The following is a 57,671-nucleotide window of genomic DNA, read 5'->3' as shown; positions in this document are numbered from 1 at the left end:
CATTTTCAACCAAACGCGTATACCCGATGCCGTGTACCTTTGGCTCATAGCAAGCGACTTCCCCGAGGGGCTCGCCTCGCTACCCGAAGACGTACTCGCATTGCGCAAGAAAGGTCTCGAAGTGCGCTTCGCCGACATCGACCTCAAAGTGCACAACAAGTACTTCTGGACGCTTCGCGAGCACAACGACGACATCATCATCACGGTCGACGACGATGTGCTATACCGCCCCACCGTGCTCGAAACGCTGCTCGACTCCTACCGATCGAATCCCCAAGCGGTATCCGCCATGCGAGCCCACCGTATAACGTTCGACGAAACGGGCGCCATCAGGCCCTACACTGATTGGGTGTTCGAGTATACCGAGCAACTGGGGCAGCCCCGGATGGACCTTCTAGCGACCGGCGTCTGCGGTGTCCTCTATCCCCCTCACAGCCTCGACAGCGATCTCATGACCGTTGACGAGATCCAAAAAACCTGCATCGAAGCGGACGATATCTGGCTCAAGGTGATCGAATTGACGAAAGGCATCCCCGTAGTCGTCTGCGACGATGAGAAGCCGAGCCATATCTTGGTGGACGGATCCCAGGCAGTCGCCCGATGGCCCCACATGAACGAAGGCGGGGGCAACGACGTTCAGATCAAAAACGCACTCGCCGCCCATAACGAATACTGCGGCGAAAACGACACGCTCATCGACCGCATCAGACAGGGTGCCCGATAGCTTTAAGGGAATACAGCAGGACGGCCGCAAACAGGAAAGAGGGAGACGGCATGACGGTTTTGGTAACGGGTGCGGGCGGAATGATCGGCTCGCACATGATGGAAATGCTTCAAGAGCGAGGCATTAGCGCGCTCGGCACCTACTACAAACCGACGATCGATTTGAACGAGCTCGATGAGAGCATCAGGCTCGCCGAATGCGATGTGCGCTATCCGCAAAGCGTCGAGAGGATCATCGCCGAAGAACGGCCCGATGCGATCTTCCATCTTGCAGCCCAAAGCTACCCCACGGTTTCCTGGGATCGCCCGTACGAAACTATGGATACCAATGCGGGCGGCACCATCGCCGTCTGCGAAGCGGTAAAGAAGATCCGCGAGGCCGATGAAGCCTACGATCCCGTCGTCATCATCGCGTGCTCGAGCGCAGAATACGGTAAAACGCTCGAAGACCTCGACGGTGCCGCAGTGACCGAGGATGCGCCCCTTTTGCCGCTCCATCCCTACGGAGTCAGCAAAGTCGCACAGGACTTGCTCGGTTACCAGTACTTTCGCAACGACGGCATCAGAACCATCAGAGCACGTATCTTCAATACGACGGGAACGCGCAAGGTCAACGACGTCACGTCCGACTTCACGCTGCGGGCTATCGAACAGGAACGGCTCGGTGCGGAAAATCCCGTGCTGCGCGTCGGCAACGTTAAAACGCATCGGGCGATCCTCGACTGCCGCGACCTCATCGAAGCGCTCTTCCTTCTCGCCGAGAAGGGAACGCCCGGCGAAGCGTACAACATCTCGGCCACGAAGGCCCACAGCATCGAGTACCTCATCGAATCCATCGAAGATCTTACGGGGATCGACTTCGAGCTCGAAGTCGATCCCGCCCTGCTGCGCCCCACCGACGAGCGCGTGATCCTCGGCGACGTAACCAAGCTCGTGCGCGATACCGGATGGAGCCCCGCAATAGCCTACAGAGACACCATCGCCGAAATGCTCGCATACTGGAGAGAAAAGCTCACGTAGACCGGCGCGCCATGTTGCCCAGAGAACCATCGTGGGCAGATCCCATAAAGAAGAAGGACCCCTGCGGGTCCTTCTTCTTTATATCGGATAGGTATCGGAGGTTTACTGGTATCGAGGAACCTCGTAGCGCAAGCCGCTGTCCTTGAGCGAGACGTTGCTGTAGCTGTAGAACTCGCTCATGATGCGGGCGATGCTCGACGGCCAGTAGATATCGGTTGCGTACTGGTGCCACACCTGCGAAGACGAAACGGCGCGCTTCACATCCCACTTCATCTTGTACAGCGTGTTCTGCGCTCCCGATACGCCCGCCGACGAGACCGTCGGGTTGACGTAGTTGTTCTTGATCCATTCGGCTGCCCCGAGTATGGCCTTTTCGGGAGTCGTCCACCCCTTGCTCTTCGCCAACGCGGCACCGCCGTTGTTCGGATCGATGTCGTAGGCGCCGATGCCGTAGAAGTTCAGATATCCGCTGTAGCCGCTCACCGTTCCTTGGGCGAGCTTCGAGCAGCCCCAGCCGCTCTCGAGTGCGGCATGGCACACCAAGTACACCTCGTTGATGTTGTACTTTTTCGCTGCAGCGATGAAGTACGCGCCCGTGTTTCGCAGCTTGCTCGTAACGCCATACGCTCTTTCAGAATAGCCGACCCGAGACGCGATGAACGCATCGAGCTGCGCTGCCGACATGCCGGAGTACCCGTCGGACAAAACAGCGAACTGCAAAAACGACGACGTGCCGTACATGCTCGTCGCAGGATCGAGGGCGCTGCGCACTTCCGACGTCGTCAGCGAACCGTTATAGGGTTTGGTCGCACTATACTCGAGGCTCGTAAGCCGATCGAGCCCGATCGCGTAATCAGTGTAGGAGATGCTTACGTCATCAAGGCTCGATATGATCTGATTGCGCACCTCCGTCGATACCGAGGGGGTGCCGCCGAAGAACTTAAGGCTGGTCACCGACCCTTTGCTCGGCAAGAGCGCGTTGAGGCAGGGGTTGTACGAGGCCGAATCGACCAGCAGAAGCACCGAGCCATCCTTGCCCTGCAACGCGCCGCCGCCGAGGGCATCGTTGGGCGACGTGCCCGTAGCGAAAGCCGCGCCGTTCCACGTGCACCCGGCGTTGGAAACCGCCCACGTTGCGATCTTCGAACTCGTATCGTAGCGATCGGCACCCTCAAGACGGGTTGTCGAGGCGGCGCCCCCAACCGCCGAAGCGGAAACGCCCTTGAGATACGCTGCGGTGGCGGTAGAGACGCGGTTCGTGCCGCCGAGCAGGATGGGTGCGTTCGCAAACAGGTTCGACTTCGTTTTGGCAGCGTTGCCGAGCGCCCTTTCCTGCGCCTCGGTGAATCCGCCGGCTTCGGTTGTCAAGAAAATCGGAATCTTCTGCTTGTAGGCAGCGGGCGCGAACGAGAGCGCATCGGTGAAGTAGTACCCGGATGTGGCGGCCACGTACCGGCTGCCGTCCCAGAGGTTGTTGTCGATGCCGTACTGGTAGATCGCGAGCTGGGTGCCGAATCGATCGGCTCCCTCGAGGCGCTCCACGGCGAGGCCCTTGCCTTCGAGCTGCTTCTTGACGTTGGCGCTCACGGTCGGCTCGCCGCCCACGATGATCGCCTTGGTAGCCCCGATCTGCGCGATCGCGTCGGAGGTCGACGAGGCGAGGGAGTCCGCCGGGGTGAGGAGCACCGGGCATTCGAGGGCGCCCGCGAGGCTCGAAGCGGCGAGCGCGTCGGGCCATCCGTTGCTCCCCGCAACGATGACGTACTCCGATTTGCTGGCCGACCAGCCGTAGACGGCCTGCTTGGCCGCCGTGTCGTAGCGGTCGGAACCCGAGAACAGCGCAACCGAAGTATCGCCGGCCGCCAGCACCTCTACGCCATCGGAGGAATCCAGCGAGAGCGCAGAAACCGATCCGCCGTCGAGCGCGGCAAGCGCCTCCTCGATCTCCTCGCTTGTAATGGCGCTCGCATAATCGCCCGTCTGCTCGAAATTCGAGTCTGCGATTTCACTCGATTCGGTTTCCTCGGACAGCCCTTCTGGAGCATCGTCGGATGATGCCGCCTTATCATCCTGCACCGAATCCTGAGCCGAATCGTCGGTCGGGGCGCCGGCGTTCTCGCCTGTCGCCTCGTTGGCTGGAAGTCCTTGCGAGTCAACCGGCTCGCCATCATCTGCATAGGCGTACGGAACCATGCCGAACGCCAGCGTAAGGGAAAGCAGGCACGCGAGGACCTTTTTCGGTCGGCTCGTTTCTGTCAAAACCATATCGTTCACCTTTCTTCGTTCGGTCGGACTAGCTCGCAATGCCATCGGCTATGCCCTTGGCAACCTGATCGATCCTGTTCTTGTACGTATTCACATCGCTCTGCTTGTCGATGAAGCATATTTCGAGCAGGACAGCGGGCATGCCGCTGCATACCGCAAGCTCCATCTTCTTCTGCCCGCGATCCGCAAGCCCCATGGCGCTCACGAGCGGCTTGTGCACCTTCGACTGCAAACTTGCCGACATCCAGCTCGCATTGTACGTGTGAATATACGATTCGGTTCCCGATCCGCCGCCTGCATTGAAGTGTATCGATACAACGAGGTCGCAACCGAGCGCCTTGGCTTCGGCCTGCCTGAGCTTGTACCAGCCGCCTTTATCGTTGACGTACACGTCTATGCCTTTGCCCCTCAACTCTGCACCGACTTTCTGCGAGAGCTCCTTCGTGAGAGCCCATTCGGTGGTGCCCGATCCCGTGGCACCGGTGTCAAGCGCGCCATCGTTGCTGGAGTTCGGCCCGTGGCCCGCATCGATGTACACCTTCAATCCGACGATATCGGAGTACGAGAATCCGAATTTATCGGCAATGTCCATGCGCACCGTCATCGGCACAGAGGGTTTGCCGCCGAAGAACTTAACCGTCGAAACCTGACCCTTATCCACTGCCGCGATCACGGGATTGTTCGGAATGTCGGCAACGAGCAGGAGCACCGATTTATCTTTGCCCTGCAACGCGCCGCCGCCGAGTGCGTCGTTGGGCGACGTGCCCGTAGCGAAAGCCGCATCGTCCCATTTGAGGCATTTGGCATCGTTCACCGCCCACGATGCAATAGCAGCGCTTGTCGAATAGCGATCGGAGCCGGCCAAACGCTTGGTGGAGCCAGCGCCGCCCGCACCCGATGAAAGGCCCTTGAGATACCCGTCGGTCTCGACCGAAACACGGTTTGTGCCACCGAGCAGGATCGTCTGGTTGGCATACAGGCTCGACGAGTTCTTTGCGGCATCGGAAAGCGCGCGTTCCTGTTCTGCGGAAAGGTTGCCCGCCTCATCGGTGAGGAACACCGGGATTTTAAGCTGGTAGGCTACCGGCGCGAACGAGAGCGCATCGGTGAAGTAGTACCCGGATGTGGCGGCCACGTACCGGCTGCCGTCCCAGAGGTTGTTGTCGATGCCGTACTGGTAGATCGCGAGCTGGGTGCCGATACGCGTGGTTCCCTCGAGGCGCTCCACGGCGAGGCCCTTGCCTTCGAGCTGCTTCTTGACGTTGGCGCTCACGGTCGGCTCGCCGCCCACGATGATCGCCTTGGTAGCCCCGATCTGCGCGATCGCGTCGGAGGTCGACGAGGCGAGGGAGTCCGCCGGGGTGAGGAGCACCGGGCATTCGAGGGCGCCCGCGAGGCTCGAAGCGGCGAGCGCGTCGGGCCATCCGTTGCTCCCCGCAACGATGACGTACTCCGATTTGCTGGCCGACCAGCCGTAGACGGCCTGCTTGGCCGCCGTGTCGTAGCGGTCGGAACCCGAAAATGCCTTCATCGCATCGCTTGACAAGGGGGTGTATTCCGCTTCGGAAAACAACTCGACCGCCTGCTCGTCGACGGTGTTGACTTCACCGCTTGCAATTGCAGCTGCAATCTCCTCCTCGGAAAGATCCGACTGGTCCTCCTCGACAGTCGCCCACGCCGGCATCGCCCCCACGACGAGGGACAAGGCGACAACAAGGGAAAACGCTGCCGCCGAGAAGCTCGTTCTACGTTTCTGGTTCATGTTAGCCTCGTTTAATTCTCTCGGTGCACTATATAACTGCGGCATTATAACACGCCTCTGATCAAGCCTTTTCTTTGATAAGCACGCGTACATGTTTACCTCTGATTTTTTCCATATCGCAGCATGTGCGAAACGAAAACGGGACAGACCGATTTGGTTCGCAAAGCAAACCCCGGCAAACACCGCATTAAGAACCGCTACGATGCCTCGGGAAGCACGATCCGGTACAACCGCATGTCCCCCCGGCTCAAGACCACCTCGAAGCCAGCCGTATCGTCGTCGACGCGATCTATACCGAACCAATCCTCCTCTTCATACGAAAAAAGAAAATGGTTACCGTCCGTCCGGCCATCGAGATCGAGCTTCACGAGATACTCGGCTCCGATCGCTTCAACCGCTTCCGCAACCGAAGGATCGAACGCTATCACATCAAGGCTTCGCCTTACGGTTTTGCTCACGTCGCTCTCGTCCGACCCCCCGTAGCTCGATACGTATCGATAGTAGACGTTCAAATCGTCGATGCCGTAGGCGAACGTCGTTCCATCGTTCGGCTCGTTGAGGACGACCGCATCTGCGGGCACGATGCTTTTCACTTCCTCGATGAACTCCATCTCCTCCGGCCCGTACATCTTGACGCCTCCCAGGCCATAGGCCATATGCAAGAAGTTCTTCTCCGCGCCGAAGGCCGATGTTGCCGAACCGTCTTCGTCGGGGGGATAAAACGGGTAGAAGTTCACCGCCGCGAAGCCTATCGCCACAACGCACGCAACGACATACGCTGCCGGACGATGGCGCTCCATCCGGCCGAACGCCGCTTTGAGCAGCCGCCTCAAAGCCGCATACACCTCGTAGAGACCCAAAGCCGCAAGGGGGACGGCAACGATCGCCATGTTGGCAGCCAAGCGAAGGGCGTCGGTGTACCAAAACCCCGTCAAAAGCTGCTTGAGAGGTCCGTCGAACGACGCTGTCGTAACGTACAGAACGCACAAAACCACATACGAGCAGGCTATCCAGCGGCACTCCTTGCGCGCCAGAGCGCCGATGAACCCGATCAGCACAACCACCCCGAGAGCCGTTTGCGGCAAGGTCTCTTTCGATCCCACGAACAAGACGTTGGCAATTGCCTGGGAGAAATCGGCGAATGCCGGCCACGAATACGACGTAACGCCGCCCATGAACGGAGCCCGGTATAGCACGACCCATGCTGCAGCAACCGCCGCAACGAACAACCCGCACGCAACCGCCACCCGCACGGCACGGGAGACGCCCTTCGGAAACGACGTTGCACCGGCAAACCGCGCAACGAGTTGGATGCACAGCGGCAAAAGAACCGCACCCGCCGTAAAGGCGGCGTTCGGCTGCGTAAAGGCAAACGCTACAAGCGCCGCAAAGAAAAGAGCACCGGCAAAAAACCGTTTCCGCCGATCGAGTTCAGCATCGCTCGCAGAGATAAAGAGAGAGAGGGCTGCAGGCAGCAGAGAAAAAGCGGCCAGATTCGGGTAGAGGGGCCCCCAAGCAAGGAGCTTCCATGGAAACGTCGCAAACGCCAGCGCAACGAATGCTCCGAAAAACACAGCGGCGCGGTTTTCGGGGAAGAGCTTGCTGAGCAAAAGGAACATCCCCGTTGGAAACACTACGGCAACGAACAGAAAGTTCGCCGCATTCGCCCCAACGGCGATGGGGACCCCAAGCGCATTCACCATGAGAGCTGCAACGCAGTGCCAAGCTGACGGGTAGAACGCACCGCTCGAAAACGGTGCCGGAAAATCCGTGATGTTGACCGGATACAGCGTGCTCGACAGAGACGACCAGATGCCGGAATCGACAAACGCCCGTATCGAATTGAGATGGTGGACGTTGTCGAACTCCTGGACATACGAACCGGCGTTCTCGAACGTCCCCATGAAGACGCAACTCGTAACGACGACTCCGACGAGCGCATAAAGACCGAAGCATAGCCAATCGCGAAGAGGCTCCTGCACTCCGGCGTTCTTGCGACCGCATCCAGACCCGCTATCGGCGGCGCATCTTCTCGCCGCCAATCGAAAAGCCAAATGCAGCAGCAAGCCAACGGCAAGCGTCGGACCGACCAGCGCAGCCCACGAACAGGAGACGTTGATCTTCTCGTAAAGAATCGGAAGCAGGCTGTAGGCGACGATCGTCACGATCGGGGCGCACGCCAAACATGCGATGCGCGATATGCCAAAGGCGCGAAGCACAGCGAACCCAGGAATATAAATGAATAAAAACCCCACGAAAACCGCGAGAAAAAACAAATCCCACATACAACCCCTCACATCGCAGCAAAGCCCGCTGCGCTACCCGCAATGATCCCAGAAGGGAGTTTCGACCGAAAAAAGCCGAGCCCAACTCGCACCGCTTCACCACCGTCGCTACAATCCGAAAACGAACCGCAGCTACGAAGTATACCTATCGGGTTCGCGTTTTCCTAGCGAAACGCGCCGAAGCGGGCCGATATCATGCGCGAAGGATGGAAAGCACCGCCGCGCGCACCGAAGCAGAAAGCGTATTCTCGGATCCGAGCCAATAAACCGAACGAACCTGTCCTGACAAGGCAGCGGGCCCAACCGCCGCATATCCCCCGCCGTCCACCAGAAGCACTGGCGTACGCAACTTGGCGCACAGGGGTCCGCCCGCAAGGGCGTCGGGAAAATCAAGCGCCGTCGCAAAAACGGCCGATTCGTAGGTAAACCCTTTCCCCGACCGGGTAACCACCCAATCGGCAATAACGGCCGATGTTCCGTACCGGCTGTCTTCCTGCCCGTTCCCAATGCCCCCCGCTAAACGCATCGAGGGGATCGAAGCCCCGCTCAGCGCAGCGTCTACTTTGTTCGAGACCGAGCCGTATCCCCCCAGAATCAATACCTGCCGATAGCGCGCCAATTCGGCGAGCGTTGCCGAATCGGGAGTAGCCGATGGCGAGATCAGAAACAGCGGCGAACCCGTCGAAGCGGTGAAAGACGACATCGACAAGGCATCGGGGAAATCGTCGCCACGCGCGATGACGGCAATATCGCTCTGAGCGCCGGCGCGGGCGGCAGCTTCCCGCAAAAGCCGCGCCGTGTCGTAGCGGTCGATCCCCTGGATACGGCTGGAGCTGGAAACGAGCGAAGCAACCGAGCGCTCTACCGACGAAGACAACGAGTTCGTTCCGCCGACGAGAATAACCTCCGTGATCGAAGGCGTGTTCTTAAGATAGTCGGCCACCGCAGGCGATAGGCTTTTCGGCCAGCAGGAAACAACAGGATAGCCCTTCGCACCTGCCAGCGTCGACGCGGCCAGCGCATCGGGGAAATCGTCCGCCCGCACGAGAACGATGCCGCATGGACCGCTCGGGTAAGCCGCCTTCGCGACGGCGATGCTCGTAGCAACCCGATCGGCGCCGGAGAGTTCCATCGATGTTATGTCGGATTGCTCAGGCGGTGCCGTCGTCAGCGCCTCGACAACCGCTGCGTAAGCATCGACCTTGCCCCAGCCGAAATAATCGTCTCTGCCAAGGTCGCCGGCATCGACTGCGGTACGGTAGAGAACCTGCCTGAGCTGGTCTACGGTAAGGTTCGGATTCGCCGAAAGAACGAGGGCGCAAACCCCCGATACGATAGGCGCCGCCATCGAAGACCCCGATTTCATCCCGTATGCGTCGACACCCGTATTGAGCGTACTGCAGATGCTCGTTCCCGGAGCAGCGATATCCTTCCCCGCCCCGTGATCCGAACGGCTATCGATATCGCCGGTCGACTTGTACCAGGTAACCGACAAAACGTCGGCGTAATCGGCGGGATACGAGGCGTCCGCTACGCCTTTGTTCCCGCCCGCGCCGACGATCACGATGTTTTTCTCCGCAGCCGCAACAACGCTCCTTTCAAGCGCAGGATCGTGCACGTAGGTGCCCATGGAGATGTTGACGACGCGAACGTCGCCGAGCCGCATGATATAGTCGAGCGCCTCGACGAAATCGGCCGTAGTGCTCTTGCCCGCATACGATCCACTCGCATGGACAACATTGATCGGTACGATCTCGGCGTTAAACGACGCTCCCGCCGTACCGATCGCATTATCGGCATCGGCAGCTATGAGGCCAGCCACATGGGTGCCGTGACCGTACGCATCCCACGCCGCAGCGCAGCCTTTCATATCGGTCACCGTGTTGTACGCGTTGCCGAGATCGATGTTGTTCTTGAGATCGAGATGGTCGGTTCTCACGCCGCTGTCGATAGTGGCAACCCGAACTGTTCTTCCGACCTTAGCGAGATCCCACGCCTTGAAAGCTCCCACGTCGTCAAGATGCCACCAATCGGCTCGGCTGCCGGACAGAACCGGATCGTTGGGTATGTAATCTGCGGTGTACAGGTAGTTCGGTTGCGCGTATACGATTCCATCGGACTCCATAAGCTCATCGATCTTGCTGGCGACCGATGCACCATCCGCAATCTCGACCGCAATGGGCTTCTGCTGGCGAAGAGAGGATGTCTCTATCGTCTCGGTCGGCACAACGCCTGCCGAAGCAAGCGCCTCCTCGATAGCATCAGCGGATTCATCGGGTGAAACCGCTACGATCACTTCGTCTTCGACGTAAAGGGTCCCGCCTCCCGATTCATCCACTTCGGGCACATCACCATCCGACAAAAGCTCGGCAAACGGAACCATCGTCGATTCGTCAACGGATTCGGCACCGACCTCCGGATCGGATACGGATTGTGCGATCGGGTTCTGCTCGAACGCATCCTGATCCGCCCATGCGGCCGTAGGGGTCGCACCGAGCACAAGCGCACATGAAACGATTAGCGAGAAAAGTATGCGAAAACGGGCCATGGTCCTCTTTTCGGCGGGCGGGAACAGCGAGCAGTCCGCTCCGATAATGCAAACCGCAACCGCCATTGTGCCACATACAATTTACGTCATTACCTGTCTTTGGCGAAAAATCGCCGAAAAGCACGAGGCTGCCTACGATTCGCGCTCGGATTGCGTACCCGCATCGAGAAATATCTTGCGCGTCACGAAGTTCCACACCATCACGATGGCGGTTACGACGATCTTCGATATGCGGTAATCGACGCCGAGCATATCGACGCCGAGCCATAGGCATGCGTTGTTGATAAGAAGCCCGATAACCGAAAGGACGACGAAGATGGCGAACTCGCGCCGACGGCTCATGCCCTCCCTGTGCGCGAATACGTAGCGCATGGAAGCCAGGTAGTTAAACACCACCGATACCGTAAACGAAACGGTAGCGCTGACAAGGTAATCGATGCCGAATACTTCGGTTAAGAAAATGAGCAGACCGTAGTCGATGGCGAACGCGATGACTCCGACAACGCCGAACTTCATGATCTGCGCGATTAATCGTTTCATGTCGTTGAGTTTTCCGAACTTCCTTCTCCGGTGAAAAACTCATTCATTTTGTCATAAACGTTCTGGATATCAAGGGGTTTGCTGATATGGGTATCCATTCCACACGCCAAACTCTCGCGAACGTCCTCGGCGAACGCGTTCGCCGTCATCGCGAAGATCGGCACGCTTTTCGCATCCGAGCGCTCCATCGCCCTGATCGCCTTCGTTGCCTCGTAGCCGTCCATCACCGGCATCTGCACGTCCATGAGCACGAGGTCGAAATGGTGCGGATCCGACGAAGCGAACGCATCGACCGCCTCCCGCCCGTTCGTCGCCGTTTCCACCGCGGCTCCCGTCATAGACATGAGCTCGGCTGCGATTTCCAAGTTGAGCTCGTTGTCCTCGACTACGAGAATCGTCTTGCCGGCAAAATCATGCACCCGGGTTTCGGCGGGCGCCGAACCGGTTCGCCCGTTGGCGAAAGAGCGCTCCGCGACGCGATCGTCGCGCACATGCCCGAGCGCCGCAATGATCGACGATTCGAACAGCGGCTTGCCGATAACCTCGGTTGCGCCCACGCGTTTCGCCTCGTTTTCGACCGCACCCACATCGTAGGCGGTGATGAGCACGACCGAGGCTTTCCGCCTGCCTTCTATCGCACGGATCCTGCGTGCAGTCTCCACCCCGTCGATACCGGGCATCTTCCAGTCGATGAAGCACAGACCGTACGGAGTCCCATCGGCCTGAGCGCGCTCGGCCATGCCGACGGCATTGCTTCCATTTGTCGCCCAATCGGCATCGATACCGAGCTTTGCGAGCATCAGGGTGACGTGCTCGCACGTCGCCGGCTCGTCATCGACCACAAGCACGCGTACGTCTCCGAAGCTCTCGATCATCTCATCGGGAGCTTCGGACAAGTCGTAGGGAAGCTCGACCGCAAACGAAGAGCCGACCCCCTGCTCGCTGGTCACGCGAATGCTTCCGCCCATGGTTTCGGCAAGCCGCTTCGTGATGGCGAGCCCGAGCCCCGTGCCGCCGTACTTGCGGGACACGTCGGCGTTCTCCTGCTCGAACGACCTGAACACCTTGTCGATGTTTTCGGGTGCGATCCCGCATCCGGTATCGACCACCTCGAAACGCAACCAATTGCGGCCATCGCCCTTATCCGCTTTCGAGAGCCGAAGCTGCACGGTTCCGCCCTTTGGCGTGAACTTGAGCGCGTTGGAGAGCAGGTTGTACACGATCTGGTTGATGCGCAGCGAGTCGGCGACGATGTCCTCGTCGACTTCGCCGAGGAGAATCGTCTCGTAACCGACGCCCTTCTCGCTTGCCTGAACGTGGAACACCGCAGTGATCGACTCGATGAGCCTTCGGAAATCAAACCGCTCGCGCTTAATCTCGAGCTTGCCGCTTTCGATTTTCGACATATCGAGGATATCGTTGATGAGGGACAGCAGATGGCTCGACGACATGGTTATCTTCTGCAGGCATTCCTCCATCTTCGCCTCGTCGTCGAGGTGGTGCGCAGCGATGTCGGTCATGCCGATGATGCCGTTCAACGGCGTTCGGATCTCATGCGACATCCGGGAGAGGAAATCGCTTTTCGCCATGTTCGCATGCTGGGCCGCAAGCGACGCCCGTTCGGCGCGCTCCTTCTCCTCGCGCAGACGCTTTTCGTTCTCGCGGATGAGGAAGTACGAAAACACCGCCGAAAGCGCGAGAACCGCAAAAACGGCGAAAGCCACAAGCGCGATGTTTCGCGTGAGCGTCGAGCCGAACGCGCTCACCTGTTCGTCGATAACGTTGTAGGGAACCGCTGTGTACAAATACCAATCGGTGTTGGGAATGGGCGCGAGATACAAATACTCGTGCATGCCGTCGAACACGAGCTGCGTTACAAACACGGTTTCGCTGTCGAGCGCGGCGCGGATATCGTCAAGCGTATGCCCCCCGCCCAACACCGCATGTTCGCTGAACAGATCGAAGACGTTGTCGTCTTCGGGCGCTTGGTACTTTGCCGGCGAATAGAGGATATAGGTGCCATCGCGGGAGATGATGCTCGAGTGAGAGTTGCCAACATGGCGGCTCATGACAAGCTCGCTGCCGAGTACCGACGTTTCAAACGATGCGATCGCTCCGATGAATTCCGTATCGCCGTAGGGCACCGCATCGATCGAATCCACGCACACGATGTCGGACACGTCGAACGGAACCTCGGAAGACGAGATCATGGAAGGACCCTTGTCGAGCAATGCGAGCACCGCAGAGGCATCGTAGTCCCCCTCGAGATACCCGTTGGCCGAAAAGCAACGACCCTGTTCGTCGACCAAATAGAAGGTTTCGAAGCCGCTCTCCCGCTTCTGCTCGGCAATGTAGTCCTTCAGCCCGTCCTCATCGACATCCATGTAGCGAAGGGCGGTGGCGATCGCATCCATCTGATCTATCTTGCTGTCTTTGCCCGCATCAAGATATGCGATCGTTTGAGAGCTCAACTCTTCAAGGTACATGGTGTTGATCTTCTCGATCGTGACCTCAGCCTCGTCGTTGGAGGTTGCCGAAGTGAACGCAAGGATAAGAGCGAGCGCCATGACGATGAGGACGACGATGCCCGCAAGGCGCCGCTTGTCTTTATGCTTGTCGTTTTCTTCCATACCGATACACCCCGATCGCCGTCGGAGCCGACTGCGCGACTCCGGAAGTCGAGCTATTGTAACATGTAACCTTTTAATGGGAGATAGCGCTTCGCCGTAGAAACTATGGCAAAACACCCGCTGAGAACACGCATGGACGACGGTTTGTGTACAATGGGCTCACGAAACCAACATCGGATCGATCCGCCGCCCAGGCGAAGGAAGAGGAACCGGACACCGTGAGAGAACACGCTGCCGGCGACAGCGCGACCGTCGCCGTCCTGATACCGTGCTACAACGAGGCAGTAACCATCGCCAAGGTCGTCGACGACTTCAGACGAGAACTGCCCGAGGCGACCGTCTACGTGTACGACAACAACTCCGCCGACGGCACGGCCGACGTCGCGCGGGCGCACGGGGCCGTGGTGAGGACCGAGCCGCGACAGGGTAAGGGCAACGTCGTGCGTCAGATGCTGCGCGACGTTGACGCAGATTACTACGTCATGGTCGACGGGGACGACACCTACCCCGCCGAAGCCGTGCGCGAGCTCCTTGCGCCGCTCTTCGACGACCGAGCCGACATGACCGTCGGCGACCGGCTCTCCAACGGCACGTACGGCGAGGAGAACGACCGCGCGTTCCACGGGTTCGGCAACGACCTCGTACGTACGCTCATCAAGTGGATCTACGGCTTCGAGTTCTCCGACGTGATGACCGGTTACCGCGCGTTCAACCGCGTGTTCGCCAAGACCATGCCGGTGCTCTCCCCCGGCTTCGAGATCGAGACCGAGCTCTCCATCCACGCCGTCGACAAACGCTGGCGCGTCGTCGAGGTGCCCATCGCCTACCGCGACCGGCCCGAGGGGTCCGAAAGCAAACTCGACACCTTCTCAGACGGTACGAAGGTGCTTCTCACCATCGCATCGCTGTTCAAGGACTACCGCCCGCTCGCGCTGTTCTCGTGGGTGGCGCTCGCGCTGTGTGCCCTCGGCCTCGCTGCCGGCGTCCCCGTCATCGTCGAGTTCGCGCAGACCGGCCTCGTGCCCAAGCTCCCCTCGGCGCTCTTGGCCGTGGCCTTCGTGTTCGCGGGCCTCCTGAGCTTCTCGTGCGGGCTCATCCTCGACACGGTGGTCAAGGGCAACCGCAAGGAGTACGAGCTCGAGGTGACGAGAGTCTACGAGGAGATGCGGAGAAACGCGCACCAGGCTAACGCGCATCAAAAGCAATAAGGTGGCGGCAAGCGGGGTTTACGTGTCCCGACGACCGTTTCCCTATGAATCGCTTGCCGCCACCTTATTGGAGATAGTATCAAATACGCAGGTCAAAAGACAGATCTATCTTCCTTGCCCCTTTTCGGGGAAAATGGGTTGTTGGGCGTTTTTCCTTTTTCTGTTCCGCAAGAATTCTTCGTAAAAACCCCGAACCTGCAGTAGAATATCCGTCATGCGCTCAAATCCCTTGAAATACGCCCTCATCGTCTTTTTAGCCGGAGCAAGCTACGGCGTTATGGCCACCACGGTGAAATTCGCCTATCGCGAAGGATTCGCCTGGACCCAAACGGCCGCGAGCCAAGCGTGCTTCGGCGTGTTCATTTTCGCCGTCGTGTTCATCGTTCGTGCGCTCATGGGAGCCAAGGGCGTCGCGCTTGGGCCCCGACGGGTTCTGCGGCTCCTCGGGCTCGGCATGACCACCTGTACGACCTGCCTTCTCTACAACTTCTCGCTTACCATGCTCCCCGTTTCGGTTGCGATAACGCTCCTGTTCCAGTTCACTTGGATCGGCACGGTCATCCAAATCGTAACAACGCGACGTGCACCGAGGCCCGCCGAGCTGGCCGCCGTCGCCATCATCCTGCTCGGAACGTTCCTCGCAAGCGGCGTCTTCGAAGCGAATCTGAACCCCGACCTCAATCCCCTCGGCATCCTCTGCGGCCTGCTTTCGGCGATCAGCTGCGCTGCCTTCGTATATCTCTCGGGCAGAATCGAAACCGAGATGCCGTCCATTCAACGCGGACTCATCGTATGCTGCGGTGCCGCGATCCTCGCGCTCATCGCGTGCCCCGACTACTTCGCTTCCGGCGCGCTTCAGGCGGGAATCTGGAAATACGGTCTCATCCTCGGCTTCTTCGGCCTGTTCGCACCGGTTATTCTGTTCGGCATAGGGACACCCCATCTTCCGGCCGGCATATCGACGATTATGGCTTCGTCGGAGCTGCCCGCAGCGATCCTCATATCGGTGTTCGTCTTGCAGGAGCCCATCAGCGCGCTGCAGGGCGTCGGCGTCGTTGTCATCATTGCAGGCGTCGTCGTTTCGCAGCTTCCGAACCTCGTGAAAAGCGCCCGCGAGCGCAGTGCGGCCGGATAGCCGCGTGCTCGCAAGGAAACGCATGCTAACGGCTCGGTAAATTAGCACGGTACTTCGCATCGCACTGTGGCACAATGAACGCAGCGACTACGAAAGCGCACACCCGCAGCGGGTGAAACGGAACAGGAAAAAGGAGTACGCGTACGTCCATGGCCCAGATCCATTTGAACATTCAACAGGAAATGGAGCTTATCAGGCTCATCGAATTCGAACGCGCCAAAAGCGCAACCGCCGAAGGCCAGGGCCGCCGCTGCGCCTTTCCTTTCCGCCCCGACAACCAACTGCAAGCGGAACTCGTCTCGCTCGGCGCGCTCGCCGTTATCCCCCGAACAGCGCCCGACGGGTCGGACAATCCCGTTGTAACCATCACGTCGGCAGGCTATACGTTCTTCACGGAGAAGGCGCGCAGGGAACGCGAAGTGCGCAGACAGCAGCGCCGCGACTACCTGCTCGTACTCATATCGGGCGCTTTCGCGATGCTTTGCACCGTCATCGGCTTCCTTATCGGGCGCATGGTGTAATCCGCCGTCGAAATCCCGTCGGGGCCAAGGCAGGGTTTTCGACGTGCTGCAAGGCGCCTCCGCGCGCGCAACAATTCGTTTTTCGATTCGCTGATTTTTCTCTTGCATTCCCGATAGGCCTTTGCAATAATGTTCAAGCTGCTTTTTTGGAAACAGGATTGCAGGCTATGCAGGTCCCCATAGTCTAGAGGTCAGGACGCGGCCCTTTCAAGGCTGAGACACGGGTTCGATTCCCGTTGGGGGCACCATAACACATCGAAGGCGCGGATTTTATCCGTGCCTTTTCATTTGCCTATAGCCCCGAATCGACGATTCGCCCTTATCCCGAACGCTACGACTTGGTCGTAAAGGAATTCTTGCACTTGGGGCACGTCACCTTGAGCGTACCCTTCCCCTTCGGAACCCGCAGGCTCTGCCCGCACTGCTTGCACGTGTAGATGCGATGCGTCTTGTGGTAAGTCTTCCACTCCTTGAAGTGGGAGTATGTGCGGCGAAACGGTGCCGTCACCTTGGTGCGAACGCTCACGTACGCGCGGTTCTCCTTGGAACGGTTTCCCGTTTTCCGAGAAAAGACACGAAAATAGCAGTACACGATGCCGGCGAAAGCGATGAAGATCAGTACCTGGCTCACGATGGCATCGCCCACGAACACGCTTGCGAGCATGAAGACGAATGCGGCGAACAGCGCAAAACGAGAGAGGTCGTCGGGACCGTTGCGTCCGATCATGAACTGCTGGAATTTTTGGCCGAGTTTCTGAAACATGTCGCCTTCCAATGCGCAATGTGCTGCGGTCGGACGTCTGCCCGCCAGCATCCGCCCGACCCGCCTGCACCTGTGTACGGTACCGACGCTCGCGCGCCGCACGCGTTAGCCCGAGTATGTGCGGTGCGCTCAATTCGTCGCGCTGTGAAGTTTAGCGCATCGACGGGCGCGAACGGTGCAATTTCGCGCCCGTCACCTTTTCGTAAGAATGGGTACTCCGTCAGGAGTACAGACCGAGCAATTCTATGAGTTCGTCGCGCGAATGGACATCGAGTTTGCGGTAGATGTGCCGTATATGCGTCTTCGCCGTACCGTTGGCGATGAAGAGTTCCTTCTCGATGGCGCCGACCGTTTTACGCTGTGCCAAAAGCAGCAGCACTTCCTCCTCACGCTGCGAGAGCCCGAACTGCTTGGCTAGTTCGTGGCTGCGGTTCGCAAGCTCCTGCTTCTTCACGATAACGCTATCGCCTTCCGCGTTCGATCCGCCGAGAAACGTGACGCCCCACCTGCTCGAAAGTTCCTTCTCGGAAAAGAGGATCATCGTCATGGCCACGACGAGTATGATGACGATCGCGTTGAGCACGAACTCCGAGGGCACACCTGCGAACTCGAACCCCGAAAGCGCCGTCTCGGTTTCACGCCCGAGCAAGCTGAACAGCGCCCGCACGCCGCGCTCGATGCCGAACAGCCATATCGCCGAAATACCGTAACGATAGCTCATATTCGCAAGAATCAGCATGATGAGGATGGAGAATGCCGTATACGACGCCGTCACGCAGAAGTCGGCGGCGACGTTGTTCAGGAAGCCGAGGCTCGGCAAAACGAGGAACGCAGCCACCATGAGCGGAAGCGCTATCCGGTAGATCGCCCCGAAATCGAACCGTCCGCCACGGGCGACGATGCCCGCGAATATGGCCAGCGCCACCGCAAGCGTCCCGAACGCCGAATGGGGGCCGAAGGAGCCCGCGTACATCGACGATTCTTTGAGTCCGTAGGCGAACGCGTAGATGGCCATGAGCATGACGGGCTTCCAGGGAAACGAGAACTTGCCGCCGAGGGTGCGGGGCAGCTCGCTTTCGGGCAGCGATCGAAAGCCGAGCGCCAGGCAAAGAAGCGTCACGGGCGGCATCGAAAGGGCTGCAGCAAAGAGCCACGGATACAGAAACCCCCGACATATATAGAGGATGACCGCAGCGACGATGATCGATGCCGAGTAGTACAGGGCGACGCGCACCGGATTCAGGCAGCTGTAGAGCTCCGACCAGAACAGGATGACGAGCGCGATGCCGAACCCGCCGAGAACCGCCGCCGGCGTTGCGATGGCGGCGGCCAGTTCGGGTGCGTACATCGACGCGAACACCCCCGCCGTCGAGACGACGAGCGCAGTGCCTGCAACCCAGTGCAGGGATTTCTTGCGGTAGAACACCCCGAGCTTCTTCGAAGCGAGCGCACTGGCGAACAGCGTCACGATCATGGCTATGTCGAACACGTTGTGGCCCGCGTACTGCGCGGTCGGGAACCCGACGAACGACCCCACGAACACGATCTCGATCCATGCGCGGTACACGCCGAGCCCGAGGAAGAACAAGGGGATATGGGGCACTCGATCGAGCAGGGCCGGCCTGGCGCTACCCGGCTCGTCTCCCGCCTCGTCCCGCTTGTCGATTGTCTGATCCACCACGACTCCATCCCATCGATCCGTATAACGGCCGTCCGATCCGCCTGCCATTGTATAGGAAAGAGCATCCTGGACCAACCGCAAAGAGCGAATCCGCCCGCAGAGAATAGGAATAACGCCTGATCACAATAGGGTGATACGAGGGGATTATCGAAATCATCCCCCGTTTCGGCCCGTGGACGAATGACGGCTTCCGCCGCAGCGCGTACAGTGCAGTTCAAGGCACGTTCGATTCGCCGAAACCGTTAGACGCACAACCGATGTGCACCGCGATCCGAGGAGGAGTTCATGGGAGGATTCAACAAAACAGGAGTAACGAGGCGCGACCTGTTCAAGTTCGGAGGCATCGCAGCCGCAGGCGTCATGGGCGCAAGCGCGCTTTCCGCCTGCAGCCCGAACGAGAGCACCGCCACGGCCGGCACCGCAGTCGCAGCAAACGAAGGCACGACGACCGCGGCAGGCCACACGAGGACCGGTCTTCCGAGCTTTCTGCAAGCGCCCGAGCCCATCACCGACATCGCCGAGACCAAAGAGTTCGACGTCGTGGTGGTAGGCGCTGGAGCAGCCGGCGTGCCGGCCGCCCTCTCGGCAGCCGAAGCGGGTGCCAAAGTCGCGCTCATCCAAAAGGAAGCGACCGCCATATCGCAGGGCAACACCGGCTCGGGCATCGATCTGACCAAGAGCGATCCGGCCGATGTACAGAACCTCGTATCGGTGCTCATCGAAGAGGGCCAGCACCGCACCAAGCGCGAGCTTCTGGAACTGTGGGCGCAGCACGGCGGCGAGGCGGTCAAGTGGGTCATCGAGCGCTCGGCTGAGAGCGGCGGGCCCATCATCGACCAGGGCAGCCAGCAGCAGGCGGCAACCATCGCCAAAAACGGCTGGACCATGGAATTCGTCACCTCCTTCGCAGGGCCCAAGCCCCTCACCGCCGGCGACGCCATGCGCGCACTTGCCGAAACCGCCGAAAAGGAGGGCGTAGAGATCTTCTATTCGACCCCGGCCGAGCAGCTCGTCAAGGATGGCGACGCGGTCACGGGCGTTATAGCGAAGGGTTCGAACGGCTACATCCAGTTCAACGCGAGCAAGGGCGTCATCATCGCCACGGGCGATTACCAAAACGACGAGGAGATGAGCTCGTACTACCTGCCCGACCTCGCGAACTTCACGCGCAAGCAGATGAACAAGACCGGCGACGGCCACAAGATGGTCATCTGGGCGGGCGGCGCCATGGAACCCATCAACCACACCAAAATGCTCCACGATTTCGATGCGGGCCCGGCATCCATGTGCGACATGCCCTTCCTCGCCGTGAAGAACAACGGCGCCCGCTTCGTAAACGAGGTCGTCGAGATGTCGCTTCTCAACAACTACCTGCGCAGCGCCGAGGACCAGGGCTGGTACTCGCAGGTATTCGACGCCAACTACATGGAGCAGGCAGCCGACTGGCCGGGCAAGCTCTACTCCCCTGAAGAGCTCGCTCTCTACATGCCCGAAGAGGACGCGGACCGCGACGGCGTGTTCAAGGACCTCATCCGCACGTTCAAAGCCGACACGCTCGAGGAGCTCGCCGAAAAGCTCGAGATCACCGATACCGCGGCGTTCGTCGCCACCGTCGAGCGCTACAACGAGCTCGTCGCCTCAGGCGCCGACGAGGACTTCGGCAAGCCGTCGCAGTACCTGAAACCCATCGACACGCCCCCGTACTACGGCATCCACCGCTGGCTGCGCGTTTCGGCCCTCTGCTCGGGCGTGCAGGTCGACGAGAACCACCAGTGCCTGAACACCGAGGGTTCGCCGATCACGGGGCTCTACGCCATCGGGAACTGCTCGGGCGAGTTCTACGGCGGCGTCGACTACCCGATGACCATTCCCGGCCTCTCGCTCGGACGCTGCTACACCGAGGGCTACCTCGTCGGCAGGACGGTCGGCGCGCTCTAAGCCTATCCGATACCACCACCCCGTCGGGCACCTGCTTTTCCGGCTCCCGAACCATACGGCCGCAGCTTCGCTTTCCCCTCCCTCAGTGCGAAGTTGCGGCCATCTCTGCTATGATAGGCTCCATGGAAAACGACGCGAACACCCCTCAAAGATCCGATCCGGGCACCGCTTTGGCGGAAGTCGAGCCATCGGAGCAGCTGACCGCCCACGCGGCAGCCGATCTCCCCGAACAGGACAGCGTCCCGGAAGCACCTCCGCTGCACCCCACCGTCATCGTCATGCACGCCTCGGTCGGCTCAGGCCACCGCAGTGCCGCCAATGCAACGGCGCAGGCACTCGAGATACTACGCGATACCGACGACCCCGAGCTGCTCCAAGGCCTCACCGTGCCCGAGGATCTCGAAATCGAAGTGCTCGATATCCTCGAATTCGGGCGGCACGTCTTCGACGGCGACCATGCGGCGAGCCTGTTCACCGGCGCGACGCGCCCCCTGTACGATCTTACGTGGCGCTACACGCTCACCGGACGGCTCCTCTGGGGGGGAGGAACCATCTGGTCGCACGTCAACTTCCCCAAATTCACCGATCACATACGCGAAAAGCAACCTCTCGCCATCATCTGCACGCACATCACGGCAGCCAACGTGGCCGTGGGTGCCCGCATGATCACCGGCCAGCGCTACCCTATCCTCTGCGTGCCGACCGATTACGAGACCGAAGGGCTGTGGCCCCATAAGACGACCGACCTGTTCTGCGTCGCCACCGAATCGATGGCCGAAACGCTTCGCCCGCGCAAAGTGCCCGACGAGAACATCCTCATCACCGGCATTCCGACCCGCGACGATTTTCGCAAGACCTACGACAAGATCGAGACGCGCAAGAAGCTCGGTCTCCCCGAGGATAAGATGGTCGTGCTCGCCCTTGCCGGAGCCTACCTGCCGCGCCCGTACGTGCACTTCAGGGACACGCTCGATAAAGTACTCCCCTACCTGCACACCTATCCGAACATGCACTTCGTGTTCATCGCGGGAAGCGACAAGCATTACGCAGAGCACATGCGCCAGCAATGCTTTGAACTCGGTCTCGAGAACACCACCGTGCTCGGCTACGTCGACGGCATGGCGGCGCTCATGGCGGCAAGCGATCTGGTGATCTGCAAATCAGGGGGGCTCACGGTGACCGAATGCCTGTGCGCCCAGGTGCCGATGATCCTGCTCGGCCGCGCATACGGCCAGGAGAAGGCCAATGTGCAGATGCTCACAGCCGTCGGAGCAGCCATGCACGTGACCACGGCGCGCGAGCTGCTGGAAAGTCTGCGCCACATCGCCCGGTACCCGCAAAGCACTCAGGCCATGCTCATCAACGGCGGTATCATACGCCGCCCCGAAGCGGCACTCGACATCGCACGCGCAGCGTTTCGCCTGGTGGAGAAAACGAAGGCAGGCGATCTTGCCGAGCACCGCAAACGGCTGCTCTGGCTCTACTGGGGCAAGAAGCCGGCGCACATCAGATAGCGGGCCCTGCCGCCCATGCGCTGCGCCGCCCGCGGTGCAGCGCAGCCGTTCTTCGTCTTGAAGCCGCGAGGCGAAGGACAAGGCCCGTTCGGCAGAGATCGGCATGCGCCGAAGCTGCTCGCCGATCTCTGCTCCTTTGATGACCTTCAAGAAACCCTTGCCCTCATCGGCTTCGATGCGCGATAATAGATCGGTACGTCCGCGTGGCGCGCACCGTCGGTACCTGAGACGGACACCCTGTACGACAGACGCCCGGCAAAACCCGTGGCGCACACTACTTATAGATTTCCGGAGATCATGACTACACCATTCAACGAACTCGGTCTGTCCGAGAAGACACTCGCCGCCGTCGAGCGGCTCGGCTATTCCGAACCCACCCCCGTGCAAGCGCAGGCCATTCCGCTTGTACTCGAAGGCCGCGACATCATCGCTGCCGCAAAAACCGGTACCGGCAAAACCGCTGCGTTCTCCCTGCCTACCATGGACAGGCTCGGCCGCATCCAGCGCGGTCAAGGGCCGCTCATGCTCGTCGTGAGCCCCACGCGCGAGCTCGCCGACCAGATCGGCGAGGTGTGCCGCGCCATCGCAACCTCGACCCACCACCGTATTCTCACCGTCGTGGGAGGCCTCTCGCTCGATCCCCAGATCAAGCAGCTCAAGCACGGCGTCGACATCCTCATCGCAACGCCGGGGCGCCTCATCGACCTCATGGAACGCGAAGCGGTACGCCTGTCGAACGTCGAGGTGCTCATCCTCGACGAAGCCGATCGCATGCTCGATATGGGATTCTGGCCGCAGATGAAGAAGATCATCGCCGCCTGCCCGAGCAAGCGCCAAACCCTGCTCTTTTCGGCCACCATCGACGACCAGATCACCAAGAGCGTCGGATCGCTTTTGCACGATCCCGCTTACGTGGAGATCGCACACCGGGGAGAAACAGCCGACACCGTCGATCAGTTCGTCATCCCCGCCACCCAAACAACGAAAGCCGACCTGCTCAAAGCGGTGCTCGAAGAGAAAGGGTCGAACCGCGTCATCGTGTTCGCCCGCACTCGTTCGCGCGCCGATTCGTGCACGAGACGCCTTCGTCGAGCGGGCTACGCCGTAGAGGCGATCCACTCCGATCGCACGCAGGCGCAACGCAAGCGCGCACTCGAGAACTTCAGCAACGGCAAAACCAACGTGCTCGTGGCAACCGACGTGCTGGCCCGCGGCATCGACGTGACCGAGGTCGATTACGTCATCAATTACGACCTTCCCAACCAACCCGAAGACTACGTTCACCGCATCGGCCGCACCGGTCGCGCGGGCGAGACGGGCTTCGCCGTATCGTTCGTAAGCCCCGAGCAGCAACCGTGGCTCAAAGATATCGAAAAGCTCATCAAGAAGACCATACCCGAGATGGAGCTCGCGAACTTCGACCCCGCACAAGCCGAAGCCGATGCCGCGGCCCGTGCTACGAGGGCCGCTGGAAGACGGGACCCCGAACTCGCCGCCGCTGCCGCCGAATACGCGAAAACGCAAAAGAAGCGGGCGGCGCAAAGCGCCCACGAACCCGCTGCGTCCGATCAGGCGCGGGCGGGCAAGAACACCCGGAAGAAAACGCGCACGCCGGGACAGCCGCCCGTTAAGACCAACCAGAAAGCGGCAAGACCCCAAAAGGCGAAGCCCTCGCAACCGAAACCTTCGCAGAAGAAAGCCGCAGGCAAAGCGCAAGCGGGCTCGAAACCGTCTTCTTCGACCCCGAAGAGGTCAGGTTCGGATATGAGGCCGGGCCGTGCGCATCGCGCCGCCGTCGCCAAACGCAGGAGCAGGTAGCCGGCAGGCAGCGGAATGAAACGGCGCGGTTGCGACGAACGGCTTGCTTTTTCTGCCGCGTATGCCGCAATCCGCACACGCGGCATACGAGCCGAAGCGCCTTTTCGGACAGGCGAAGCAACCACCTTCGATAACCGATGAAGCGCCCTCGCATGCGCTCGCCCGAAAGCCCGAGCCGCCTTACTCGAGCGGATCCTTGTTCTGGTTTGCCGCCACGCGGATCAGCCGCCCCAGCAAAAAAAGGATCAGAACGAACGCCGCAGCGCCGACGACCGCGAACAGCCAGTCGGAACGCAGCAGCGCAGCGAGCGTCAAGAAGAGCACGACCGTTGCCAGGACGATGACCGCAAGCGTTCCCACGGCTGCGATGGCCGTGCCTGCGATGCGCATCCGAGCGTTTCTGCTGTCCTGATCTTCAGCCATCTCATCATCTCCTCGACCGCCTTCGGCCGTATCCGGTTTCGCCTGCCGATCAGCAGCCTAGCGCATTTTCCTTCGCCTGCGCACAGGGAACGCCTCCCATCTCACGAGCGGCGTTTTTTCCGATGTTCCGGAGCACGCCGCCGCTTGGCATGCGAGCGCTCCCTTGCGGTTTCAGCTCAGGGGATGCTCTTGGTCGCCACGATCGCGACGCCGGTACCGCACGCATCCTCCACGAGAACCTCGCCCGCTCGGATGGGAGCCTCCAGGCGCAGGTCGCGTATGGCGGCGAGCACATCGGGAATGGAATCCTTAGGAACGGGCCGCTCCGTCTTCACGCTCAAGGGCTCAAGGCTCCCCTCTGCGCACGCGATAGCCGTCACCATGCGCACGGGCCGCACCGCCTCTTCTGCAGCGTATTCCTTACCGCGGGCACACGTGTAGCCCGTCACTTCCGATATCGCGCCGCCTTCGTCGAACGATACCTCGAGCTGGCACCCCAACGGGCAGCATATGCAGGTGTAGGTTTTAACCTCGGTTGCGTACTGCATCTATTCGGCACCTCCGCCCTGGGATTGCTCCGCACGCGCCGCTACCGAAGGCAGCGCCGCATCGACGCGCTCGGCGCCCTCGCGGCCTTCCGCTCTGACACGGATGGCGGCATACGAAACCGCATCCGATCCCTTGAGCTTGATCTGCACCATCTCTGCGGGAACGGCGACCATGGTCTTCGCGGTTTTGATAAGGTGGGCCCTCCCCGCCCGATCGATGCCCTCGATATGGAACCGCGGCCTGTGCAACGTCCTCGTCACGCGAAACGAAAGCGTGACGGTATCGTCCGGGAGGGTGCTGGCCGCTATGCGCTGCGGTACCGCGTAGCGCACGTTATCGCCCGCGACCACCGCAACCGCGCCGTTCGACGGACCGCGCGTCCCCAAGGCGAACGCGGCGGCGGCCCGTCCCGCAATCTCTCCCTCGTCGGAAGCATGATCGACCAGGTCGTGCACATGCAGCGCATTGCCGCAAGCGAATACGCCCGCCACATCGGTCTCCAAGTAGTTGTCGACGAGGGCCCCGCCGGTTACCCCATCGAGCGTCACGCCGACGGTTTTCGCCACCTCGTTCTCCGGCAGAAGGCCCACCGACAAAAGCAGCGTATCGCAGGCGACACGTCGTTCGCTACCCGGTACGGGCCGAATCGTTTCAGGATCGACGTCCGAAACGTATACGGCAGTCAACCGTCCCTCGCCTTCGAGGCGAGTCACCGTACTGCTGAGATGCAGCGGAATGCCGTAATCATCGAGGCATTGCACGATGTTGCGGCGAAGCCCCGACGGATACGGCATAAGCTCGTACACGCCGAGCACATTCGCCCCCTGGGAGACGAGCCTGCGTGCCATAATGAGCCCTATGTCGCCTGAACCGAGGATGACCACGTTTCGCCCGGGCAGACAACCCTGCAGGTTCATGAAGTTCTGCGCGCTGCCAGCCGAGAACACGCCCGACGGCCTCGCACCCGACACGTTGAGGGCGCCGAGCCCCCGCTCGCGCGATCCCGTCGCCAAGACAACGGCTTTCGCACGGATCGTACGCTGGCCGTCGCCGCTCACCACGATGATCCCGTAAAGGCCGTTGTCGGCCGTTTCGACGGACAGGACCGAGGCTCCCGCGAATACGGTCGCACCGCTCTGCTCGAGCGCAGCGATTTCGCGTTGCGCGTACTCGGGCCCCGTTAGCTCTTCGCCGAAGCGATGGAGTCCGAACCCGTTGTGTATGCACTGCTTGAGAATGCCGCCGAGCTTCGCTTCGCGGTCGACGAGCGCAACCCGCCGGGCACCGCCCGCAAGGGCCGCCTGGGCAGCAGCGATTCCCGCAGCGCCGCCACCGACCACCGCAACGTCGAACAGCAGAGCCGCCTCATCCGCCGCTTCCCGAAGGCCCGCCTGCCGTTCGCAGGAGACGCCCGCAGTCGAACCGGCTCCACCGCGCGTGCAAAGATCCAGGTAGTCGGGCCGCGACGACGAAACCACGAACGATCCCGGCGTCCGTTTGTCCAGCAGCTCGGGTGCCGTCGCCGTTTCCCGCGCCATGATGCGCACGATCTCGGGCGAGCAGAACCCCCCGTGGCAGCGGCCCATCATCGCACGGGTGCGCCATTTGATCGCATCGAGGGAGTTTACCGGCAGCGGGCTTTTGAAGGCGTCGGCGATCTCGGCCTCGGTCACTTCGCAGCAACGGCACACCATATGCCCGTAGCGACCGTCGCCTTCGATAGCGGCCTCCCGTTCGGCTTTGCTCATAAGGGAGAAGGGCTTGCGATGCGAGCGCAGGGGGTCAAACGCTTTATTGGCCTTTGCATCGAGCCGAGCAGCCACGTCGCGCGCAACGTCCTCCGCAACGGCAGGTGCCGACGTAAGTCCCGGGGAGTCGAAGCAGGCGATGTTGAAGAACCCGAGAGCATCGGGGGCTTCCCCGATGACGAAATCGCCGCTGTCGCCGCTTGCACGCAGGCCGGCGAAGTTCGTGATCATGCCCCGCGCCGACAGCTCCGGCCAAGTCTTTTTCGCCGCGTCGAGCACGAAGGCGAGACCGCCCGCCGTCGTGGACACGTCGCTCTTGCTCGCCTGGGCAACCGCATTCGGCCCGACGAGCAGGTTCCCATGCACGGTCGGCGTCATGAGAACGCCCTTGCCCACCGAAGACGGCGCCTGGAACATCGTGCTGGTGAACGTCTCGCCCATATCGGTATCGAACAGGCAGTACTCGCCCCGTCGCGGTGTAATGCGAAGTTTTTCCGAGCTGACTTGGTTGTTGATCTCATCGGCGTATACGCCCGCAGCGTTCACAACGGCATTCGCGGTAATGCGCGCACCCGATTCGGTGACGAGCTCGAAACGCGCGCCCCCAGCTTCGCCGAGGAGGCGAACGGTGCGAACGCCCTCACCGAAGAAGAACGCGACGCCGTTTGCCGCAGCGTTTTCCGCCGCCGCAAACGCCACTTCGTACGGATCGCAGATCGCACCGGTCGGCGCAAAAAGCGCGCCTACCGCGGCGCGGGAAACACGAGGCTCGCGTTTCTGCAGTTCCGCCTGCGAAAGCTCGCATACGCCCTCGACACCGTTGCGTTCGGCTCGCCGCACGAGATCGCGTAGCGCATTGAGCTCTTCGTCGGAAAACGCGAGTACGATAGATCCGTTGTTTACGTAAGCGAATCCAAGCTCCCTTGCATAGCGGGGGTACAGCGCCGACCCCCGAACGTTGTAGCGAGCCTTAAGGGTACCCGGTTCGGGATCGTAGCCGGCGTGCACGATGCCGGAATTGGCGCGCGTTGCACCGCACGCAATGTCGGTGCCCGCTTCGAGCACCGCTGTCGCGAGATCGTATCGTGCGAGCTCGCGCGCCGTACACGCCCCGGCAACGCCCGCACCGACCACCACGACATCGAAGTGTGATTCAGTCAGTTTTCTCATGCCGCAAGCTTACTATTTCTTCCCGCTTGGCGGAAGAAGGAACATCCAATACCTAGAATCGCGTATTGTAACCGTTACAAGGTTGCCAAGAAAGGAACGCCATGAGGATTGCGGTTGCAAGCGAGGGCCTTGACGTTTCCCCCTATTTCGAGCACTGCATCAGCTTCACCATATATACGATCGATTGCGGCATCATCGCGGAATGCCAGAACATGCCCAACCCCCGGCTGCAGTACGGCAGCCTCGCATCGCTGTTGGTGGAACTCGAGGTCGACGTGGTTATCGCCGGATGCATGGAGCGGGCATCGGCGCATGCCCTGACCGAAGCGAACATCGAGGTGGTTTTCGGAGTGGTCGGCACCGCGCGTGCCGCGACCGAAGCCTACCTCGCCAAAACGCTTATCAGCTCGGACGAGTGGTGCGATTACGACGAGGAAGCCCCCGACTACGCCGAAGCGTAAACCATCGAGGATATTCGACGAAGAGACCCCCGTTGCGGCAATCGGCAACGGGGGTCTCTTCATAAAAAACGCTCCCGGTGCGGGAGCGTTTCAAAAATGCAGGAACGGACCTACAGGGCCTTCTTGGCAACCTCGGTCACGGCGGCGAACGCAGCAGGATCGTTTACGGCCATATCGGCGAGCACCTTGCGGTCGAGCTGGACGCCGGCCTTCTTGAGGCCGTTCATCAGCACCGAGTAGGACAGGCCGTTGATGCGGGCCGCAGCGTTGATGCGGGTGATCCATAGACGGCGGATCTCGCGCTTCTTGTTGCGGCGATCGCGATACATGTACTGAAGCGAATGCTGCACCTGCTCCTTCGCGGCGCGGTAGGAGCGGGACTTGGCACCGTAATAACCCTTCGCGCGGTTGAGGACGGTACGGCGTTTCTTATGAGCGTTTACTGCACGCTTTACACGAGGCATTGTTCAAACCCTTCCTAATCGATTAGCGGAGCCCGAGGTTGCGGGACACGACCTTCTTGTCAGCCGCGGACACTTCGGTCTCGTGGCGGAAGTTGCGCTTGCGCTTCTGGCTCTTCTTCTCCAGAATGTGGTTGCGGCCCTGCTTGGAGCGCATGATCTTGCCGGAACCGGTAACGCGGAATCGCTTGGCGGTGCCGCGATGGGACTTCATCTTAGGCATTATTCGTCCTTTCCTTCTTCTTGCTTTTCTGCTTCCTTTTTCTTCTTAGCCGCTGCGGGCAAAGGCGCGATGAGCATATGCATGTTGCGGCCCTCCATCTTGGGCTGGTTCTCGATGACCGCTACATCCTTCAGATCATCCGCCAAACGCTCCAAAATCGTCAAACCCTGCTCGGGGTGGGCCATCTCGCGACCGCGGAACATAATGGTGATCTTCACCTTGTTGCCCGCATCCAAAAAGCGCAGCACGTGCTTCTTCTTGGTCGTGTAATCTCCCACATCGATCTTGGGGCGGAATTTCATTTCCTTCGTTTCGATCTTGCTCTGGTTCTTACGGGCCTGTTTTGCCTTGATGGCCTGATCGTACTTGAACTTCCCGTAATCCATGATGCGGCACACAGGCGGTTCCGCATTCGGAGCGATCTCGACGAGATCGTAGCCTTGCTCATCGGCGATCCGCTGAGCCTCGGAGACCGCATAGATCCCGAGCTGCTCACCGTCGTAGCCGATCAGACGGCACTCTCTGGCAGTTATTTCTTCGTTGAGCCGTGGCTCCTGAGCAGCTATCGCGCTCACCTCCTCTTTCTTGCGCTTTCGCGCAAACAAAAACCCGCTGGCACAGGCCGCGGGTTCGCATTCGATGTGCACCGCGTATTCGCGGTTTCTATCCAAGCAACCCATCAGCAGCCGAAGCGCCGAACCAGGTGGGGGTCTGAACCCCTCTTGAGTAAACAGCCTGCATAGTATAGCACGCTTAACGGTTTGTGCAAGAAATAATCACGACAAGCAACGGCAATGGAAATCGCGCAATCAAGCGGGACGGCGATGCAAACCACATTCCAAACCCGAACCCCACCCCACGCGCTCGAAACCCCGCGCCGAGACGGACGCGTTTCCGACCGCCTCACTCCCCTGCAAACAGCGCGTCGAAGTCTTTGCGCGAATGAACGCCGAACTTGTCGTAGATCCGGCTCGAATGAGCCCGCACGGCTCCGTTGGATATGAACAGCTCCTCGCTGATTTCAGTGGAGCTCTTTCCCATCACCAGCAATTGGAACACCGTCGTCTCGCGCGCCGACAGCCCCGCGCTTTCGGCGAGCCCCTCGAGTCGCTTGCGCTCGGACGACTCGCCCTCGGGCTGGAAGCGGGAGTAGTCGCTCCGGCCGCCCAGGAGGGGCGCGAACACCGCAATGCCCACGGCAAGCGTTGCAAGGATGGTCACCGTAACGAGGACCCCCCTGTTCCACGACATGTTCAGGCGCATGAGCACGATCGCAAGGTCGGCGGCGACGAGCGCGATGATCCTGATGCACGATCCCGGCAGCATCGCCGACGTCCTGCTGCGGTACGCGTTCGAACAGACCATCGTATACACCAAAAGGTCGAACGTCGAGTACGCGGCGCTCACCATCACCTGGGAAAACGAGAGAGAAATGCCGAGGAACTCCACGCCGATGAGCCCGACGGTCATGAGCGGGAGCGCGATGGCGTAGAGGATCGTACGATCGAATCGATCGCCCATCTTGAACGCGAGGACCAGGATGACGAGAGAGGGCACGAGGTTGCCAACCCCCGTCTCGTGCGTCGAATGGGAAAGCTGCGTTGCGCTGCCGCCCACCCCGTAGGCGAACGCGAAGACGAATACGAACAGAAACAGCATGCCGTAGCCCGAAAGGCCCCGTGCGCCGAACCCCTCGCGAGGCCGTTCCTCCACGATGGATATCTTGCTGAAGCAAAACGACACCTGGATAAACGACAGACCCGCCAGGCAGATGATGACAATCGTGCTCAGAAGCTCATCGACCCCCGTAATGATCGGCAACAGCACGAACCGCGCCGCAAAGGAGATCGCAAAAACCTGAATCACCTTCACGGGCGGAAGGCTTCCGCAGAATTCTATCCATTGCCCGAACAGCATCCCCGCGCCGCCCCCGATCAGAACGAGGCTCGAGAGGACCGCGGCATTCCCAAGGTCGAGCCCCAGCACGACCGCGAGCGGCACCATGCACCCGGCCACGATAAGCGCGCTCGGCAAAACCAGCAACACCCCGCTTCTGCGATACCGGTCGAAGCGGTAGCACAGAATCAGATAGACGCTTAAGCCGACGACCTTGCCGACGTCGACAAGCAGAAAGAAAAAGTCGCCGACGAACAGCGGGGCAACGCCCACCTGGGTCACCGTCGCGTTGAACCACAGAGGCCATTCGTGAGCGCACCGATATATGCCCATGCCGATCCCCGCATAGAAAATGAGCGCGTTCTTCCGAAAGAACGCAAACAGCTTCCCGAGGCTTTCGTTCACCGACACTACCTCCAAAAAAAACGCCCGGCTACGCATGCACGATGCACGGATGATACCCGTTTTAAACATCGCGCACAACGTTTAAACACGTTTAAACGTCCGTGCGCAACCGCTCGGCTGTAGGGTGTGTGCTCGGTTCGAAACCATCCGATGCAGACGAGCGCATGCCCCTCGCGTCGCCGCGTCGGATGGCCGAACGGCAGTAACGAAACCTCTGTTGGAAGGGAAGCATCATGAGCATTTCGAAATCAGGTCGATTGGATCGGCGCGGTTTTCTCAAAGGAGCAGCCGTCGGGGCGGCGGGACTGGCAGCCTTCGGGCTTGCCGGCTGCGCACCCGAGGCGCAAGGCGAAGCGGGTGGACAAGCCGCAGGCGCGCCCGAATCATGGGATCGCGAGGTCGACGTCATCGTTGTCGGAAGCGGAGGCTCGGGCCTGTCTGCGGCCATCGAGGCCGCAGGAGCCGGAGCAAACACCCTCGTGCTCGAAAAGGGCGGCGTAGTCGGCGGCACGACGGCCCTTTCGGCCGGCATCACGCAGGCTGCAGGAACCGAGTATCAGAAGAAGTTCACCGAATATCAGGACGATACTCCTGAAAACCACTTCAAGTGGTACATGGCCCTCGGCGAAGAATGGGTCGATGAAGAACTCGTCAAAGACCTGGCCTACGGCTGCCCCGAAGTGATCCGCTGGTACGTGGAGGACCTCGGCCTCACGATCGGCGACTTCTCGGGTCAATCGCACGTACCCTACGCCGACGAATACTACGCGGTACGCATCCACCGCCCCGACGGCGAAGGTGCAGCCCTCATCGCCGCCATGAAAGCGAAAGCCGAGGAGAACGGCGCCGCAATCGAAACGAACATCGAGGTGACCCGCCTCATCATCGACGCCGAGGGAGCCGTCATCGGCGTCGAAGCCGAAACGAAGAAGGGCACCGAGACCGTAAAGGCCAACAAGGGCGTGGTCGTCGCCACGAGCAACATCGACCACAACACCGAAATGGCCCGCCAGTTCTGCCCGCAACAGGTATGGGCGATGGAGCTTGCCGACTGCCTGAGCGCGCCCACCAACACCGGCGACGGCATCCGTATGGGCATGGAGATCGGCGCCGACATCCGCAACCTCGGCAGCGGCATGGACGCCATCCTCGACCTGAAGCTCACATCGGGAAAAGACGTATGGGGGCTCATCTTCGTCAACAAAGCGGGCATGCGCTACGTGTGCGAAGACGCGCATTACGCCTACAAGACGCGTATGCAGTTCCAGATGGAACGTTCGACGGGACATCCCTGCTACGCCGTGTGGGCGCAGAGCAACCTTGAGAACTGCCGCGCATGGGATGCAACCACCATCGACGAGGCAGTAGCCGACGGCACCGTCATCGCCGCCGCCTCGATCGAAGAGCTGGCAGCCGAAATCGGCGTCGATGCGGCGGGACTCGCCAACACCATCCAGTACTGGAACGACACGGTGGTGCCCGCCGGCGAAGACACCCAGTACGGACGCATCAGCGGCTTCGAGCGCATCGAAGGCGCAACCTACTACGCCAATCGCATGCGGCCCGAGATCATGGGTCCGTGCGGCGGCCTCAAGATCGACGTCGAAGCGCACGTGCTGCGCCCCGACGGCTCGCAGATCCCGCACCTGTTCGCTGCGGGCCTGTGCACGGGCGGCTGGGTTGGGCCGTTCTATCCCGGCTCGGGTACCGCCATGGCCGCCAACGCCCACTTCGGAAGAAAGGCCGGAAAGAACGCTGCGGAGATGGCGTAGGCTGATCGGACGCGTCGGTGCGCAGGTCCCGTACCGATTTCGCTCGGGTAAACGAACCCGGGATCGACGAACCCAAATTCGTGGCAGAAAACACGCCAGATTCGTCACTGCGGGACACCAGGCGGACCCCGGATAAACGATCCGCAGCAAAACGACCGCATTTCCCCAGATGAGCGACACGCTAAACCATGCGCTTCCCTCAGGCGGTCTGCGGCGCGACGAAAACCTTCCGTTTTCCGTCATTTGAGAGAGCGTTCACCGCAAGCGGGGCCCCGATCGGGACCCGCCGCACGTTTGGCATATGCGTATCAGTTCTTGTCCTCGTACAGCTCGATCACGGCACCGTCCTTCTCGACGAACGCGAGGCGCACGCCCGGGCCCGCATCCATCGGGCCGCAGATGATGCGGTCGGCATCGTCGGCGTAATGGTCGAGGTCGTCAACCGCAAAGGCCACGTGCCAGCGGCGGTGCAGCTCCTCGGGAAACGGCGTGCCCTCCTCGAACTTGAGGTACTCGACCTTGTAATCGTAGTCGTCCACGTTGGACACCCAGAACTTCATGTCCTCGTTGTAGGTCATATTCGGCTTCTTCTCGGTGATCGGAATACCGATGTGCATGTAGGTTGCAGTTGGCATATCGCCCTCGCTTTCCAGGCGCCGCCCGACAAGCGGCACCTCGTCGTCACTTCATCGAGAACAGCTCCATGGCCGCCTCGGCGTCGGCCTGCATGGCCTCGGTCGCCGCATGGGCGAGCGTATGGAAGCACTTGGGGTGCTCTTCGGCCAAAACCTTTTCGACGCCGCGCACGCCCGCGTTGCTCATGTAGCTGAAATAGTTGATCTTGCGTATGCCGCACGCGATGGCGCGGCGCGTATCCTCGGCTGAAAGGCCCGATCCCCCGTGCATGACGAGCGGCACGCCCAAGCGGCGCTTCAGCTCGGCGATGCGGTCGAAATCGAGCTTCGGCTCGACCTTGTAGAAGCCGTGCACGGTGCCCACCGAAGCGGCGAGCGCATCGATGCCCGTCTCGCGCACGAAGCGCTCCGCGTCGTCGGGGTCGGTGTAGACGTTCTCGCGCGTATCGTCGGAGTTCTCCAGACCCTCGTGCCCCGTCGTGAACCCTATCTCGGCTTCAACATGAATGCCGCGGCCGTGGCAGAGTTCGACGACCTGGCGCGTCACCCGTACGTTCTCGGCGAACGGATCGGTGCTCCCGTCGTACATAATGGCCGTGAATCCGATTCCGACGGCGCGCTTCACGTATTCGAGGTCCTCGCCGTGGTCGAGCATGACGCATACGGGAACGCTCGCCTTTTCGGCGCGCATCACCATGATGGGTCCGATGAGCTCGATCGGCGTCTCCTTTTCATGGAGCTGGGCGTGCTGGATGATCACCGGCTCGCCCCGTTTCTCGGCGGCGCCGATGGCGGCCAAGAGCAGTTCGAGGTTCGGCGTGTCGAACGCGGCGGCCGCGCAGCCTTCGCGCTCGGCCCAATCGAGGACCTCCTTCATCGTTGCGAGCATGGCGACCCTACTTCTTCAGGTACGGCGTGTTGCACGGGGCGTTCCACAAGCGCAGAAGCTCGTCGTCCATGCGGGCCATGAACATCTGGAAGCCCGCCTGCTCCTGCACGGTGAGCATCTCGCCGACGAAATTGGCAACGACCTCGATGTTCTTCTTGGCAAGCTCCTTCACGGCAGCGCGGTACACGATGAGCTGCTCCATGAGCGTAGTCGCCCCCGACCCGTTGATGATGAGCATGACCTTCTCGCCGTCTTCGATGCCGATGTCGGCTACGAGCGCATTCACCATGATGGCAGCCGTCTCGTCGGCCGACTTCATGGGTTGACGGCCACCGCCCTCTTCGCCGTGCTGGCCCATGCCGATCTCCATCTCGTCATCGCCGAGGTCGGCCAGAAGCGTCCCCGTCTGCGGATGGGTCGCACCGCGCACGGCAACCGCGAGCGTGGCCATGTTGTCGGCGAAGCGCTGGGCGATGGCGGCAACCTCTTCGAGGCTCTTGCCCTCGGCGGCGGCGGCCCCGGCGATCTTGTAGGTGGGAATGCACCCCACGAGTCCGCGGCGGTCGTCGGCGTTCTCGCGCGGCGCGTTGGACACATCCTCCTGCGTAACGACCTTCACGGCGTTGAGTCCGAGCTTCTTGACCTGCTTCATGGTCATGTTGCCCGTGAGCATGTCGCCCGCATGGTTGAGCACGATGTAGAGCACGCCTTTGCCTTTGTCGGCAAGTTTGATGGCGTCGACGCACGCCTGGGGTCCGGGAGCGGCGAACACGTCGCCTACGACGTCGATATCGACCATACCCTCGCCCACGAAACCCTCGATGGCGGGCTCATGTCCGCTGCCGCCCTGCGTGACGATGGTCACGCGGTCGGCGCTGCCGAGCAACTTGTTGATGACCATGTTCTGCTCGCCGAGCTCGAGGATGTCGGGGTTGGCCATGGCCAGTCCCTCGAGCAGCTCGGACGTGAGGTTGTCGGGATCGTTGATGAACTTCTTCATCTTCATGATGCTCCTCCTTCGTGCGGATACTTTTTGCGGACCTGTAGGCCCGAATAAGAACCTGCCGCCCAAGCGGGCGGCAGGTTGATGCCAACGAAAGCGTTATTGCGACTGCTGGGCTTTCACGTAGCCCTCGTGCAAGCCGCGGATAAAGAGCGACGTCGAAACCGCGCCCGCATCGGGCGTGCCGATGGTTTCCTCCTTGTAGCTTTTGGCGCGACCGAATTTCGAAGGATAGCGCTCGGAATCCCGCGCACCGCCGGCGGCGGCATCGTCGGCGGCTTCGAGAATGGCCTCGATGTCGTCGGCGGCTTCGGCTGCGGCTTCGCAGGCGGGGATGAGCGCGTCCATCATGGTCTTATCGCCCACCTGGGCCGTCGTGATGTCCTGCATTTCGGTTAGGCAGCCGGAGAACATGCGCTTCACCGCATCGGGGCCAAGTTCGTCCTCATCGTCGTCAAGCTCGAAACCAAGGCCGCCGATGAGCGTTCCGTAGAGCGGTCCGGCCGATCCTCCCCTCACCTCCATCGCCTTGCATCCGAGGGTGTCGAGGAACTCGCCGATGGGCTCGTCGTCCCATGCGGCCACCTCCCGTTCGATCAGCTTGGAGATCTTCGCCATGGTGATACCGTGATCGCCGTCCCCGAATTTCGAATCGATCTCGCTCAGAAGATCGCTTTCGGAATCGAGCAGCCCGGCGCTTTCCAACAGCATGGCCGACAACGTGCGCTTGTCTATCAACGCGAACCTCCTGTATGCAGCGCTACCAGATATCAACGAACTCTACCACGCACCGTTATGCGAGGTCAATCAGCAATACAAGGTGTTTCGGCTAAGCTGGTTCGCCCTCGCCCTCGCCTTCGGCTTCGGTTGCCTCGGGTTCTTCGGCTTCGGCCCCAGGGGTTTCCAAGTATAGGTAGATCTGCCTGATCGTATCGGCGAGGTTGCCCGACGCGTTCGCAAGCTTGTAGTCGTACACGAGCACGGCCGACCAGTTGTATTCGGTACCGTCGAGCTCGACGGTACCCGAGAACGAGCACTTCTCCTGCACGAGCGTCGTGCCGTCAGACGCGTAGGTCGAGTAATCGGCCTTGTCTTCCGGAAGCTCCACCGTACCCGCTTCAACTTTGATCCCCGCCTCGCCGAGCGTCTTCTCCACAATGTTCTCGTTCTTCACCGCATCGGCAAAGCTCAGCGTACCGAACCCGAGGGCGGACATCGCCGCAGAGTAACCGGACATCACGACCGCATCGTCCTCGTCGAGGCCGAGATACACCGTCGGCGTTCCCAAGCGGGAGTCGGCCGGCTCGTCGGTGAGCGCCACGGTAAGCGAGCGCTTCATGGGATTGCCCTCTTCGTTGACCTGCCGCTCGCTCGACACGGTGGCACCGCGCTTGAGCGCATCGACCGCTTCGTCTTCGGTCATGCCCATCAGCTGCGCGAGATCGGGCACTTCGGTCGTTTTAGCGGTAGCCGTCGAAGCGTCCTGCGCCTCGCTTCCCTGCAGCGCATCGACTTCCTGATCGCTTTGCTGCTGAGCCTGCTGCGTTGCCAGATTCTGGCTTTCCTGGAACAGCATCCACGTAAAGTAGCCGAGCGCGCCGATCAGGGCGATGAGCAGAATCACGACGACGATGAGAAGCCGGCGCATGCGCCGCGACTTCTTCTGCTGGGCGGAAAGCTCGGGTCTGTCGGCTCGATCGCCGTGCCGGCCGCGCTTGCCCGTTTGCTCGGCAACCACCATGCCCGCCTGGGCGGATCGCTCGTCGTCGAACAGCAAAGGAGCTACGACCTCGGGTTCGAGGCTCTCGACCGCATCGGGGTATTCATCTTCGAGAAATTCTTCAGTGCGTTTGTCGGTTCGTGCATGTTTTGGCATCGTGTAAACCTTCCTGGCAATCTGCGCTCGAAGCGCATGAGAAGCAGCGCTATTTTACCGCAAATCAGCGGAAGAACAGATAGTAGACGACGAAACCAACGATAAGAAGAAACACGCAGGCGATAACGATCTTCTGCATTTTCGACATGGGCTCGACGCTGTCGAGGTCTTCCTGTGTGGTCTCGCGATACCGAGGCTGGGACGAGCGGGGCTTGCGAGCAGCTTCCGCAGGCCTTTCCTCGACGTCTGCGACCGCTGCGCGTTCGACGGCGGCGTCGGCATCGTCTTCCCTCCCGTCGGAAACGACAACGGCGCCCTGCTCTCGCTCGCGCGCAGGCTCGAGGTCGCTTCCCGCAGCTTGACGGGAAACGCCTGTCTGGATGACGACCTCTTCATCACCGTCGGCATTCACCGATATGAGAGAGTATGTTTGATCCCGATCCATAAGCACCCTTTCGTGTTTAGAGCGATTATAGATTGATTCTATTCCCGGATGCCCTTGTCCAAATAATATCCATCGGCTGCAAAACGCTTGCGGTACGTGAGAAAACATGCCATGACGATAGCGATGGTGTTGGCGGCGGAAAGCATGAGCATAACGACGATCTGGTATTTCGCCGCCGCAAGAGGATCGGCCCCCGCAAGCAGCTGGCCGCTCATCATACCGGGGATCGTCACGATGCCCGCTGCCGACATGGTGGCGAGCACCGGCGTCATGCCCGCCGCAATCGCGGCTTTGATGGACGGGAAGGCGGCCTCGCGGGCAGTCGCTCCAAGCGCCACGAGCGTGAACATCTCGTCTGAGCGGGAATCAAGATCGGAGAACAGGCGGTCGATCGCAACGGCGATGGCCGACATGGCGTTTCCGATGATCATTCCCGCTATGGGCACGAGCTGGCGCGCGTTGTACCACGGGTCGGCGTGGATCACGCCCTCGACCACGATAAGCCCCACGGCGACCGATGAGACGAAAAGCGACACGAACACTGCGGGGATCAACCCTTTGACCTCGCTTTTTACTCGCGATGTTGCGATTTGAGTTGCAGCGGAGATCATGAATACGAGAGCGAGCAGTACAAGCCACCACGTCTGCCATGCAAAGAGGTACTCGAGCACGAACCCCGCAGCCAAAAGCTGAACGAAGCAACGCACGACCGATACCGCGATGCGCCGCGTCTGCCCCAGCTCGAGCTTGTACGACACGATGCCCGCAACGAGCATGAGGGCACTCGCCGCGAAGAGCTCGACGTAGCCTATGTCGACGACCCCCGCGCTCACCGGAGCCCCCCTTCCCGCCCTGCCGCTACCGGCGCAGATTGCCGAGCGGATCCCGTACGACCGGGAGCCGAACCACCGATCGCGGCTTGCGAGGGGTTTTCACGGTAAGAGAGCGCGCCGTCTTTGAGCTCGAACGTGCCGGCAGCGAACCCGTCGGCCGCCCGATGCCTGATGCGCAAACACGTCATGTTCTCGCCCACGAGCAGTCTGGTCAGCCGCCCGATCGCTCGCGCCGAATCGGGATCGAGCGCCGCATCGACTTCGTCGAGCAAGAGCACAGGGGGCTTGGTTGCGAATGCTCGCAGCAGGGCGACCCTGGCAAGCTGGCCTCCCGAAAGCTGCGAAACATCGCGACCGAGTTCGACATCCCCCAAGGCAGCCCGATCGAGCAGGTTCGCAAGCTCGCTATCGGAAGGCGGCCGCTCTCCTGCATGCACTTTCAATGTCCAGGGAAGCACGAGGTTATCGCGTACGGTTCCCGAAACGAGCGACGGCTTTTGGGGAACAAGGCAAACCTGCCTGCGCCACTTCGTCAAGGCGACGGCATCGCTTGGCGCGCCGTTGAGGTACAGAGCGCCGCCGTCGCGCTCGATCATGCGCGCGCATGCGCGTAAAAGCGTCGATTTACCCGATCCCGACGGTCCCACAAGATCGTAGACGGCAGCCTCCTCGAGCGAGAGCGCCGCATTCTCGAAAAGCACCGCGCGTTCGCCTGCGCGGGAAAACGACACGGTAAGACCCTCTGCGCGAAACAGCGTCATCGTTATTTCTGCCGCCTGTTCCACCACCATGCGCCGATAAGCAGCGCGCAGAACACGATATCGGCAAACATCGCCGTCGATGCCGCCATGGCTGCCTCCTTCGATCGACTTCGCTTCCACTTCTGTCAGTATAGCGGCATTGCCGAAGGGATCATAGCGCGCAGGCGGGCGGTTGCCCGCGCGTCACCGAAGCGGCCGAATGAGGGCCGTCGCCGCGAGCGGACCCCGCACGACGAAAAGCCGCGCAACGCGAGCGCCCGAGGCCACCCGAACGATAGCGGCGGCCGTTTTTAAAACGGCCGCCGCGCGCCGCGCAACCGCCCAGATCGGGGTGGCTGCGCAGCCCTACTGCAATCCGGGAATGCTCGGGATGGTGGCGAATCCCACCTCGAGCTCCTCGTCGGTGGGAATATGGTCGGTCATGTGGCCGCGGTTGTACGCGTCGTAGGCGACCATGTCGAAGTAACCCGTGCCCGTGAGGCCGAACAGTATCGTCTTCTCCTCGCCCGTCTCGGCGCAGCGCTTCGCCTCTTCCATGGCCTGGAAGATCGCGTGCGCGCTCTCCGGTGCGGGCAGGATCGTCTCGAGCCGCGCGAACTCGACGGCGGCGGCGAAGATGTCGGTCTGCTTGACCGCCACGGCTTCGAGGTAGCCGTCTGCTTTAAGCTTGGATACGATCGGGCTCATGCCGTGGTAGCGCAGGCCCCCCGCATGGTCGGGGCTCGGCAGGAAGCCGCTTCCGAGCGTGTACATCTTGGCGAGCGGGCACGTTTGGCCTGTGTCGGCGAAGTCGTAGGCGTAGCGGCCGCGCGTGAGCGAGGGGCAGCTCGCGGGCTCGACGGCGACGAAGCGCGTGTCGGGCCTGACCCCCTTGAGCTTGTCGCGCATGAACGGCGCGATAAGGCCGCCGAGGTTCGAGCCGCCGCCCGCACAGCCGATCACGATGTCGGGGTATTCGCCCAGTTCCTTAAACGCCTCGTAGGATTCGAGGCCGATGATGCTCTGGTGCAGAACCACCTGGTTGAGCACCGATCCGAGCGTATAGCGCCCCTTGTTCTCGGGGATGTTGAGCGCTCGCTCGACCGCCTCGGAGATAGCCGTGCCGAGCGACCCGGACGAATCGGGGTGCTCCGCGAGCATTTTGCGGCCGATCTCGGTCGTGTCGGAGGGCGAGGGCGTCACGTTGGCATTGAACGTCTCCATGATGTTGCGCCGGAAGGGCTTCTGCTCGTAGGAGCACTTCACCATGAACACGTCGAGGTCGAGGCCGAAGTGGTCGGCGGCTTCGGCGAGCGCCGTGCCCCACTGCCCCGCCCCGGTCTCGGTCGTGATGCCCTCGAGCTCCTGAGCCTTGGCGTAGTAGGCCTGCGCGATGGCCGAATTGAGCTTGTGCGAGCCGCTCGTGTTGTTGCCCTCGAACTTGTAGTATATCCTCGCCGGGGTGCCGAGCGCCTGTTCGAGGTTGTATGCGCGGCACAGCGGCGAGGGTCGGTATATCTTGTACATCTCGCGTACCGGCTCGGGTATATCGAACTGCGCGGTAACGTCGTCGAGCTCCTGGGCCACGAGCTCGTCGCAGAAGACGGGTGCGATATCCTCGGGTTTGGCGACGGCCCCGTTGGGCAGACGCATCGGCTCGGGCGGCTCGGGCATGTCGGCGCGCAGGTTGTACCACTGCGTCGGGATCTGATCTTCTTTGAGGTACAGACGATGCGGTACTGCGTTTTCCATGACGGATCCTTTCCTCTTTGCTGCTTGGCTGTTGCATACCTGCGCTTCGGTTTCGCCCTTGCGTGCCCGCCCGCCTGCTTTGGTCTTTCGAGTCCGGCTTCGGCTTTCGGGCAACAAAAAAGCTCCCGGATCACCGAGAGCTCTCAAATTTTGTGTAAGCGAGAACAGAAGCTGTCGATAACCCGAATTATTGCTTTCCTGTCCACCACCAAGCGCAGCTCATCGACGCGCCCTGCGCGTTTGCGATGATGCGGTTGCCGTTGATCGTGTACATGAAAACCTTTCGTTCGGGTTGGTGGCTAGTATACCCGTCTTTGCGCGATGCGCAACCCCGAATCGCGCAAAGCCGTGCAAATTCGCCGCCGCGCGACGCTTTACAAAACTAGCGACTACTAGTATTCTTACTAGCGAACGCTAGTTTATTGAACGAATCGTACGCAGTGTCAGAGAAAGGACGCCCATGCCCAAAGAACGTTCCCGCGATACGAAGGCGGCGATCCTCGACGAGGCGATGCGGCTGTTTTCCGAACAGGGGTTCCGCGCGACGACCGTACGGGACATCGCCTCGGCCGTCGGCATCAAGGACGCATCTCTTTACAACCACTACCCCAGCAAGCAGGCGATGTTCGACGCTATCGTGGAGCAGGCTCTCGATACCATGAAGGAGGGCTTTTACCGCCGCGGTGCGCTGTTTCTCACGACCGACGATGCCAGCATATACGGCGATATCCCCTTCTCCGCACTGCGCGACAAGATCACGGGCACCTTCGAGTACCTCTTCTGCGACCCCTATGTGGTTCGGCTCCGCAAGCTCCTCGTGATCAACCAGTTCGAAAACGAGCGGGCAACCTATGTCTACCGCCTCATCTTCGCCGAGCAGCCCCTCAGGCTTCAGGAAACCGTATTCTCGCACCTGATGAAATCGGGCGAGTTCGAACAGGGCGATGCGCGCCTGTTCGCACTGGAGTTCTACGGCCCGCTGTTCCTCATGATGCATGCCGGCACTCCTTGGTCCGAAGCCCAGCCCGTTCTCGAGACGCACCTCGAATCGTTCTACCTCGCCCACGCAACCGTAAAGGAGCTCCCATGAACCCCGTCGTCGTCTACTGCTCGCAGACCGGCCACACGAAACGCTACGCCCATTGGATCGCCGACGAGCTCGGCTGCGAAGCCGTCGCATACAGCGATCGGAGCGGCCTCGATCTAACGCACGTCGATACGGTGATCTTCGGCAGTTGGTTTCACGCGGCATCCGTTCCCGGATCGAAATGGCTCAAGCAGCAGATAGCCGCCCATCCCGGTAAGCGCTTCGTGCTGTTTGCCACCGGGGCGAGCCCGATGCCCGAACAAGGAGGATCGGCCGAGGAGATCGAAGAGGCCGTCCGCCGCACGTTTCCCGAAAGCGAGTTTCCCACCCTTCCCTGGTTCTATCTGCGCGGGGGATTCGCGATGGACAAACTCGGCGCGGTCGACCGCACGATGATGAAGCTGTTCTTCAAGCGCACGGGGAAGCTCGCCGAGAGCGACCCGAAGGCGGCCGAGATGGACAAGGCCATGCGCGAGGGATTCGACGGGACCGACCGCACCCTCCTCGAACCGCTGATCGCCTGCGTCCGCAGCCTCGAAGCCCAGTAAACCGCATAACCCGAGCAAACTTCCGAGAAGCGGAGGAACCATGGAGAAAACCCGTCCGACGAAATGCGGCGAGGCGAGCATCCGCGGCAACGCTTCGCACCGCAAGCAGCCCGAAGCCGACGGCACACCGCATTCCAAAGCCGAAACGGCCGTGCGCATCATCTGCGCGCTGAACGGCCTGTGCGCCGTCGCCTTCGGGGCGATCATGATGATAGCGGCAAACGATGCGCCGATGGGCCTTTCGGAACTCGTGCCGCTTATCCAGACGATGCCGCTTCCCGCCTTTATGACCGAAAACCTCTTCTGGCCGGGGCTCGCCCTTCTGCTCGTGAACGGCGTGGCCAACCTCGTCGCCACCGCACTGTTCTTCAGCCGCCCTAGCGCGGCGCGAAGATGGGCGCTCGCCGCGGGTGCCCTCCTCATCTGCTGGTGCGCGTTCGAGATGCTCTACTTCCCGAACGCCGCCTCGATCATCTACCTGATCGTCGGTCTCGCACAGACCGCGCTCTCGATCGGGCTCGTGCGCCGCTGAGCCGGGGCCGATACGGCACCGGTGCGTCCTGCGACGGCTCGGCACTCCGAAGCTCCAACGGGCGCGCGGCAACGGTGGGGCAGCAACGGATCCGCCGCAATCGGGCTCAAAATGCCGGGTTGGCGAATTCAGGTAAGGAAATCCTAAATTTTCACCTGGGGTTTTAGCGCGATGCCGGTTGCTGCAGGCAGAAAATGGTGCTCGATCGTCCACCAACCCGTCATTTTGTGCCATTTCGACACCGCCCACCGCTCACCCAGGTGGACCGCCGCCCATCTCTGCGCCGCCGCCCGGCATCCGGATACCGGGTCGCCCCGCCGTCCATCCGCGCCGACCATCCGCTGCGCGCCCGGCCAACAGACCAGCTGTCCGGCCGGTCGTCGGCAAAGCGAGCGTCGCCGAGCAGCCCGTTGCTTTGCCGCAAGCCCGACGCGAGACCAGCGCAGGCAACGTAACCGGTTTGCAACGGTTCCGATGGCGATCCGCGAACCCCGCTTCAGCGCTCCCGCATTCGCGGTATCATAGTCGGCGACACACGAACAAGCGCGTCTGGCCCGACTCGTCCGGCGAGCTCGACCGGCCCGTGATCGATATTGCGACCCCCGAGCGCAAAACGCTGCGATGGTCGATCCGCGCGCACCCGACATAAGAAAGGCGGCCTGCCTTGGCACACAGCTACAGCCTCAGCGTCGACGAAACCCTGCACGGATTCACCGTCGAGTCCGCGCAAACCCTTGAAGAGATCGACGGCAACGCCTATACGCTCCGCCATGCGAAGAGCAAAGCCAAGCTCCTCTACCTGCAAAACGACGACGAGAACAAAGCGTTCTCGATCGCGTTCAAAACTCCCCCCGCCGACAGCACCGGGGTCTTCCACATCCTCGAGCACTCGGTGCTCTGCGGATCGAGGAAGTTTCCCGTCAAAGAGCCGTTCGTCAACCTCATCAAGAGCTCGATGCAAACGTTTTTGAACGCGATGACCTTTGCCGACAAGACGATGTATCCCGTGGCAAGCACCAACGAGCAGGACCTCTTGAACCTCATGGACGTCTACATGGACGCCGTGCTCCACCCCGCCATCTACGAGAAGCGCGCCATCTTCGAACAGGAGGGGTGGCACTACGAGATCGACGGAGTGGACGAGCCCCTCAAGTACAACGGCGTCGTGTACAACGAGATGAAAGGCGCGCTCTCCGACCCCGATTCGGTGCTCTACAACGCGCTTTCGGCGGCGCTCTTCCCCGACACCGCCTACGCGTACGAATCGGGCGGCGACCCCGCCGTCATCCCCGAGCTCACCTACGAGGCGTTCCTCGACGAACATGCACGCCACTACCGGCTCGACAACAGCTACATCGTGCTCTACGGCGACATGGACATCGATCGCGTGCTCGCGTTCCTCGACGAACGCTACCTCAACGAGGAGCAGCCGCCGGCAGGCGAGCCCAATCCGCTCAGTCCGCAGGCGCCCGTCACGAACCTCGGTGTGATCAAGAAGATGGAAACCGCGCCCGAAAACGCCTGCATGGGCCTCGGCTACGTCGTCGGCTCGTCAACCGATCGGCTGCGCGTTATCGCAACCGACATCCTCGCCGACGTGCTTCTGGGATCCAACGAGGCGCCGCTGAAAAAGGCCCTCCTCAAAGCCGATATCGCCGACGACGTCGACGGCTACCTCATCGACGCCCAGCTTCAGCCCGCGCTGTTCGTCATGACGAAGGGCTCGAAGCCGAACACCGCCGAGGCGTTTCGCCAGACGGTCGAAGATGCCGCTCGCACGATCGTGGCAGAGGGATTCGATCGGGAGCGCATCGAAGCCTCCATGGCGCGTGCCGAGTTCATCTTGCGCGAGCGAGATTTCGGAACGGCCGACGGCGTCGTGCTCGCCATGAGCGCAATGGCGGGCTGGCTGTACGACGACTCCATGGCAACCGATTACATCCGCTTCGAAGACGCGTTCGCCGAGTTGCGCGAGCGCGCGGCGCAAGGGTACTTCGAGGACCTGCTCCGCGAGATAGTCCTCGAAAACGATCATAAAGCCCTCGCAATCGTCGAACCGGTGGAAACCCTCGACGAAAGCTGCGAGGAGGCGCGCCTGGCGGCCATCAAGGCCGATATGGACGAGGCCGACATCGCCGCCATCATGGACGAGGTCGCCCGGTTGAGGGCACTGCAGGAAGAGCCCGACTCCCCCGAAGCGCTCGCCACGCTTCCGCTGCTCACGCCCGACGATATCGCCGAAGCTCCGGCCGAACCAGCCTGGGAGCGAATCGACTCGACGCCCCTGCCCTGCCTGTACCACGAAGTGCCTACGCGCGGCATCGACTACGTGTTCGCCTATTTCGACATGAACAGGCTGGCCTTCGACGATCTGCCCTATGCGACGCTGCTCGCAATGCTCCTCGGCAAGCTCGACACAAGCGATCACTCCGCCGAAGAGCTTGACAAGCTCACGCAGACCCATCTGGGCAGCCTGCGGTTCTTCGTCGACGTGTACACGAGCGAAGAGGATCCCCGAACCATCTCTCCCAAGTTCGTCATCGCCACGAGCGCGTTGTCCGAAAACATCGAGCATGCCGTAAGCCTCACCTGCGAGATCAAGAACTCGACAGACTTCAACGATCCCGACAAGATTCGCGATATCCTCACCCAGACGCGCATTCGCATGGAACAGGGATACACCACATCGGGCAATTCGTCAGCGCTCCTGCGATGCTCTTCCTACGTTTCCAAAACGGCGCTTCTCCGCGAACAGCTGAGCGGCGTCGATTTCTACCGGTTCCTCAAAGGGCTGCTCGCCGACTTCGACGCATCCTTCGATGCCGTCGTCGAACGGCTCGTCGACGTGGCAGCGCGTATATTCGCACTTGACGGAACCATCGTGAGCTTCACGGGAACGCCGGATGATCGCGACCGGTTCTGGGAACTCGCTGGAACCCTCGGTCTCTCCCCCGTCGAAAACACCGTTCGCCTGACCGTCCCCGAACCGCACGTAAAGAACGAGGCCTTCATCGTGCCTGCCGACGTATGCTTTGCGGCGAAGGGCTACAACGCGCAGCTTCTCGACATTCCTTACGAGGGAAGCTGGCAGGTGGCGGCCAAAGCCCTCTCGTACGACTACCTCTGGAACGAGGTGCGCGTGAAAGGCGGCGCATACGGTGCCGGATTCAGGGCGCTCAGGCAGGGATCCATGCAGTTCTACTCGTACCGCGATCCCAACCTTGACGAGACGATCGCACGCTTCGACGGCGCCGCATCCTGGCTCGCAACGTTTGATCCGGACGAAACGGAAATGCGCGGCTACATCATCAGCTCGGTGGCGGGCATGGATGCCCCGGTCAAACCGCGCAACATGGCACGGCGTCAAGACGGCGACTACTTCTGCGATCGCCCGTCGGGCTACCGCGAGAAGACGCGCGAACAGCTGCTCGCAACCGAACCCGCCGATTTGCGCGCCCACGGCGAAGAGCTCGCCCGTGTAACCGAGCGCGACGTTCGATGCGCGTTCGGCAACCGCGGCATCATCGAGGGTTCGAAGGCGGATTACGACATCGTTGACCTGCTTGGGTAAAATCCCGTGCCCGCTATGGCATTTAACGGTAGAATAATCCGATGAAACGTATTGATCGGTTTGGTGCTTGACGGTGACCGCCCATAATGTTACTTGTAGAGTATCAAATCGTACGAGAGACGGAGAATAGCATGTTAGAGATTAAGGACCTCGTGTTCGAAGTTCCCGTTTCGGAGGGATCGAGCGAGAAGAGGCGCATCATCGACAACTTGTCGCTCACCATCGATGACGACAAGTTCACCGTCATCACCGGCCCCAACGGCGGCGGCAAATCGACGCTCGCCAAGCTCATCATGGGCGTCGAAGTACCCACATCGGGCTCGATCGTGTTCGACGGAACCGACATCACCGAACTGCCCATCGACGAGCGGGCAAAGCTCGGCATCGGATACGGGTTCCAACAGCCCGCCCGCTTCAAAGGCATGAAGGTGAAGAAGCTCCTGGACATCGCGGCGGGCAAGAAGCTGCCGATGCTGTCCTGCAACGAGTACCTGTCCAAAGTCGGCCTCTGCTCGGCTAACTACCTCACCCGCGAAGTCGACAAGAACCTCTCGGGCGGCGAGGTCAAGCGCATCGAGATTGCCACGATCCTCGCCCGCGACCCGAAGCTTGCGATCTACGACGAGCCCGAAGCGGGCATCGACCTGTGGAGCTTCGACCGCCTGACCGAAACGTTCCGCGATATCCACGAGGCGCGCGACGGCCGCTCGATCGTGATCATCTCGCATCAGGAACGCATCATACAGCTTGCCGACGACATCGTCTGGCTGAAGGACGGACAGGTTGAAGCGCAAGGCCCCGCAGCGGAGCTCATCCCCAAGCTCGGCCTCATGGCGAAAAGCAATCCCGTCTGCAGCTTCACGCAACCCCCCGAGCTTCATCTGACCGAAATACCGACGACGTGCTAGAGCCGTCAGATTAATTCATAAGGAGTAATCATGGCAGTCGATTTATCCCCCATCGACGAGGGGCTGTTAGCGGAAATTGCGAATATCCACGGCATGCCGAAAGGCGCCTTCAACATCCGAAAAGACGGCGAGCTCGTTGAGCGCCACTCTTCCGCCAATATCGAGATAGCAACCAAGACCGACAACCCCGGCATCGACATCCACATCAAACCCGGCACCAAAGGCGAGACCGTGTACATCCCGGTTATCGTTACCCAGGCCGGTCTCAAAGACGTCGTGTACAACACGTTCTACATCGGCGATGATTGCGACGTCACCATCATCGCCGGCTGCGGCATCCACAACGAGAGCCACCAAGCCTCCGAGCACGACGGCATCCACAGCTTCTACTGCGGCAAGAATTCCCACGTTAAATACGTTGAGAAACACTACGGCGAAGGCAAGGGCACAGGAGACCGTATCCTCAACCCCGTGACGAACGTGTACATGGAAGACGGCTCGAGCTGCGAGATGGAGCTTACCCAGCTGCGCGGCGTCACCTCGACGGTGCGCGATACGAACGCCGAACTCGCTCGCGACACGAAGCTCGTACTGACCGAGAAGCTTTTGACCCACGACGATCAGATCGCCACGTCGAATATGAAGATCGAACTCAACGGACAGGGTTCGAGCGTGCAGGTCATCTCGCGCAGCGTCGCGCAGGACAACTCGGTGCAGGTATTCAACCCGCTCGTCATCGGCAATGCCGAAAGCCGCGGCCACGTGCAATGCGACGCCATCATCATGGGCAAGGCCAAGGTCACGGCCATCCCCGGCATCGAGGCGGCGAGCGAAGACGCCATGCTCGTGCACGAAGCGGCCATCGGCAAGATCGCAGGCGACCAGATCACGAAGCTCATGACCCTCGGACTCAACGAGGAAGAAGCCGAGCAGGAGATCCTCGAGGACTTCCTGAGCTAGCCTTCGTCCGGCCGCACTTCGGCCAGACTGGGACGCGCACATGAAAAAGCCCGCTTGCGCGGGCTTTTCTCTTCTCTTGCGGTAAACCGTTCGATACGAACGGCGCATCCCGTACTGCGTCCCGTAGAACCAGGCGCCGTCGGGTTTCGGACAACCGGCTACGCGGAATCGCCCGTTCCCCCTGGTTGCTGGACGGCATTCGATCCCGGTTCGAGATCGGAGCCGTCACCACCCGTCCCCGACGCATCGCCCGACGAGCTTTCCTGCTCGTCGGCGTTCTCCCCGGTTTGGGCGTCTTCCGCCCCGCCCGCGGCACCGGAGGTTCCCGCAGACGTTGCGCCCGAGGCACCCTCGGTCATCGGCACGTTCGCCAAATTGATCGGCGTACCGAGCCATTTGCTCTCGATGAGGGAAATGATTCCGCCGCCCGTAAGGTTAGCCAGCGCATCGCTGATCGTCGTCTTGAGATCGGTGTTGGTGTCGAGCACGCCGATGCAGTACCCGCTCGGGCTCTGCATGAGCGCCACGATATGAACGTCGACGTTGGAGGTGTGGGCGGCATACGTGCCGATAACCGCATCGGCTGCAGCATACTGAGCCGTACCGGAGCTGACCGCATCGAACGCGCCCTTCAGATCGGTGGTCGCATTCAGGGCATCGTCGCCGAACTGGTTCGTTACCTCCCACGCGCTCATCGACGAGCTCTGAGCGGCGATCTTCGGAGCGGAGTCCTTGGTGGGTACAGAGGTTACCGAAGGCGATGCGAACAGCGCGACGGCGCTTTCCACATACACCTCGGAACGCCAGCAGGTAACCTGGGCGCTCGTCTTGTCTACGCCCATAACGATATCGACCTGCTTGTTGGCAAGCGCCGAATCGACATCGGTGCCCACATCGACGATCTCGAGCTTGAGACCGAGGTTGTCGGCAAGGGCGGCGGCTATATCCACGTCGAGGCCGACGATCTTGCCCGACGCCTGCCCGGCGAACGGGGTGTTGTTCTCGGTGGTGACTCCCACGCGGAGCACTCCCGCTTCGATAATGGTATCGGGAGAAACGGTCGGGCTCTTCTCTTCAGGTGTGTAGTCCTGGGTCGCGCAACCCGCCAGCGCGAAAGCCGTGCCGAGGGCGAGCATGCACCCGAGCACGAGCGTTCCTAGACGCTTAAACACTGATATGCCTCCATCTAGTTATTGTCATGTGCGCTTCCTTCGACTGACCTAGTCTTTGCCCCCACACCCGCGTACCGGGGATGAGCTTGCACCCATGACCCTCTCGCCCGAGGCAACCGTATGCTGCGCAAATAGCGGGCGGTACGACTTACATCTAGGATGCGCCATGCTCGCTACCGAACGGCGTGCCGTCGATAACTTACGTGGATCCTTTCGACCGCATCTGCCATGGACTAGGGAATCATCCCGCAACTACAGACTCGAAAGAAGCGTAGCTGATAGTGTAGCAGAAATGAAATCGCGCTAGTAGAGCGCACCGAAAAACCGCAGCGCGCCGCTCTTCGTACCCCACCTGCCCGACAAGCCCGAACCGCGTCGAGAAGGTCGGTGCAGTCGCGTTTGATCCGCGCTCAAACCGCGCAAGGTTGCGGCACAACCCGTGCAAGGCCGTCATGCTACGCTAGCACGGTGAACCGTGCCGACGACATACCCCCATCGAACCTGGCCGCCGCTGCAGGCGCCTTCATTCTGCGCGCCGTATGCGAAACGCTCTGGCCCACCCGCTGCGCCGTGTGCGACGAACAGGGCCTTGTGCTGTGCGAGCGCTGCCGCAGAACGCTCCCTTACATCGATTTCTGGCGCACCTGCCCCCGCTGCGGCGCGCCGTTCGGATCGGTTCTCTGCACCGAATGCAACCCCGTCATGCTAGGCTCGCTCGGCCGAGCCGAATTGCCGTATCTATCGTGCGCAAGTGCGCTCGCATACGAAACCGCCGCCGCGCGTATCGTCACCGCTTACAAAGATAGGGGCGAGCAGCGGCTTGCCGAAACGATGGCCGAGCTGATGGCGCTCGCCGTCGCACCCGAATGGATCGCTCCGTACGGCAACGAGCCCGCAGTTGCGACCTTCGTTCCCGCGACGGGGGCGGCGCTCAGACGCCGCGGCTTCGACCACGCGGAGCTTCTAGCAGCAAAGACCGCCAAGCGGCTGGGCATTCCCGTGCGCCCGCTGCTCGCCCGCCCGGACAGCAAAGACCAGCGCGCGCTCGGTAGAAGGGAGCGTGCCCGCAACATGGCAGGGCGGTTCTCGTCCCTGCCGAACGCGCAACCCCGCGGGCGGGTCCTGCTCATCGACGATGTGTGCACGACCGGGTCCACGCTCGCCGATGCGAGCGACGCCCTGATCGCGCTCGGATGCGCCGAGATACGCTGCCTCACGTTCGCCCGCGTCTGGTAACCCTCGGGCGAACGGGCTCCCGCGAAAGCGCGCCTCACCGGACATGCATCGAACCGCAGATCCCAACGCAAACGGCGGCCATGTGGCCGCCGTTCGGATCGATCGGGTTGCCGCAGGATCGCGCGCTAGATGCTTTCGCCCTTTTTCTGGCTGTGGGCATCGGAAAGCTCGGCCACATCCACCGAGATGCTGTGGCGGATCGGCGTCCACTGGCACTTCTTCACGAGGGCGACGAGCGCGATCGGGATGTAGGTGAGCATGAAGATCGGGAAGGTGAACATATAGCGGACCTTCTTCGCCGTCGTGGAGTGAATGGAATCCCACTCGACGAACGTGGTGAGCACGCCGAACATGAACATGAACACCAGATAGTTGAACAGGCAGAAGAAGATCGACGATACCGACGAGGCGATGGCGATGCCCGTGGACATGAGCCCCGCCGCCGAAAGCGCGAGGATGATGGCGTTGAACGTGACCGCCACAATGGTGAGCAACATGCCCGGAGCGATGGTCATGAGCATGTCGTAGCAGGCGAAGCGCTTGCCCTTGGGGTTGGCGACGACGCCCTTGGCAAGCCTCGCCCCGTAATGGGCGAATACCTGATAGAACCCCTTGGCCCAACGGAAGCGCTGATTCCACGAATCGCGGAACGTGATGGGCTGCTCGTCGTAGAGAATCGCGGTCGGGCAGTAGCTGATGCGAACGCCCTCGAGAATGCTCTGGGCCGAGAATTCGATGTCCTCGGTGAGCAGATGCCATTTCCAGCCGCCGTGCTTCTCGATGATGTCGGCGGCGATGAAGAAGCCCGTGCCCGAGATTGCGCAGCTCGTGTTGAGCGTCAGACGCGCCTGCGAGAGGAACTTAGCCTCGCGCAGAAACCAGACGGCATAGCCCGCCGAAATCCAGTTGGAGTCGTAGTTCTTGGAGTTGCGGTAGCTCGTCGAGGCCTTGGCGCCCGAATCGAAGGTGGCGTTCATTTCGCGGAAGTAGTTCACGTCGAGCACGTTGTCGGCGTCGAAGACGAAGTACGCCTCGTAACCGCGGTCGGCATAACGATCGCGCACGCAGGAAAACCCGTAGTCGAGGGCGTAGCCCTTCCCCACTTCCTTGGTGTTGAAGCGCTTGAACACCGTGGCACCGGCCTCCTGCGCCACTCCCGCGGTATCGTCGTCGCAGTTGTCGGCGATAACGAAAATGTCGATGAGCTCTTGCGGGTAGTTCTGAACCTTGATGCTGTGAATGAGATCGCCGATGACCGCGCTCTCATTGCGGGCGGAGATCATGACGGCAAACTTGTGGTTGCGTTCGGCTACATGCTTGGGAGGCTTGCGCGTCAGCACAACGAACACGTAATAGAGCTGATAGGTATAGCAGATGCTGAACGTAATGAACACGCAGAAGTTGAACACGTCGACGAACGATATCTGCGAAAAGAATTGGTCGAACACTTTTCCTAAGCTCCTTTGTTCGGCACCGTCTTCTTACGGCACCTGCCTTCCTTTGCCCGACACACGATGATCCAAGGTGCCGGTGCGCCGAGGGAGCATGTGAGGGGTGTTTAAGCTGGACAAATTATAGTCACTTCGCCCCGGAAAGTCCCCCAGATGACCTCTTCGTTACCTTTTCTTCCGATTTAACCGCACGAATCGTTCGATTCAACAGAGGTTCTGCACACCGCCTCCATAATTAGCGAACCCTGCAGACGATCCATATGCTACCCTGTTGTAGTTTTAGGAGGACAACCATGAATTACGACATCAAAGACCTATCGTTAGCCGACGCGGGACTCGAGAGGATACTCTGGGCCGACCGCGACATGCCCGTACTCGCAAGCATACGCGAGCGCTTCGAGCGCGAGCGACCGCTCGAGGGCGTGCGCATCGGCGCCTGCCTGCACGTCACGACCGAAACCGCCAACCTCGTGCGAACGCTCGCGGCCGGCGGCGCGGAGATGTATCTGTGCGCGTCGAATCCGCTCTCGACGCAGGACGACACCGCCGCCGCACTCGTCAAGCACTTCGGCGTGCCGGTTTTCGCCATCAAGGGCGAGGACACCGAGACCTACTACCGTCACGTCGACGCCATCATCGACGCAAAGCCCCAGATCACCATGGACGACGGAGCCGACGTAGTCGGCCGCATCCACGAAAGCCGCCCCGATGCGCTCGAAACCATCATCGGCGGCACCGAGGAAACCACGACCGGCGTCATCCGCCTCGAAGCAATGGCCGCCCAAGGGGCGCTCAAGTACCCCATCGTCGCCGTCAACGAGGCGAAGACCAAGCACTTCTTCGACAACCGCTACGGCACGGGCCAATCGACGCTCGACGGCATCGTCCGCTTGACGAATCGCCTGCTCGCAGGCCGTACGTTCGTTGTTTCCGGCTACGGCTGGTGCGGCAAGGGCCTTGCCATGAGGGCAAAGGGCATGGGTTGCAACGTCGTCGTGTGCGAAGTGGATCCGACCGCGGCGCTCGAAGCCCATATGGACGGCTTCCGTGTCATGCCGCGCACGGAAGCGGCGAAGATCGCCGACATCTGGGTGACGGTAACGGGCAACCTCAACGTCATCGACGAGCCGTGCTACGAGAACATGAAGGACGGGGCCATCATCGCGAACTCCGGGCACTTCAACTCAGAGATCAACATCCCCTGGCTCGAAGAGCACGCGACCGAGAAGCTTAAGCTCAAGCCGATGGTCGACGAGTACACGCTCGCCGACGGACGTACGATCGTGCTTCTGGCTGAAGGCCGCCTCGTGAACCTTTCGGGTGCCGAGGGGCACCCGGCTTCGGTCATGGACATGAGCTTCGCGAATCAGGCCCTGTGCGCCGAGTACATGCTCGCCCACGCCGAGGATCTGGAGCCCGCCTGCTACGACGTACCCGAGGATATCGACAGCGAGATCGCGAAGGTAAAGCTCGCGACGCTCGGCGTCGAGATCGACGAACTCACCGAAGAACAATTCAAGTATATGAATTCCTGGGAAATGGGCACGGTGTAAGAAGGTCGGTCTGCGAGCGGCGTGCGGCACGAGCCGTCGTACAGCCAAGAAAACGCAGCGAAAGCGGGAGCCCTCGGGTTTTCCGCTTTTTCTTTCGGCCGGTTTGTCGTACAATACGCTTTCGCGTCCTCGGACGTGCCAGTGTGGCGCAACGGTAGCGCAGCAGTTTTGTAAACTGCGGGTTGCAGGTTCGAATCCTGTCACTGGCTCCATAAACAAGCAGGCCAGCCGATCGATGCGGCTGGCCTTTCTTCTCGCCAAAAAGGCTTCCGATGTCCGCCAAGGGCTCCCGTGCGAGGCCATTTTGCGCAAGATCGCCTCGCTCAAAATCGCGATCAGGCATTACAGGAATCGATGATGCATTTTTTTAATTGAAAACGTCGCACGAGGAGCCTTGGCGGACATCGGCCACGACGATCGGAACCGCGCTGCGGCGGGAGCCCCGATCATTTCTGGTGTTACAATATAACGAGCGAGAGCAGCTTGAAGAACGGGGGATCTGCGTTGAAAATCGAATCTCTGTACGAGTTCATTGTCCTATCGCATTACTTGAACTTCACAACTGCGGCGAACAACCTGAACATGTCACAGCCGACCTTGAGCAAGCATATCTCCGAACTCGAGCAAGAGCTCGACGTCGACCTGATCACGCGAGGCAAGGACCTTGAAATGACGGCCGCCGGAACGGCGTTTCTCAAAGACGCCATCCAGATACACCACCTCTACAAAGACGCGGTCAAGCGCGTGCGCGAGATATCGAAGCAGAACATCGAGACGCTCACCATACAAGAGCCCTACATCGTCGATCTGATGAGCGAGATCCTCTTCAAATCGGTATCGCGTTTCAAGCTTGCCAACCCCTACGTCATGACCAAGTACTATTCGGAAAAGGGCCGGAAATCGATCGAACTGCTCGAACAGGGCACAATCGATATCGCGTTGACCATCGACTGCGTCGGTACGGAGCGCATCGAAAAGGTCAGCGAGAAAAAGGGTCTGATATTCTTCCCCGTATTGCAGGAGCCGCTGTGCGCGTGGATGCACGAAGGCAACCCCCGCGCAACGAAGGAACCGCTCACGCTCGAGGATCTCGTGCACACGCCCATCAACATGACCTCGACGCGCAGCCTCGACCCCATGAGGTTCGCCATCCTCGATCTCTTCAACAAGGCGCTCGGCGTGCGACCGAACCTACAAACGTACTCGAGCGAGACGCTCAACGAGTTCTTCATGAACACGCATGATCGAAACGCCGTGTTCCTCGTCACCTCCGCCGTCGCCGCATCTCCCCTCTTGGGCATGCAACGCAATATGATGAGCCGCCCCATCGACGACGATCGCGCGCGCATAACGTCGTATCTCGTGCTGCGCGCCGACTATCAGAAGAAATCGATCGATAAGTTCTTGGAGATGATCGAATGCGTCATCTCCACCGACATCGACCACCACGACAAAGTCTCGTATCTGAAAGAAATCGAGTAAGAAAGCCGGTTGCGCCCGGCTTCCGCCGAGCGAGCTCGAGCGCACGCGTTGCTTCGCTCAAATACGCCGACTGTCGGCATCCTTCCTTTTCGCTGCCCCGGGCGGCAACGGAAGATGCCATCCGCACTTCTCGCACACCGGATGCTCCTCGGTGAGCACTACTTTGCATTTCGGACAACGAATCTGCGCAGGCGGAAGCTTTGCGCCGCACTTTCCGCAGTTTACGCATGGGTAGCACATGGAACCGGTCCTTTCGATTCATCGGTGTCGCCTTTGCCGCATGCGACGATCCTATGCGTTGCGGCGCGTCTTCCATTCCTTCCAGGCCCGCTCGCGGTCCTCGTCCGTGATGGGCTCTTTGCAGAGCGGGCACATCTTGAGATCCAGAAGCGTACGCGTACCGCATTTCGAGCACGTCACCATTTTCGGCTTGCAGTTCTCGCACGTAGGCAGGCACAGGTAACAATCGGGCATAGATACTCCTTCCATCGCATACCGCCGAGACGGCACTCGTCGACGAACCCCATCGGCGGCTCCGCCCAAGCTGCCGGCCAGCGAGCAGACGGGGCGCCGCTTTATCTTCAATCGACTAATTCGTCGGGAACCACGTCGTCGAGGCGGTCCTCCTTCGCGAAAAACCGGCAGTGCACGCACTCGACGACGAACAGCGCGGCACACCCGACGCCTGCGATCGCCAAGGACACATCGGCACCCGCCCCCGGTCCGAACAGCAGGTCCTTCACGCCTTCGATAACGATGGGCGATACGGAAAAGCCGAGCGACGTCAAGGCCAGAACGAGCGAGAGAGCCATGGATACGACGTGCTGATCTACCGATTTCGACGTACTGTACAGCGTCGTCACGTACTGGATACCCGCCCCCACGCCGAATACCGTTCCCCCCACGAGCACCACCGCCATGCTCGGCGCAAACGCAACCATGAGAAAACCCGTCGCGAGCAAAGCCAGACCCGGCAAGAGCACGTACCTGCGGAACAGCTTGACGATCTGGCCGTAGAACACGCCGACCGCGAACGAGGCAATCTGAAGGATTGCCGTGATGACGGCGGTGTCCACCACATCGCCGAAGCCCTTCTCGTTGATGAGCATCGCGATATTCGACTGGAAGGCGAAGTTGAAAAGGGAAACCGCACAGAAGATGAAGCATGCGTACATCAAGGCGGGAGTGAGCAGCTTCCTCACGCCGGAAGACAGATGCCTACAGTCGATCAGGCGATCCTCCAACTGGCCTTTCGGCAGCTGCGTGGCCGTAATGATCAGAACGGGGATCACCCCCACGTAGATCAGGTAGGCGAAATTCCATTGCATGAAGGCCAAAAGGCCCACCAAAAGCGATACGACGGCAGCGCCGAGGTAGTTGAGCGCCTGCTTGAAGCCGAGCACGCGGCTTCGCTCGCTCTTGCTTTCCCAATACTGGCACACGAGCATGCTCGCCAGAGGATGCAACAGGCCCTGCCCGATGCCGATGAGCGCGCTGCTTGCGAACAGCAGGCCTATATGGGGTTCCGCGATCGCCACC

47 protein-coding genes and 2 tRNA genes (2 of these 49 running past the window's edge) are annotated in these 57,671 nt (G+C 60.9%); 21 read left to right on the top strand and 28 right to left on the bottom strand.

Translation table 11 applies throughout. The features are described 5' to 3' along the window. Window positions 1-724, top strand: partial view of a hypothetical protein gene (locus MWL89_RS06455; protein WP_244412244.1) — the 3' portion only. The gene continues 116 nt to the left of window position 1, outside the view; the window shows 724 of its 840 coding nt (coding positions 117-840); the start codon falls outside the window, past its left edge; its stop codon occupies window positions 722-724. 50 nt (window positions 725-774) lie between these two features. Continuing rightward, entirely contained in the window at window positions 775-1,743 is a 969-nt protein-coding gene (locus tag MWL89_RS06450; RefSeq protein ID WP_102378475.1) for a GDP-mannose 4,6-dehydratase, read from the top strand. Window positions 1,744-1,845: 102 nt separating this feature from the next. Here the strand turns inward: MWL89_RS06450 and MWL89_RS06445 are convergent, their stop codons facing one another. The 6 genes from MWL89_RS06445 to MWL89_RS06420 all read right to left on the bottom strand — a co-directional run bounded on the left by MWL89_RS06445 (window position 1,846) and on the right by MWL89_RS06420 (window position 13,773). After that, window positions 1,846-4,008, bottom strand: coding sequence for a cell wall-binding repeat-containing protein (locus MWL89_RS06445; RefSeq protein WP_244412242.1), 2,163 nt, complete (start codon window positions 4,006-4,008; stop codon window positions 1,846-1,848). Between the two features lie 28 nt (window positions 4,009-4,036). Next, window positions 4,037-5,770 carry a cell wall-binding repeat-containing protein gene (locus MWL89_RS06440; protein ID WP_244412240.1) on the bottom strand — a complete coding sequence of 578 codons (1,734 nt, stop codon included), beginning with the start codon at window positions 5,768-5,770 and terminating at the stop codon, window positions 4,037-4,039. Window positions 5,771-5,967: 197 nt separating this feature from the next. Continuing rightward, window positions 5,968-8,055, bottom strand: a complete 2,088-nt coding sequence (locus tag MWL89_RS06435) for a DUF6541 family protein (RefSeq protein WP_102378478.1) — start codon at window positions 8,053-8,055, stop codon at window positions 5,968-5,970. Window positions 8,056-8,248: 193 nt separating this feature from the next. After that, complete coding sequence (locus tag MWL89_RS06430) at window positions 8,249-10,603, bottom strand: S8 family serine peptidase (protein ID WP_244412238.1); 2,355 nt, start codon at window positions 10,601-10,603, stop codon at window positions 8,249-8,251. 132 nt (window positions 10,604-10,735) lie between these two features. After that, window positions 10,736-11,143 carry a GtrA family protein gene (locus MWL89_RS06425; protein ID WP_102378480.1) on the bottom strand — a complete coding sequence of 136 codons (408 nt, stop codon included), beginning with the start codon at window positions 11,141-11,143 and terminating at the stop codon, window positions 10,736-10,738. Beyond that, on the bottom strand, window positions 11,140-13,773 hold the full coding sequence (locus tag MWL89_RS06420) for a hybrid sensor histidine kinase/response regulator (protein ID WP_244412236.1): 2,634 nt from the start codon (window positions 13,771-13,773) through the stop codon (window positions 11,140-11,142). Before MWL89_RS06420 ends, MWL89_RS06425 begins: the two co-directional genes overlap by 4 nt. Before the next feature lie 218 nt (window positions 13,774-13,991). Between MWL89_RS06420 and MWL89_RS06415 the strand changes: the two genes are divergently transcribed. From MWL89_RS06415 to MWL89_RS06400, 4 genes are all read left to right on the top strand, one after another. Beyond that, a complete protein-coding gene (locus MWL89_RS06415) occupies window positions 13,992-14,981 on the top strand; it encodes a glycosyltransferase family 2 protein (RefSeq protein WP_244412234.1) in 990 nt (329 codons plus the stop codon). Window positions 14,982-15,195: 214 nt separating this feature from the next. Next, complete coding sequence (locus tag MWL89_RS06410; protein WP_244412232.1) at window positions 15,196-16,116, top strand: EamA family transporter; 921 nt, start codon at window positions 15,196-15,198, stop codon at window positions 16,114-16,116. 149 nt (window positions 16,117-16,265) lie between these two features. After that, on the top strand, window positions 16,266-16,637 hold the full coding sequence (locus tag MWL89_RS06405) for a hypothetical protein (RefSeq protein ID WP_102378483.1): 372 nt from the start codon (window positions 16,266-16,268) through the stop codon (window positions 16,635-16,637). Window positions 16,638-16,810: 173 nt separating this feature from the next. Beyond that, window positions 16,811-16,885 (top strand) — tRNA-Glu (locus MWL89_RS06400). Between the two features lie 83 nt (window positions 16,886-16,968). On the opposite strand, the gene MWL89_RS06395 is transcribed toward MWL89_RS06400, so the two are convergent. After that, window positions 16,969-17,400 carry a hypothetical protein gene (locus MWL89_RS06395; protein WP_102378484.1) on the bottom strand — a complete coding sequence of 144 codons (432 nt, stop codon included), beginning with the start codon at window positions 17,398-17,400 and terminating at the stop codon, window positions 16,969-16,971. A gap of 220 nt (window positions 17,401-17,620) precedes the next feature. Next, complete coding sequence (locus MWL89_RS06390) at window positions 17,621-19,078, bottom strand: helix-turn-helix transcriptional regulator (protein WP_244412230.1); 1,458 nt, start codon at window positions 19,076-19,078, stop codon at window positions 17,621-17,623. Window positions 19,079-19,366: 288 nt separating this feature from the next. Between MWL89_RS06390 and MWL89_RS06385 the strand changes: the two genes are divergently transcribed. From MWL89_RS06385 to MWL89_RS06375, 3 genes are all read left to right on the top strand, one after another. Beyond that, window positions 19,367-21,019, top strand: a complete 1,653-nt coding sequence (locus tag MWL89_RS06385; RefSeq protein ID WP_244412228.1) for an FAD-dependent oxidoreductase — start codon at window positions 19,367-19,369, stop codon at window positions 21,017-21,019. A 122-nt stretch (window positions 21,020-21,141) separates the two neighbouring features. Beyond that, window positions 21,142-22,533 carry a glycosyltransferase gene (locus MWL89_RS06380; RefSeq protein WP_244412226.1) on the top strand — a complete coding sequence of 464 codons (1,392 nt, stop codon included), beginning with the start codon at window positions 21,142-21,144 and terminating at the stop codon, window positions 22,531-22,533. A 297-nt stretch (window positions 22,534-22,830) separates the two neighbouring features. Next, window positions 22,831-24,351: a DEAD/DEAH box helicase gene (locus MWL89_RS06375; RefSeq protein WP_244412224.1), complete on the top strand. Its 1,521-nt coding sequence runs from the start codon at window positions 22,831-22,833 to the stop codon at window positions 24,349-24,351. Between the two features lie 180 nt (window positions 24,352-24,531). Here the strand turns inward: MWL89_RS06375 and MWL89_RS06370 are convergent, their stop codons facing one another. The 3 genes from MWL89_RS06370 to MWL89_RS06360 form a co-directional block, all read right to left on the bottom strand. Beyond that, entirely contained in the window at window positions 24,532-24,774 is a 243-nt protein-coding gene (locus MWL89_RS06370) for a hypothetical protein (RefSeq protein ID WP_102380466.1), read from the bottom strand. Window positions 24,775-24,950: 176 nt separating this feature from the next. Next, window positions 24,951-25,322 carry a DUF1667 domain-containing protein gene (locus MWL89_RS06365; RefSeq protein ID WP_102380465.1) on the bottom strand — a complete coding sequence of 124 codons (372 nt, stop codon included), beginning with the start codon at window positions 25,320-25,322 and terminating at the stop codon, window positions 24,951-24,953. Next, entirely contained in the window at window positions 25,323-28,241 is a 2,919-nt protein-coding gene (locus MWL89_RS06360) for an FAD-dependent oxidoreductase (RefSeq protein ID WP_244412222.1), read from the bottom strand. Between the two features lie 101 nt (window positions 28,242-28,342). On the opposite strand from MWL89_RS06360, the gene MWL89_RS06355 reads away from it, so the two are divergent. After that, window positions 28,343-28,702 (top strand): NifB/NifX family molybdenum-iron cluster-binding protein, encoded by a 360-nt coding sequence (locus MWL89_RS06355; RefSeq protein ID WP_102378489.1) that lies wholly within the window; start codon window positions 28,343-28,345, stop codon window positions 28,700-28,702. Between the two features lie 110 nt (window positions 28,703-28,812). Here the strand turns inward: MWL89_RS06355 and rplT are convergent, their stop codons facing one another. The 4 genes from rplT to MWL89_RS06335 all read right to left on the bottom strand — a co-directional run bounded on the left by rplT (window position 28,813) and on the right by MWL89_RS06335 (window position 31,687). After that, window positions 28,813-29,166, bottom strand: coding sequence for a 50S ribosomal protein L20 (gene rplT / locus MWL89_RS06350; RefSeq protein WP_102375026.1), 354 nt, complete (start codon window positions 29,164-29,166; stop codon window positions 28,813-28,815). A gap of 22 nt (window positions 29,167-29,188) precedes the next feature. Next, the gene (gene rpmI, locus MWL89_RS06345; RefSeq protein WP_102378490.1) at window positions 29,189-29,386 is read right to left on the bottom strand and encodes a 50S ribosomal protein L35; all 198 of its coding nucleotides are present in this window, start codon (window positions 29,384-29,386) and stop codon (window positions 29,189-29,191) included. Further along, window positions 29,386-29,961 (bottom strand): translation initiation factor IF-3, encoded by a 576-nt coding sequence (gene infC, locus MWL89_RS06340; protein WP_180995063.1) that lies wholly within the window; start codon window positions 29,959-29,961, stop codon window positions 29,386-29,388. The genes rpmI and infC overlap by 1 nt, the downstream gene beginning before the upstream one ends. A gap of 328 nt (window positions 29,962-30,289) precedes the next feature. Then, window positions 30,290-31,687 (bottom strand): helix-turn-helix transcriptional regulator, encoded by a 1,398-nt coding sequence (locus MWL89_RS06335; protein WP_244412220.1) that lies wholly within the window; start codon window positions 31,685-31,687, stop codon window positions 30,290-30,292. A gap of 233 nt (window positions 31,688-31,920) precedes the next feature. Between MWL89_RS06335 and MWL89_RS06330 the strand changes: the two genes are divergently transcribed. Continuing rightward, window positions 31,921-33,459 (top strand): FAD-dependent oxidoreductase, encoded by a 1,539-nt coding sequence (locus MWL89_RS06330; RefSeq protein WP_244412218.1) that lies wholly within the window; start codon window positions 31,921-31,923, stop codon window positions 33,457-33,459. Between the two features lie 308 nt (window positions 33,460-33,767). On the opposite strand, the gene MWL89_RS06325 is transcribed toward MWL89_RS06330, so the two are convergent. From MWL89_RS06325 to MWL89_RS06285, 9 genes are all read right to left on the bottom strand, one after another. After that, window positions 33,768-34,094: a VOC family protein gene (locus MWL89_RS06325; protein WP_244412216.1), complete on the bottom strand. Its 327-nt coding sequence runs from the start codon at window positions 34,092-34,094 to the stop codon at window positions 33,768-33,770. Between the two features lie 46 nt (window positions 34,095-34,140). Continuing rightward, complete coding sequence (locus MWL89_RS06320) at window positions 34,141-34,983, bottom strand: class II fructose-bisphosphate aldolase (protein ID WP_244412214.1); 843 nt, start codon at window positions 34,981-34,983, stop codon at window positions 34,141-34,143. 7 nt (window positions 34,984-34,990) lie between these two features. After that, on the bottom strand, window positions 34,991-35,989 hold the full coding sequence (locus tag MWL89_RS06315) for a dihydroxyacetone kinase subunit DhaK (protein WP_102378495.1): 999 nt from the start codon (window positions 35,987-35,989) through the stop codon (window positions 34,991-34,993). Between the two features lie 96 nt (window positions 35,990-36,085). Continuing rightward, window positions 36,086-36,724 (bottom strand): DAK2 domain-containing protein, encoded by a 639-nt coding sequence (locus MWL89_RS06310; RefSeq protein ID WP_244412212.1) that lies wholly within the window; start codon window positions 36,722-36,724, stop codon window positions 36,086-36,088. A gap of 91 nt (window positions 36,725-36,815) precedes the next feature. Then, a complete protein-coding gene (locus MWL89_RS06305) occupies window positions 36,816-37,862 on the bottom strand; it encodes a histone-lysine N-methyltransferase (protein ID WP_244412210.1) in 1,047 nt (348 codons plus the stop codon). A 64-nt stretch (window positions 37,863-37,926) separates the two neighbouring features. Continuing rightward, window positions 37,927-38,307: a hypothetical protein gene (locus tag MWL89_RS06300; protein WP_244412209.1), complete on the bottom strand. Its 381-nt coding sequence runs from the start codon at window positions 38,305-38,307 to the stop codon at window positions 37,927-37,929. Window positions 38,308-38,345: 38 nt separating this feature from the next. Continuing rightward, on the bottom strand, window positions 38,346-39,140 hold the full coding sequence (locus MWL89_RS06295) for an ABC transporter permease (protein WP_102378498.1): 795 nt from the start codon (window positions 39,138-39,140) through the stop codon (window positions 38,346-38,348). Continuing rightward, on the bottom strand, window positions 39,137-40,021 hold the full coding sequence (locus MWL89_RS06290; protein ID WP_244412207.1) for an ABC transporter ATP-binding protein: 885 nt from the start codon (window positions 40,019-40,021) through the stop codon (window positions 39,137-39,139). The genes MWL89_RS06295 and MWL89_RS06290 overlap by 4 nt, the downstream gene beginning before the upstream one ends. A gap of 225 nt (window positions 40,022-40,246) precedes the next feature. Then, the gene (locus tag MWL89_RS06285; RefSeq protein WP_244412205.1) at window positions 40,247-41,632 is read right to left on the bottom strand and encodes a TrpB-like pyridoxal phosphate-dependent enzyme; all 1,386 of its coding nucleotides are present in this window, start codon (window positions 41,630-41,632) and stop codon (window positions 40,247-40,249) included. A gap of 460 nt (window positions 41,633-42,092) precedes the next feature. Here MWL89_RS06285 and MWL89_RS06280 point away from each other — a divergent pair, with 460 nt between their 5' ends. The 6 genes from MWL89_RS06280 (at window position 42,093) to MWL89_RS06255 (ending at window position 49,238) form a co-directional block, all read left to right on the top strand. Then, the gene (locus tag MWL89_RS06280; RefSeq protein ID WP_244412204.1) at window positions 42,093-42,722 is read left to right on the top strand and encodes a TetR/AcrR family transcriptional regulator; all 630 of its coding nucleotides are present in this window, start codon (window positions 42,093-42,095) and stop codon (window positions 42,720-42,722) included. Beyond that, on the top strand, window positions 42,719-43,267 hold the full coding sequence (locus tag MWL89_RS06275; RefSeq protein WP_102378501.1) for a flavodoxin domain-containing protein: 549 nt from the start codon (window positions 42,719-42,721) through the stop codon (window positions 43,265-43,267). Before MWL89_RS06280 ends, MWL89_RS06275 begins: the two co-directional genes overlap by 4 nt. A 40-nt stretch (window positions 43,268-43,307) precedes the next feature. Further along, window positions 43,308-43,799, top strand: coding sequence for a hypothetical protein (locus tag MWL89_RS06270; RefSeq protein ID WP_244412202.1), 492 nt, complete (start codon window positions 43,308-43,310; stop codon window positions 43,797-43,799). Between the two features lie 664 nt (window positions 43,800-44,463). Further along, window positions 44,464-47,370 (top strand): insulinase family protein, encoded by a 2,907-nt coding sequence (locus tag MWL89_RS06265; protein ID WP_244412200.1) that lies wholly within the window; start codon window positions 44,464-44,466, stop codon window positions 47,368-47,370. Window positions 47,371-47,501: 131 nt separating this feature from the next. Next, window positions 47,502-48,278 (top strand): ABC transporter ATP-binding protein, encoded by a 777-nt coding sequence (locus tag MWL89_RS06260; RefSeq protein ID WP_102378504.1) that lies wholly within the window; start codon window positions 47,502-47,504, stop codon window positions 48,276-48,278. Window positions 48,279-48,308: 30 nt separating this feature from the next. Beyond that, entirely contained in the window at window positions 48,309-49,238 is a 930-nt protein-coding gene (locus MWL89_RS06255; protein ID WP_102378505.1) for a SufB/SufD family protein, read from the top strand. A 158-nt stretch (window positions 49,239-49,396) separates the two neighbouring features. On the opposite strand, the gene MWL89_RS06250 is transcribed toward MWL89_RS06255, so the two are convergent. Next, entirely contained in the window at window positions 49,397-50,410 is a 1,014-nt protein-coding gene (locus tag MWL89_RS06250; protein WP_244412198.1) for a substrate-binding periplasmic protein, read from the bottom strand. Window positions 50,411-50,878: 468 nt separating this feature from the next. On the opposite strand from MWL89_RS06250, the gene MWL89_RS06245 reads away from it, so the two are divergent. Then, the gene (locus MWL89_RS06245) at window positions 50,879-51,646 is read left to right on the top strand and encodes a ComF family protein (RefSeq protein WP_244412196.1); all 768 of its coding nucleotides are present in this window, start codon (window positions 50,879-50,881) and stop codon (window positions 51,644-51,646) included. Between the two features lie 125 nt (window positions 51,647-51,771). Here MWL89_RS06245 and MWL89_RS06240 read toward each other — a convergent pair whose 3' ends face one another. Further along, the gene (locus MWL89_RS06240) at window positions 51,772-53,094 is read right to left on the bottom strand and encodes a glycosyltransferase family 2 protein (RefSeq protein WP_244412195.1); all 1,323 of its coding nucleotides are present in this window, start codon (window positions 53,092-53,094) and stop codon (window positions 51,772-51,774) included. Window positions 53,095-53,390: 296 nt separating this feature from the next. Between MWL89_RS06240 and ahcY the strand changes: the two genes are divergently transcribed. From ahcY to MWL89_RS06225, 3 genes are all read left to right on the top strand, one after another. Next, complete coding sequence (ahcY, locus tag MWL89_RS06235) at window positions 53,391-54,650, top strand: adenosylhomocysteinase (protein WP_102378508.1); 1,260 nt, start codon at window positions 53,391-53,393, stop codon at window positions 54,648-54,650. 137 nt (window positions 54,651-54,787) lie between these two features. Continuing rightward, window positions 54,788-54,862, top strand: a tRNA-Thr gene (locus MWL89_RS06230). A gap of 292 nt (window positions 54,863-55,154) precedes the next feature. Continuing rightward, a complete protein-coding gene (locus MWL89_RS06225; protein ID WP_244412194.1) occupies window positions 55,155-56,132 on the top strand; it encodes a LysR family transcriptional regulator in 978 nt (325 codons plus the stop codon). A gap of 291 nt (window positions 56,133-56,423) precedes the next feature. Here the strand turns inward: MWL89_RS06225 and MWL89_RS06220 are convergent, their stop codons facing one another. Then, the gene (locus tag MWL89_RS06220; protein ID WP_244412192.1) at window positions 56,424-56,606 is read right to left on the bottom strand and encodes a hypothetical protein; all 183 of its coding nucleotides are present in this window, start codon (window positions 56,604-56,606) and stop codon (window positions 56,424-56,426) included. A gap of 107 nt (window positions 56,607-56,713) precedes the next feature. Beyond that, window positions 56,714-57,671, bottom strand: partial view of an MFS transporter gene (locus tag MWL89_RS06215; RefSeq protein ID WP_244412190.1) — the 3' portion only. Its footprint extends 299 nt past the window's final position; the window shows 958 of its 1,257 coding nt (coding positions 300-1,257); the start codon falls outside the window, past its right edge; it ends in the stop codon at window positions 56,714-56,716.

It is taken from the genome of Raoultibacter timonensis (assembly GCF_022845715.1).
Classification (GTDB): domain Bacteria; phylum Actinomycetota; class Coriobacteriia; order Coriobacteriales; family Eggerthellaceae; genus Raoultibacter; species Raoultibacter timonensis.
This window is presented reverse-complemented; position numbering and strand designations above follow the sequence as displayed.

What these genes read in the sequence shown, in the direction of transcription:
- MWL89_RS06305 (WP_244412210.1), bottom strand. Translation starts at nt 37,862, where the DNA reads ATGCCAAAACATGCACGAACCGACAAACGCACTGAAGAATTTCTCGAA.
- MWL89_RS06270 (WP_244412202.1), top strand. Translation starts at nt 43,308, where the DNA reads ATGGAGAAAACCCGTCCGACGAAATGCGGCGAGGCGAGCATCCGCGGC.
- MWL89_RS06325 (WP_244412216.1), bottom strand. Translation starts at nt 34,094, where the DNA reads ATGCCAACTGCAACCTACATGCACATCGGTATTCCGATCACCGAGAAG.
- MWL89_RS06395 (WP_102378484.1), bottom strand. Translation starts at nt 17,400, where the DNA reads ATGTTTCAGAAACTCGGCCAAAAATTCCAGCAGTTCATGATCGGACGC.
- MWL89_RS06380 (WP_244412226.1), top strand. Translation starts at nt 21,142, where the DNA reads ATGGAAAACGACGCGAACACCCCTCAAAGATCCGATCCGGGCACCGCT.
- MWL89_RS06355 (WP_102378489.1), top strand. Translation starts at nt 28,343, where the DNA reads ATGAGGATTGCGGTTGCAAGCGAGGGCCTTGACGTTTCCCCCTATTTC.
- MWL89_RS06440 (WP_244412240.1), bottom strand. Translation starts at nt 5,770, where the DNA reads ATGAACCAGAAACGTAGAACGAGCTTCTCGGCGGCAGCGTTTTCCCTT.
- rpmI (WP_102378490.1), bottom strand. Translation starts at nt 29,386, where the DNA reads ATGCCTAAGATGAAGTCCCATCGCGGCACCGCCAAGCGATTCCGCGTT.
- MWL89_RS06315 (WP_102378495.1), bottom strand. Translation starts at nt 35,989, where the DNA reads ATGAAGATGAAGAAGTTCATCAACGATCCCGACAACCTCACGTCCGAG.
- MWL89_RS06330 (WP_244412218.1), top strand. Translation starts at nt 31,921, where the DNA reads ATGAGCATTTCGAAATCAGGTCGATTGGATCGGCGCGGTTTTCTCAAA.
- MWL89_RS06445 (WP_244412242.1), bottom strand. Translation starts at nt 4,008, where the DNA reads ATGGTTTTGACAGAAACGAGCCGACCGAAAAAGGTCCTCGCGTGCCTG.
- MWL89_RS06220 (WP_244412192.1), bottom strand. Translation starts at nt 56,606, where the DNA reads ATGCCCGATTGTTACCTGTGCCTGCCTACGTGCGAGAACTGCAAGCCG.
- MWL89_RS06255 (WP_102378505.1), top strand. Translation starts at nt 48,309, where the DNA reads ATGGCAGTCGATTTATCCCCCATCGACGAGGGGCTGTTAGCGGAAATT.
- MWL89_RS06450 (WP_102378475.1), top strand. Translation starts at nt 775, where the DNA reads ATGACGGTTTTGGTAACGGGTGCGGGCGGAATGATCGGCTCGCACATG.
- MWL89_RS06430 (WP_244412238.1), bottom strand. Translation starts at nt 10,603, where the DNA reads ATGGCCCGTTTTCGCATACTTTTCTCGCTAATCGTTTCATGTGCGCTT.
- MWL89_RS06280 (WP_244412204.1), top strand. Translation starts at nt 42,093, where the DNA reads ATGCCCAAAGAACGTTCCCGCGATACGAAGGCGGCGATCCTCGACGAG.
- MWL89_RS06435 (WP_102378478.1), bottom strand. Translation starts at nt 8,055, where the DNA reads ATGTGGGATTTGTTTTTTCTCGCGGTTTTCGTGGGGTTTTTATTCATT.
- MWL89_RS06420 (WP_244412236.1), bottom strand. Translation starts at nt 13,773, where the DNA reads ATGGAAGAAAACGACAAGCATAAAGACAAGCGGCGCCTTGCGGGCATC.
- MWL89_RS06285 (WP_244412205.1), bottom strand. Translation starts at nt 41,632, where the DNA reads ATGGAAAACGCAGTACCGCATCGTCTGTACCTCAAAGAAGATCAGATC.
- MWL89_RS06320 (WP_244412214.1), bottom strand. Translation starts at nt 34,983, where the DNA reads ATGCTCGCAACGATGAAGGAGGTCCTCGATTGGGCCGAGCGCGAAGGC.
- MWL89_RS06405 (WP_102378483.1), top strand. Translation starts at nt 16,266, where the DNA reads ATGGCCCAGATCCATTTGAACATTCAACAGGAAATGGAGCTTATCAGG.
- rplT (WP_102375026.1), bottom strand. Translation starts at nt 29,166, where the DNA reads ATGCCTCGTGTAAAGCGTGCAGTAAACGCTCATAAGAAACGCCGTACC.
- MWL89_RS06275 (WP_102378501.1), top strand. Translation starts at nt 42,719, where the DNA reads ATGAACCCCGTCGTCGTCTACTGCTCGCAGACCGGCCACACGAAACGC.
- MWL89_RS06260 (WP_102378504.1), top strand. Translation starts at nt 47,502, where the DNA reads ATGTTAGAGATTAAGGACCTCGTGTTCGAAGTTCCCGTTTCGGAGGGA.
- MWL89_RS06410 (WP_244412232.1), top strand. Translation starts at nt 15,196, where the DNA reads ATGCGCTCAAATCCCTTGAAATACGCCCTCATCGTCTTTTTAGCCGGA.
- MWL89_RS06365 (WP_102380465.1), bottom strand. Translation starts at nt 25,322, where the DNA reads ATGCAGTACGCAACCGAGGTTAAAACCTACACCTGCATATGCTGCCCG.
- MWL89_RS06300 (WP_244412209.1), bottom strand. Translation starts at nt 38,307, where the DNA reads ATGGATCGGGATCAAACATACTCTCTCATATCGGTGAATGCCGACGGT.
- MWL89_RS06385 (WP_244412228.1), top strand. Translation starts at nt 19,367, where the DNA reads ATGGGAGGATTCAACAAAACAGGAGTAACGAGGCGCGACCTGTTCAAG.
- MWL89_RS06360 (WP_244412222.1), bottom strand. Translation starts at nt 28,241, where the DNA reads ATGAGAAAACTGACTGAATCACACTTCGATGTCGTGGTGGTCGGTGCG.
- MWL89_RS06375 (WP_244412224.1), top strand. Translation starts at nt 22,831, where the DNA reads ATGACTACACCATTCAACGAACTCGGTCTGTCCGAGAAGACACTCGCC.
- MWL89_RS06425 (WP_102378480.1), bottom strand. Translation starts at nt 11,143, where the DNA reads ATGAAACGATTAATCGCGCAGATCATGAAGTTCGGCGTTGTCGGAGTC.
- MWL89_RS06370 (WP_102380466.1), bottom strand. Translation starts at nt 24,774, where the DNA reads ATGGCTGAAGATCAGGACAGCAGAAACGCTCGGATGCGCATCGCAGGC.
- ahcY (WP_102378508.1), top strand. Translation starts at nt 53,391, where the DNA reads ATGAATTACGACATCAAAGACCTATCGTTAGCCGACGCGGGACTCGAG.